Below are 45,443 nucleotides of genomic sequence, written 5' to 3'. Positions count from 1 at the left end.
GGCGCGAACAGCAAATCGCACCGATTTTGCCCTCTTTCAATTCAGGCAGGCTTTCCAGCGCGTCAAAGTCCACGCGGTATTTGAAAAAACCCACTTCGCCTTCGTGTTCGACATTTTCGATTTTCGGTTTTACCGAAATAAAATGCTGCCCTTCGATATGCACGTCGGCATAACCGATATATTCAGGCGCAAGCGGCAACAAAATGGCTTTTTCAACCGTTTGGCCGTCTGAAAGATTGAATTTGCCGCCGAACAGGTTGAACAAATAGAAAAACGCGTTTTGCGAACCATTGGTCAGCGCGATATTGTCCGCCGTCAGATTCCAGCCGTATTCGCGGTTGAGAAACTTCGTCAAAGCCGCAATCAGCGCCGCATCGCCCTGCGGATTGGAATAATTGCCGATATTCTCAACCGCGTGTTCCGCCGCCAGTTTGGAAAACACATCGGCGAACACCGCATTGACTTCCGCAATTTTCGCCGGATTGCCGCCGCCAAGCATATTGACAGGTTTGTCGCTTTTGAGCGCGTCGCCCAAATCGTCCATCAATTGCAAAATGCCGCTGTGTTGCGTGAATTTTTCGCCGAATGCTGAAAACTGCATGGAAACTCCGTTGCTGGGTGTGTGTAAAAACAATAAACCGCTATTATAAGAACAAAGGCCGTCTGAAAACCAGTTATCCTGATTTTCAGACGGCCTTTAGTATCCAATCTTTCCTTTAACGGCCAAAATGCTCGCGGCGTTCGCGCCAGTCTTGGCGGATGGAGCCGCTTTTGCCGATCGGCGTGTCTTGTTCGACTTCCCAAATAAAATTCGTTCCGCCGCCTATCGGATGCGAGCCGCGCAAACCGATGTGGCTGCCTTGGTCGGCAACGGCGGTGCTGCTGTGTGTTTGACCGCCGAAACGGGTTTGCGAGGTTTCGATGCCGCTTTTGATGCTGCCGTAAAGCTGTACGTCGGCATGTGCGGCCAGTGCGGCGGTGGAAAGTGCGGCAGTGAGGAGAAGTTTCAAGTTCATGGTTTATCCTTTTTTTGGAGAGGAATTGTGAGGCGATTGTATCGGCCTTGTGCGTAAACAAGTTACAATTCTTGCAAAATCTGACAGGAGTTTTGATGATGCGCTCTTTACGCGCCGCCGCGGTGCAAATGGTGTCGTCCACCAACCCCGAAACCAATATTGCAACGATGAAACGCCTTGTCCGCGAGGCGGCCGAACAAGGGGCGGATTGGGTGTTGCTGCCCGAATATTGGCCGCTGATGGGCAAAAACGATACGGACAAGCTGGCATTTGCCGAGCCTTTGGACGATGGAAGCGTTGGCGAAACCTGCCACACCCGTTTTCAGACGGCCTTAAGCGAAACAGCAAGGGAATGCGGCGTGGTGTTGTTTGGCGGTACGATTCCGCTGCAAAGCCCAGACGCTGGCAAGGTGATGAACACGATGCTGGTGTATGACCGCGACGGCAACCGAATCGGGCTTTACCACAAAATGCACCTTTTCGGCTTTTCCGGTTTGGGAGAACGCTACGCCGAAGCCGATACGATACTGGCGGGAAGCGATGTGCCGAAGCTGAGCGTGGACGATGTTCCGCTGGCGGCCGGCGTCTGCTACGATTTACGCTTTCCTGAGTTTTTCCGCGCCCAGCAGCCGTTTGATGTTTTGCTGTTGCCGGCCGCGTTTACCTACACGACCGGCAAGGCGCATTGGGAATTGCTGCTGCGCGCCCGTGCGGTGGAAAACCAATGCTACGTCATTGCGTCGGCACAAGGCGGACTGCATGAAAGCGGCCGCCGCACATTCGGCCACAGTATGATTATCGACCCTTGGGGTGATGTGTTGGCGACGTTGCCGGAAGGCGAAGGCGTGATTTGTGCCGATTTGGATACCGCGCGCCTGCAAAGCGTGCGCACGCGCTTGCCTGCCCTGAAACACCGATTACTTTAAACACGCACTATGTCCCAGTTCCAGCCTACACGCATTCTCGGCATCGACCCCGGCAGCCGCATGACCGGCTTCGGCGTGATTGATGTCCACGGCCGCGAGCATCATTATGTCGCTTCCGGCTGTATCAAAACGCCGACCGGCGCGTCGCTTTCCGAACGCATCGCCGTGATTGTCCGCCATATCGACGAAATCATCCGCCACTATCAGCCTCATCAGGCGGCCATCGAGCAAGTCTTCGTCAACGTCAATCCGGCTGCAACATTAATGCTTGGTCAGGCGCGCGGTGCAGCGATTGCCGCTTTGGTCATGCACGATTTGCCCGTATTTGAATACACCGCGCTTCAGGTCAAGCAGGCGGTGGTCGGCAAGGGCAAGGCCGCCAAAGAGCAGGTGCAGCATATGGTGGTCCAAATGCTCGCACTTTCAGGCACGCCGCAAGCCGATGCCGCCGACGGACTCGCCGTCGCCCTCACCCACGCCCTGCGCAATCACGGATTGGCTTCGCAACTCAACCCCGACGGCCTGCAGGTCAAACGCGGCCGTTTCCAATGGTAAGCCGACATTCAGGCCATCTGAAATAGTGTTCCAGCCCTTTTTCAGACGGCCTTTCGGTTATAATAGCCCTTTGCCCACATACAGCGAGCCTTCATGAAAGCCGCCTTCCTTTTTCTCTACCTCATCCGCCTGCTGCCTTTTTGCGTGTTGCACAAGATTGCCGACGCGATCGGTATTCTCGCCTATTACGCGGTCAAACCGCGCCGCAAAGTCGGCGAGGTCAACCTCAAAAAATGTTTTCCCGAGCTAAACGACAACCAGCGCACCGCCCTGCTCAAACGCCATTTCCAACACATGGCCAAGCTGATGCTCGAATACGGCCTCTACTGGTACGCGCCTGCGGACAAGCTGCGCTCGTTGGTACGCTATCAAGACAAACACCATCTCGACGAAGCCCTCGCCGCCGGCGAAAAAGTCATCATCCTCTATCCGCACTTTACCGCATTTGAAATGGCGGTTTACACGCTCAATCAGGATGTGCCGCTGACCAGCATGTATTCGCACCAAAAAAACAAAGCCCTGGACGAGCAAATCCTGAAAGGCCGCCACCGCTACAACAATGTTTTCCTGATCGGCCGTACAGAAGGCCTGCGCGCCATCATCAAACACCTGCGCAAAAGCGATGCGCCCTTTCTTTATCTGCCCGACCAAGACTTCGGCCGCAACGATTCCATTTTCGTCAATTTCTTCGGCATTCAGACGGCCACGATTACCGGCCTCAGCCGTATCGCCGGCATGACCAAAGCCAAAATCATTCCCGCCATCCCCACACGCGAAGCCGACAATACCGTAACCCTGCGCTTCTATCCGGCTTGGGATAATTTCCCGACCGAAGATGTCGAAGCCGACACCCAGCGCATGAACGACTTCATCGAAGAGCGGGTACGCGAGCATCCCGAACAATATTTCTGGCTGCACAAACGCTTCAAAACCCGTCCCGAAGGCGAAAACAGCTTTTATTGACTACATTGAATTACAATTTAAATATGCAAAAAGCGGCGAAGTCCTTCTTTCGCCGCTTTTTCATTTTAATTGAATCAAACCAAAATTCATGTTCGATTCCAAACAATCAAATAACATCCCGCTTTAAATGCTTTAAAAACAGCTTTTTTCATCGTGATTGAAACTTTCAAACAACCCTATATTTTTTCTCAAACTGAAAACATCGGGCCCAATACACTCTTTTCATTTACATATTAAATTTAATTTATTTTAAAAACAATATGTTATAAAATAGTTCATCTGAAAAAATACATTTTAATCATTCAAAATATGAAATAAAATTAAATTAAAATTTAAAAAAATAAAATAAATATCTAACTTTTGAATAATTATGAAATATAATTGCAAAAATATGACAAAAATTGCAATTTATACTGAACCAGACCTTCAGAAAAAAATACTTGGCAAACTGTAAAAATTCGCGTAAATTTCACTACATCAAATTACAAGATGTTCAGACGGCCTTCGCCGGTTTTAGATCTTTTGTAAGCAGTTTTCTGATATTGCAAGAAATTGCGGTATTTTAGAGGATTTCGGTGCAATGCCCGAAATGAAAGTTTACTGATGCAGAGTTGAGCTGCATCTGTAAAGCCGCAGGTGAAAGCCTGTATTGTTTGTGAAGCGTAAATCTCTGATTTGAGGTATTGGGGCAATCCTGTGGGGGATTGCCTCTTTTTTTATCTGCGCCGTCATGCCACAATGACATCATCCCTTATCCAACCCGATCACGCCATGACTCCGATACTCGCCTTCGACATCGAAACCATTCCCGACGTAAACGGCATCCGCCAGCTTTACGATTTGCCTGCCGATTTGCCCAACAACGAAGTCGTCCTGTTTGCCCAGCAGCAACGCCGTGCCAAAACCGGCAGCGACTTTATGCAACACCATCTGCACCAAGTCGTCGCCATCTCCTGCTGTATGCGCTGGGGGCAAGACAAAATCCGTGTCAGCACCATCGGCGATCCCGAAGACAGCGAAGAAGTCATGATTGCCAAGTTCTTCGAGGTCATCGAAAACTACACGCCGCAACTCGTCAGCTGGAATGGCGGCGGTTTCGACCTGCCCGTCCTCCACTATCGCGCCCTGATACACGGCATCAGCGCCGCCCGCTATTGGGACATGGGCGACGGCGACTTTGGCGACAGCCGCGACTTTAAGTGGAACAACTACATCAGCCGCTACCACACCCGCCATTGCGACCTGATGGATTTGCTCGCCCTCTACCAACCGCGTGCCAGCGTGCCTTTGGACGATATGGCCAAACTCTGCGGCTTCCCCGGCAAACTAGGCATGGACGGTAGCAAGGTTTGGGACGCTTATCATGCAGGCCGTCTGAAAGACATCCGCGACTATTGCGAAACCGATGCCGCCAATACCTACCTGATGTACATGCGCTTTCGCATGATGAGCGGCGCGCTCGATGCCGACGAATACGAAGTCGAAATCAAACGCATCAAACATTATCTGGCCGCACAAGCCGAAGAAAAACAACATTGGGCGGAGTTCGTCGCTGCTTGGCGTTAAACCAGACCGTCTGAACAGCTAAACCAGAAAACCAAAAGGGCGTGATCGACACGCCCTTTTTTAATTCCGACAAACCATGCCCGCTAAGCAGGCAAACGCCCCAGCGTGACCCTGTCCAATCCTGCCAAATCCTGTTCGGTTGCCACTTCGACAAAACCGTTCTCCAGCATAATATTTCGCACTGCTTCGCCTTGGTCATAGCCGTGTTCAAACAGCAGCCAGCCATTGGCTTTCAGGTATTTTGGAGCTTCTTGGGTAATGTGGCGGATATGGCTGAGGCCGTCTGAAAAGTCGGTCAGCGCGTTTTGCGGTTCAACCCTCAAATCGCCTTGCGACAAATGCGCATCGCCGTCCTCGATATACGGCGGATTGGAAACAATCACATCGTATCGATCTTCAGACGGCCTGTCGGTATCAAACCATGAACCCTGCGCAAACTCGACTTTTGCGCCCAATTCGGCCGCATTTTGACGGGCAGTATCCAAAGCACCGACACTGATATCGGATGCGCGAACATCGGCATCAACGCGTTCAAGCGCGACGGTCACGGCAATGACGCCGCTGCCCGTTCCCAAATCCCACACGCGGCCTTGCGGCGGCAAGCGTTTGAGCACGGCATCCACCAAATGCTCGGTTTCAGGGCGTGGAATCAGCACATGGGGATTGACGGCAAAGCGTCGTCCGTAGAACTCGCGCTCACCCAACAGATAAGCCATCGGCTCGCCTTTCAGACGGCGTTGGGCCAAAGCCTCTAAGGTTTGCAGGGCGGATTCCGCCAAATCGTCCGTACCGCGTGTAACCAGCTGCGCACGCGTATAACCCAGCGCATATTGCAACAACATCCGCGCTTCATTTTTAGGCAGTGCCGATTGGCGCAACCATTCATCAAGCGTCATTTTTCATCCCATCTGCCAGCGTTGTGGCTTTTCTTTCCTTATTCTTTCCGGCAAACGTGCCGATGGTGGAAACCGCAAATGCGGCATACCACAAATAAAATCCTGCACCGTAACGCACGATATCCGCCGTATTCCCTGCCTCATCGACGTGTACGGCTTTCACACTGAAAGCCACCAGCGCCAAGCCCCAAAGTGCCGCATGGACAGGCACGACCTTCTTCCGCAACGCCAGCAACACAATGGCCGCCAACCAAACATAATTCGCATAGGCCGCACAATATCTGATATCCAAAGAAACAAATATCGACCCCAAAATCAAAACGGTCACACCCTTCATGCTTTCATGATTGCCCAAATAAAATGCAACATTGGACAAAGACACTATCCACAGGGCAACCGACACCAGCAACATCACTATGGGGAAACTTGATTTCCGATTCTCTTCCTGCATGGTTTTATCCTAATGCAAAAGGCCGTCTGAAAACTTTTCAGACGGCCTGCCGTTTAAATCTCGCTACCGCCGACGGTCAGTCCGGCATCAATCCTCAGGGTCGGTTGTCCGACGCCGACAGGGACGCTCTGCCCTTCTTTGCCGCATACGCCGATACCGCTGTCGAGCGCAGTGTCGTTGCCTATCATGGAAACGTGTTTCAGCACTTCGGGGCCATTGCCGATGATGGTCGCGCCTTTGACAGGATATTGCAGTTTGCCGCCTTCCACCCACCACGCTTCGGATGCGCTGAACACGAACTTGCCGCTGGTAATGTCCACTTGTCCGCCGCCGAAGTTGACCGCGTAAATGCCCTTATCAATGGACGCGATGATTTCTTCCGGCTCATAGCCGCCGTTTTCCATAAAGGTATTGGTCATGCGCGGCATAGGCGCAGAAGCGTAACTTTCGCGTCGGCCGTTGCCGGTCGATTGCGTACCCATCAGGCGGGCGTTGGTTTCGTCCTGCATATAGCCGACCAAAATACCGTCTTCAATCAATACGGTGCGGCGGGTTTCATTGCCTTCGTCGTCGATATTGAGCGAACCGCGTCTGTCGGCAATATCGCCTTGGTCCACAACGGTAACGCCTTTGGCGGCCACGCGCTCGCCGATACGGCCGGAGAAAACGCTGGTTTCTTTACGGTTGAAATCGCCTTCCAAACCATGTCCGACCGCTTCGTGCAACAACACGCCCGGCCAGCCGTTGCCCAAAACAACGGTCATCTCGCCGGCAGGCGCAGGACGGGATTCGAGATTGGTCAGGGCTTGTTTAACGGCGGAATCGACAAACCGATGCACCAAGTTTTCATCGAAATACGCCAAATCATAACGTCCGCCGCCGCCCGCGCTGCCCTGCTCGCGACGCTCGCCCTGCTTGGCAATGACAGTAACGTTCATGCGCACCATCGGGCGGATGTCGGCAGCGTGTTTACCGTCCAAACGTGCGATGTACACCATATCATATTCGCAGGTCAAACCGGCCATCACTTGCACGATACGCGGATCGGCGGCTTTGGCCAGCGTTTCAACTTTGTTCAACAGCGCGACTTTGGCAGCAGAATCAAGACTGGCAATAGGGTCAATCGCCATGTGGACAGGCTTGCCGTAGGCAGGTGTCGGCACTTTGACGCTGGCCTCGTTGCCGGCCGCACCAATCACGCGCACGGCTTTGGCAGAACGGTTGATCGAATCGATACACAGGCTGTCGGCGTAAGCAAAAGCAGTTTTATCGCCCGAAACGGCACGCACGCCCACGCCCTGATCGATTTGAAAGCTGCCCGATTTGACGATGCCTTCTTCCAGATGCCAGCTTTCATAGGCAGTACGCTGACAATAGATGTCGGCATAATCGACATGGTTGGCGCCGATAATGCTCAGGCTTTGGGCGAGCAAATCGGGGGAAAGATGGTTGGCTTCGAGCAAATCTCGCTGTACTGCGGCATAGGTTTGTTGCATAATTTTTCAGACGGCCCGACAAGCAGGCAAAGTTAATTTGGCCTTGATTATACGGTATTTTATATGGCTTTGGATATGTTGATTGCTTGGGTTTATGAGTGATTGAAACAAATCAAAAGGCCGTCTGAAATATAGGGTTGAAATGTTTGCCTTGCCCTAGTTCAACCGGCCTGTTTGTTTGACGTTCAGACGACCTTTTCAATCACGGCAAAGACGATACTAAAACTTAATTTCCATACAAAACAATCTATTACAGAAAAATCCCTTATTTTTTCAATTTTGCTATTGATAATAGTTATTATTAGCGTATAATCAAAACCACTCGGAAGACGTCCTAATCCGAGCCATTAAACGACAGATTTTATCCCCCTCTTTCCCATTATCTCTTGATACTCGGAGTGCGCATATACGAAAGATACCTGTTCCCCTTTATATCAGATACTCAAAACCGAAAAACACGAAACCCACTGCCGATACAGTGGGTTTCGTGTTTTATGGCGCTTGGTTTATCAGGCTTGGGACTGCTGATCAGGCCGTCTGAAACCGAATAGACCTGATTACCGGCAGGTTTTCATGTTCAACTTGCCATAACGGCCGACAATGTTTCTGATGTCTTGGGCATCGCGCTCGTCGACCGCCATAAAGACCACGGTCATGCGCGCCACGCTCAAACCGGTATCGGGTGCGCTTCTGTCTTCCTGTTCGACAATGCGCGCGCCACCGAAACCTGCGCTGGACAAGCGTGAAATCAAAACTTGGGCGGAAGAACGGCTGCGTGTTACGTCAATACTGATTTCGCCGTTGTGAATGCTGCCGCTAAAGCCGCGGCTACCCAAGGCATCAAGCTGGGCGGAAGTGTCGCCGTCCGCAGGCAAGACCACGCGGAAGGTTTTGGAAGCAGTCTCGCCACCGGATGCGCCGTTGCGTTTTTCGATACTGCGGCTGGCCGCATGAGGCCATTTGCCCAACAGGCCTTTGATGCGGTGGTAATCGTCTTCATCCATCACCACAGTGGCGCTGCTGGTACACAAGCGTTCCACACCGGCCGCGCCCATTTCTTCTTCAGCGGCGCGACGTTCTTGCGCCTCTTTCTCGCGGCGCATTTTTTCTTTTTTCTCTTTCAACTGCTGCGCTTCTTGCTTTTTACGCAAGGCTTCCGCTTCTTCGGATTCGGGTTCAGCCATAATCAGGCCGTCTGATTCGACCACCACCCAATCGGGTTGCGATGCCTGCTGAGGCTCGGCTTTGGGCACGTCCAAAGAAGACGGGCGCAATAATTCGTGTGTACCGCCTTCCAAAGCAGATTCGGGTTTGGCGGTTTTATGTTGTGTCCGATAGGCAACCATGCTGCCAAAAACAATGATGTTGAGTGCGACCAAGACCGCAAACAGCCATTTCATGATGCGTTTTCCTTTTTATTGTCCGTTGCGATGGGCGATCCAATGCAAGAGCCCGTGAATCACGAGATTATCGACGATTTTCACTTGATTGTCATGAACGAATGACTCCGGCAGCGCCTGCACGACTCTAGCCGCGCCGCCGCCGGTGATAATGATATCGACCGGTTTGCCCCCGCCCGTTTTGTCTTTCAGACGGCCATGCATCATCATCAACGCGCCGCAAACGGCATCCATCATGCCGCTGGCAATGGCGTTCGGCGTTGTGGTTGGGAACGGATATACCTTGCCGATGGGGCGGTTGAGGTTGGCGGTCTTGAGCGCCATCGCCTCTTTCATCAAGTGGAAACCCGGCATGATGGTGCCGCCGAGATAATGATTGTCTTCCGTCAGCGCATCGGTGGTTACGGCAGTACCGCAGCTGACGACGACGCAGGCGTTTTGCGTGAAGCGGCGGCTGCCCAGCGCATTAAACCAACGGTCGGAACCATGTTCTTCAGGGCGGCGGTAATGGTTGCGGATACCCAAAGCCTGCGGCATGGAAGACAGCCATTCGACCGGACGGGTTAATTGTTCTTCGACCATCGCTTTTTTTACCGAACCACACACGGCGCAACCAACAATTTTCACATCGTCATCGGCAAATTGCAGCCATTCTTCACCCAGCTGGGTCAAATCACGATACGGCGCGCGGCCGACTTCGGAAAATGTACCGTTCTCTACCCACGCCCATTTCAACTGACTGTTGCCGCCGTCCAGCAGCAAAAAGCGTTCTGGCTTGGCGGCGGCAGGTTGTGCCGGACGATTATCCGGACGCAAGCTGATCTCGCCGCTGACAATGGTTTTTTCGCCCTTGTCCGTCAACAAACGCAACGCGCCTTGCGCATCCACGCCTTTGACCACGCCTTCGTGTACAACGCGTCCTTCCTGAAGCAGCAACACCGGCCTGTCCGTGTCGCGGTTGGCGACATTGTATTCGCCGACGCATGACGCGAATCCGTTTTGCGCGTATTCGTTCAACAGCGCATCAAGTTGCACCAATACCGCATTCAATAAAGTTTTGGCGCTTACACCATGCTTAGAGGCCGTCTGAAACAAGGCCTGCACGGAAGTGGCGTTTTCAACTTCTTTCGGCAATACAAAATTAATGCCAATGCCAATGACGGCGACAGTCTTATTCTCTACCCGCGCCGTTTCAATCAAAATACCGGCCAATTTATCGTTGGCCACGACCAAATCGTTCGGCCACTTGATATTTACGTCCAAACCGATATCGGCAAGCGCGCGTCGGCAAGCCAATGCCACCACCAACGCCAGCGAACCCAGCTCATACTGCGGCTTGTCAAATGCCCAGCCCAAGCTGAACATCAGGCATTCGCCCTGTCGGTTGACCCAGCTTCGCCCTTGCCGTCCGCGGCCCTTGGTTTGGAAATGCGCCACACACAAGGCCTTATGCGCCAAATCTGCCGACTGGCGCGCCAATGCCATGATTTCGTCATTGCTGGACGAACATTCGTGTTTCAACTGCGCACGAAAACCCTGTTTCCCAGCCATTTGTTGCAGAGATTCTTCGGCAAACACAGCCAAAGGGCGCACCAAGCGCCATTGCCCGTCGTGCTGGCGCAGCAAACCGCGGATATGGCCCGGCATCTGCTGCCAGAATCCGTTTAATTGTTGCGGCTTCATACCGACCACTCGCGCCAACTGAGAAACGTGTTGCGGCAGGCCGTCTGAAAGCGCGGCGAGCAAAGCCCAATGGCGGCTGTTCAAATCCGTCATTCGCCTCCTCCGGCTTCGCGGATTTTCGCCAAAGTTTTGGTGGTCGAAGTCTGGTGTAAAAACGGAATCGAAAATACTTTGCCGCCACGCGCAAACGTCTCAGCCGCACCGACGATCTTATCCACAGGCCAATCGCCGCCTTTAATCAATACATCGGGTTTGACCATTTCAATCAACGCGGCCGGCGTGTCGTCATCAAACCATGTGACCAAATCCACACTGGCCAATGCCGCTGCCACTGCCGCGCGGTTTTCCAAAGGATTAATCGGACGGTCGTCCCCCTTGCCCTGCCGGCGCACCGAAGCATCGGTATTCAATGCCAACACCAAAGCCGCACCGGCCGATCGCGCCTGCGCCAGATAGGTTACATGGCCCCTATGGAGAATATCGAAACAGCCATTGGTAAACACCAGCGGACGGGGCAATGCCGCCAAACGCTCCGCCAGCTTTTCGGGCGGACAGATTTTAGATTCGAATTCTGGAGCTGACCATTCGGACATGATGCGGTTCCTTTGGGAGTGAAACAGAAAATAACCGGGGTATTATAAAGGATAACGGCGAAACGCCATAAAAAGATACCGAACGGTACAATATTCGGGCTTGATTGCGTATTCATTGATATTTGATATCACGGCAAACGCCATTTTTGCCGATGCCATGATGAAACGGTTTGATAAATACTTTTTTGAAACCTAATTAAATCTAAAGTAAAATTTGGGTATAAACGGAAAAAAGCCTGCATACAATATGCAGGCTTTCATCTGGGGTGGCTGATGGGGCTCGAACCCACGACAACTGGAATCACAATCCAGGGCTCTACCAACTGAGCTACAGCCACCGTAAAAATTGGCACGCCCGACAGGAATCGAACCTGTAACCCCCGACTTAGAAGGTCGGTGCTCTATCCGGTTGAGCTACGGGCGCTCATGCCGATTCGTGCGAAGAATTTTGTGGTCGGGGCGGTGGGATTCGAACTCACGACCCTCTGCTCCCAAAGCAGATGCGCTAACCGGGCTGCGCTACGCCCCGACTGAAGACCTGAACTATACAGACCCTTTTTAACCCGGTCAACACTTACTTTGCTTTATTTTTTCATTTTTTGGTTATCTTATTATTTTTAATCGTTATTTATTTTTATGTTTCGTAATTGAGGCACTCTTTTGTGTCAGGCCGTCTGAAAAATGCGATAATTTAAACGCAATATTTATCCCTATTGAGGAGGAAAAATCATGGCTGCACAACTTATAGACGGAAAAAAAATCTCCCAGCAACGCATCGAGGCGGTCGCGCAGGCGGTAAAAGCGCGTCAGGAAAAAGGTTTGCACACGCCTTGCTTGGCGGTGGTATTGGTTGGCGACGACCCTGCCAGCGCGGTTTATGTACGCAATAAAAAACTGGCCTGCCAAAAAAGCGGCATCGAATCGCGCTCTTACGAGCTGCCGTCTGAAACCACGCAAGACGATTTGCTGAAACTGGTGGACGAATTGAACGGCGACCCTGCCGTCGACGGTATTTTGGTGCAACTGCCGCTGCCGGCACACATTGACAGCCAAGCGGTTTTGGAGCGTATCGAGCCGCATAAAGATGTGGACGGCTTCCACCCTTACAATGTCGGCCGCCTGGTCGTCAAAATGCCGCTGATGCGCCCTTGCACACCCAAAGGCGTGATGACTTTGTTGGAAGCCTACGACATCGACCCGAAAGGCAAAAAAGCCGTCGTCGTCGGCGCGTCCAATATTGTCGGCCGCCCGCAGGCATTGGAATTGCTGCTGTCCCGCGCGACGGTAACCATTTGCCACAGTGCCACGCAAAACCTTGCCGATGAAGTTGCTGCCGCAGATATTTTGGTGGTCGGCGTAGGCATTCCGAATTTCGTTAAAGGCGAATGGGTCAAACCCGGCGCAGTCGTTATCGATGTGGGCATCAACCGCTTGGACGACGGCAGCCTGTGCGGCGACGTGGAGTTTGATGTTGCCAAAGAACGCGCATCCATGATTACGCCCGTTCCCGGCGGCGTCGGCCCGATGACGATTGCCACTTTGTTGGAAAACACGCTACACGCGGCCTCATTGCACGATTAATCGCTGTCATTAAGTTAGGCCGTCTGAACATGGTTTTTCAGACGGCCTGACCTGTTTTTTTGCTTTTTACCTTATTGGCTTCACATGTCCTTACTCTCTTCCCACACCGACAACCCGACTTTCCGCAACGCTTCCTATATCCTGATGGGCTTGGCCTTGCTGATTGTCTTGCACTACCATTTGCTGCCGCTGCTGCTGTCGGTTATCCTGACCTATATCTTTATTACGCGCACCAACGGCGTCATCCTCAAGCTCCGCCGCCGTGTTTTGCCGCGCAACACGCGGCTGCATAAATCGCTCAACGCGCACAATATCAACCTGATTTCCACTACGCTGACGCTGGCCATCGTGTTCAGCATCATCACAATGATGTCTTTAGGCATTTACCACCTGATACACGGCGGCCATGTCGGCTTTATGTTGGCGAAGCTGGCGGCAATTTTGGAAGACACCAAAAACAGCCAAGACCTGCCTGCGGCCATTCTCAATATGCTGCCCAACAATATGGCCGAAATCAAAGCCTCGGCGATCAAGCTGATTGAAGAATACCGCGCCGCGCTGACCCGCATCAGTAAAAACAGCATCACGTCCTTCGTGTACATCCTCATCGGCATCATCATCGGCGCCATGCTCAGTTTCCACCGCCTGGAAATGCGCAAAAACCGCCACAAAATGCCATTGTTTAAAGCCGAATTGATGCGGCGCATCATCAATTTTGAAACCAGCTTTGAACGCGTGTTCCTCGCACAAGTCAAAATCTCGCTGATCGACACTTTCCTGACCGGCCTGTACCTTTACTTGGTTTTGCCGCTTTTTGGCGTTGAGCTGCCGTTTAAAATGACCGTCCTGATCGTCGCCTTTATCGTCGGTCTGATTCCGGTGGCGGGCAACCTGATTTCCAACACCATTATCATTATTTTGAGCCTCGGCGCATCGCTTTACGTCGCACTCGCCTCGCTGGTGTTCCTCGTTGTCATCCACAAGCTCGAATATTTCCTCAACGCCAAAATCATCGGCTCGGAAATCGAATCCAGCGCGTGGGAATTGCTGGTGGCAATGGTCGTCTTTGAACGCATTTTCGGCATCGGCGGCATCATCGTCGCGCCGGTTTATTACGCCTATTTGAAAAACGAATTGAAACTGCGAAAATTGATTTAATCAGTTGCGTTTATACACATCAAAGGCCGTCTGAAAACGACAATCGGGTTTTCAGACGGCCTTTGCTTTACCTTTTCTTACACTTTACGGCATAATGGCAGCCACGCATTCCTAGAAGAAAGACAAACAATGTCAACCAAAACCCCTTCCCTATTCGGCGGCGCGATGATTATCGCCGGTACGGTTATCGGCGCAGGCATGCTTGCCAACCCGACCGCCACCTCCGGCGTATGGTTTACCGGCTCGCTGGCCGTGTTGCTGTACACCTGGTTTTCCATGCTCTCCAGCGGCCTGATGATTTTGGAAGTCAACACCCATTATCCGCACGGTGCCAGCTTCGACACCATGGTCAAAGACCTGCTCGGCCCGACTTGGAACGTCATCAACGGCGTTGCCGTCGCTTTCGTTTTATACCTGCTCACTTACGCCTACATCTTCGTCGGCGGCGACCTGACCGCCAAAGGCATCGGCAGCGCGGTAGGTGGCGAAATTTCGCTTACCGTCGGCCAACTCGTCTTCTTCGGCATTCTCGCCTTTTGCGTTTGGGCATCCGCACGCTTGGTTGACCGCTTCACCAGCATCCTCATCGGCGGCATGGTACTCACCTTCATCTGGGCAACCGGCGGCCTGATTGCCGATGCCAAAATGCCTGTCCTGTTTGACAGCCAAGCCCCTGCCGGCACCAGCTACTGGATTTATGTCGCTACCGCTCTGCCCGTCTGCCTTGCCTCATTCGGCTTCCATGGCAACGTCTCCAGCCTGCTCAAATACTTTAAAGGCGACGCGCCCAAAGTGGCCAAATCCCTGTGGTCGGGGACGCTGATTGCCTTGGTGATTTACGTCCTCTGGCAAATCGCTATCCAAGGCAACCTGCCGCGCAACGAGTTCGCACCGGTTATCGCCGCTGATGGACAAGTATCTATCCTCATCGAAACACTATCAAAATTTGTTCCTACCGGTAACATGGCATTAATACTGTCTTTCTTTTCCTACATGGCAATTGCTACATCCTTTTTGGGCGTAACTCTCGGACTATTTGATTACATTGCTGATATATTCAAATGGAACGATAGCCCCTCAGGACGCACCAAAACTGCAGCTGTTACTTTCCTCCCTCCCTTGATTTCCTGCTTGCTTTTTCCTACTGGCTTTGTCACGGCCATTGGCTATGTTGGACTCGTTGCTACCGTATGGACCTGCTCTACACCAATCTTATTACTGTTCCATTCCCGTCAGAAATTTGGTAAAAGCAAAACTTACACTGTTTATGGAGGTGTATGGCTAATTTACTGGGTAGCTCTCTTCGGTATCGTCAATATACTGGCATGGAGCTTAAACAAAATGGAGCTTGTTCCCGTATTTAAAGGTTAAATTCCCTTAAGGCCGTCTGAAACACCCTCTTTCAGACGGCCTAATTCATTATTTTCCGCTACAATACCCCCTTTCCCCCCAACGAACACCGTCCATGTACGACAATATCCGTTTCCATCTCGACGAAGACTATCCCGACCAGCTCCCACCCGAAAACGCCGCCACCCATATCGGCATGTACTGGCAATGGGCAGCGCAGGCAGGCCTCGTCAACCCCGTCTGGCAAACCGCCTCCGAAACCGCAGCCGACTTCGCCGCCATGACCTCGGGCAAAATCAGCGGACGACACTTCCTGCTCAAACACATGGACGGCGCATTAACGGCGGACGACTTTACCGAACTCGGCCAACGGTTTACCGAGTTCTACTACACCGACGAAGAAGACGGCTACGGCGCATTTATGGAAGACTACGTCCTCGCCCTCGACACGCCCTCGCTCGGCGGCTTCTACCACGTCAAAAACACCCCGGAAACCTTCGCCAAACTGACACCCGTTTTTCAGACGGCCTTTGAAAAATGGAAAAGCAGTTTGAAAGCAGAAAAATAAGAGCCCACACCATGAAACTCATCATCCTCGACCGCGACGGCGTTATCAATCAAGACCGCGACGATTTCGTCAAATCCGTTGACGAATGGATTCCCATCGAAGGCAGCATGGATGCCATCGCCTTTTTAACGCAGGCAGGCTACACCATCGCCGTGGCCACCAACCAATCCGGTATTGGCCGCAAATACTTTACCGTGCAAGACCTGACCGAAATGCACGCAAAAATGCACCGCCTTGCCGTTCAAGCAGGCGGTACCATCGATGGCATTTGGTTTTGCCCGCACACTGCCGCCGACAACTGCGAATGCCGCAAACCCAAGCCCGGCATGATTATCGACATCATCGAACGCTTCAAAGCCAATGCCGCCGAAACCTGGCTGGTCGGCGACAGCCTGCGCGACCTGCAAGCCATTGATGCCGCAGGCGGCAAATCCGCGCTCGTCCTGACCGGCAAAGGTAAAAAAACGCTGGCCAAACACGAGCAAGAACTGCCCGAACACACCCAAGTCTTCGACAACCTGCTGGCTTTCTCGCAATACATCATGCGTGAAAACACACAAATCGAAGAAGCCGCGCAAGCCATCCTATAAACAACAAGGCCGTCTGAAAACTGCCGACAATGGCGTTCAGACGGCCTTCAAACGACAGACTTTTCCCCGATATGCTGATTATCCGCAACCTGATTTACTGGTTCATCCTTTCCTCTAGCATTATTTTGCTGTTCCCATTTATGCTGCTTGCCCTGCCCTTCCAAGGCGGCGCACACAAAATGGCGCAAATTTGGGTGCGCATCCTCAACTGGTCGCTCAAGCACGTCATCGGTTTGAACTACACCTTAAGCGGCGCAGAAAACATTCCCGACCACCCTGCCATCATCTGCGCCAAACACCAAAGCGGCTGGGAAACCCTCGCCCTGCAAGAGATTTTTCCGCCGCAAGTCTATGTTGCCAAACGCGAACTGTTCAAAATCCCTTTCTTCGGCTGGGGCTTGAAGCTGGTTAAAACCATCGGCATCGACCGCAGCAACAGCCGCGAAGCCAACAAACAACTCTTAGAACAAGGCCTTGCGCGTAAAAACGAAGGCTATTGGATTACCATTTTTCCTGAAGGCACACGCCTGCCGCCCGGTGAAAAAGGCCGCTACAAGCTCGGCGGCGCGCGCATGGCAAAAATGTTTGAGATGGACATCGTCCCCGTCGCGCTCAACAGCGGCGAATTTTGGCCGCGCAACTCCTTCCTCAAATACCCCGGCACGGTCAGCGTCATCATCGGCAAACCCATTGCCCACAACAACGGCAATGAAGCCGAACTCATGGCCCAATGCGAGCAATGGATCGAAAGCCAACAGCCCCTGATTACCGGACAAGGCCCGTTCGCGCCCCAAACCAAATAAATTATTCCATCGGGTGGGCCGCCATGCCCTCCCCTTTCCCTCAAACACCATGCCCCGCCTCCATACACACACTCTTTCAGACGGCCTCACTATTCATATCCAGCTCAAACGCAGCGCCAAGAAAAACCTCATCTTGCGCCCCGTTTCCGCCGATACCGTCAGCATCAATATCCCTCCGTTTGTTACCCAGCGCACCTTTACCCAATGGCTGAACGACAACGAAGCCATCCTGCGCCGTACCCTAAATAAAACACCGGTCCGACAAACACCTACCGACACGCTTCCCGAATGGATTTGGTATCAAGGCGTTCAGACGGCCTTGTCCGTCCACACAACAAACCACATCCAAATCAGGCCGTCTGAAATCCTATTGCCCGAAAAAGAAACCGCCGCCCAACTCACCCATTTGCGCCGCTTCCTGCACGAGCGTGCGCGTGAGTATCTGCTGCCACGCCTCGAAGGCCATATCCGAACCACACGCCTGACCCCGAGCGCCATTTCCCTTTCCAACGCCAAAACCTTCTGGGGCGTATGCCGCCACACCACCGGCATCCGCCTCAACTGGCGGCTCATCGGCGCGCCCGAATATGTCGCCGACTACGTCTGCCTGCACGAACTCGCCCACCTGCGCCATCCCAACCACAGCCCTGCATTTTGGGCTCTGACCCACTCGCTCACGCCGTATGTCGACCAAGCCGAACAATGGCTGAAGGCGCACGGCGGCGAATTGTTCCGCCTCGGCTAAGTCTTCCCAGCAGCATTTTTCTGCAAGCAAACACCAGCCCAAAGCAAAGAATCAACGCCCTCCAAACAAATCATGTAGCCGCGCGTAAAATCAGGTTTATCCGCTTGCCGCCCCCTCATACCTGCCGATAAGATGATGTCGTTCTACAAACCCTTTTCAGAAAGGAAAACCGATGACCAAAGCAAAATCGTTACTGGCCACCGGCATTTTGGCTCTTTTCTCCGCCACGGCATTCGCCTCCCCGCTGCCTTCCGAAATCTACCGTCCGGCAGGCGCACACACCATCAAAGCCGATCATCAAGGCAACGGCGAATTTGAATACGAAGCCGAACTTTCCGGTCAACGCAATTCCATTCCTTCCTTGGCCAAAAAAGTGATCGCCCACGCGCGCAGCAAAGGTTTCCATGTGGTTGAGTCTGAAATCAAACACGACGATGCCGATCTGAAATTCAAACGCGGCAAACAAGAGCTGGACGTTTCCATCGAAGATAAAGGCCAAGGCCGTATCGAATACAAAGCCGATTTGGATTTGGACTTGGACCAAAACTAAATCCGACTCGCAAATAAAGGCCGTCTGAAATCCCATCGGGTTTCAGATGGCCTTTTGTCGTCTTTATCAGATATAATGGCACTCGGTTTGTAAAATTTCTGACTCAAAACATTGTACAATCTGCCCACTTATACCGATAACATCCCAAACATTGCCATGAAAAAACGTCTGCTCCTCCTCGCCATCCTTCCCCTTTCCCTTCACGCCGCCGATGTGCCGCCTGATGTGAAACCCGAGCTTCAAGTCAACACAGCCGAACCCCAACAACCCGAAACGCACAACATCCCTGTCGAGCAGACAAACAGGCCGTCTGAAAAAATCATCAACGTCGATGCCGACACCCTGCTTGCCAATACCGAATTACTGGCACGCGCCATGTATTCCGCCGTCGTCGCCCACAACATCCCCGGCATCAAAGCCGTTTTGCCCATTTACGAACAATGGCCAGAACACGACCGCGCCATGGCACGCTATGCCAAAGGTTTGCTTGCCCAATCCGAAGGACGCGCCGCCGAAGCCATCGGCCATTACCGCCGCTTTATCGCCGAGCAACCCGATGCCTCCGCCGTCCGCTGGCAGCTTGCGACCGCCTTGTTTGAAGACAAACAAAACGAAGCCGCAGCCGACCAGTTCGACAAACTACAAACCGAATCCCTCCCGCCTGCCTTGCAAGAACGCATCGAAACCTACCGCAAAGCCCTGCGTGAACGCGACTCATGGCAATTCAATGCCGGCTTGAACATCACGCGCGAACAAAACATCAACCAAGCCCCCGGCCAACGCCGTCTGGGCAACCACCTGAGCGATGAACAATGCCACGCCGTGCGCCTTGCCTATCCCGACGACGACTGCTTCCGAGGCTGGACATTCCCCGAACCCATCGATGCCACTGCCATCCATTACCAAATCGGCGCAGAAAAAAAATGGTCGCTGCCCCGCGGCTTCTATGCCACGGCAGGCGCAGACCATTACGGCAAAATCTATCCCAAACACACCAACTACAACGACCTCACCACACGCTTTTCGGCAGGCATCGGCTATGCCGACCAGCGCAACGATATCGGCATGACCCCGTTCCATGAACGCCGCTTCTACGGCAACGACCCCTACACCTACACCAACGGCGCACGCCTCCACTACAACCATTGGTGGCAACCCAAGCTGCAAACCCTCAGCGCATTTGAAGCAGGCCGTCTGAAAAACGGCCGCCGCGAGCATTCCAACAACACCAGCCAACTGCTCAGCAACTCCATCGTGTACTACCGCAACGCGCGCCAATACTGGGTAGCCGGTATCGACCTCTACCGCGAACGCAACCGCGACGACAAAAGCGACAGCTTCAACCGCTACGCCCTGCGCACCACATGGGGACAAGAATGGCCCAAAGGCCTCTCCACCGTCCTACGCCTCAGCGCCGCCCAACGCCATTACCAAGCCCCCAGCTTCTTCAGCAACGAACAAAACCGCCGCGACAAAGAAGCCTCCGCCTCCCTGAGCGTATGGCATCGCGCCCTCCATTTCAAAGGCATCACCCCACGCCTGACCATTGCCCACAACAAAACATGGAGCAACGACAAGTTCTACGAATACGGCAAAACCAAAATGTTTGTCGAATTGAGCAAAACGTTCTGACAAATAGAACTAATCTGGGGATCAAGCAAAAATATCGGTCCTGCATACTGATTTACAAGGCAGATTCAAACTTTTACAGATACCGGATAAATAGGATTTTCAAGGCATAATTCCTCATTAAATTTATATTTATCAAATAGATAAATCCAAGCCAATATTACTTCACAGCGCAACGCACAACACTACATAACGTTACAAAAAATCAGGCCGTCTGAAACCCAACTTGGCGTTTCAGACGGCCTTAGTATTGGTTATCGTATCCGTTTACCTCTTCAACACAACACCGCTGCCAACGCCGAAATCGCGGACGAAGAAACCGTCAAAATCATGAACCCGCTCAACTACATCGGCAAACCGGGCGTAAACCTGCCACAAAACTGGCGCATCCGCGTCGGCACCAACGACCGCGACACCTCACTGGCAGTCTCCGCCATCTTAACCGCCAAACTGCAAAACAACGGCCAAACCGTCGACTACGCCCTGCCTTGGGATGTTGGCCACAGCGGCGATTATGACTTAGACGAACTGTTTGCCTGGATGAAACAAGTTAGCAATTCTGCAAAATAATTGTTCGCAATATAGATTGAGATGAGATTTGGTATCCTGTTTTAATTAAAGAAAGGCCGTCTGAACTTTTTCAGACGGCCTGTATTTTAATAAAAACTTAAAGCCCTTTATTATATAAATGAAATTTTTAATAGAATTAAATTCTAATTTTTATGAATTAACTGATTTTAAATTCCATAAAATAATTTAAATAAAGAAATTTTAGAATAAAATTGCTAAAACAAAAAATCAAGCCTTGTTTAATTCTGCTAAAACCTGTAACCTGTATCAAAAATAAACAAGAGAGTTCATCATGTCCCAGCACCACCCTACCGACGATATTAAGATCAAGGAAGTCAAAGAGTTACTCCCTCCAATCGCACATTTGTATGAGCTGCCTGTTACGCCTCAGGTTGCCAATTTGGTTTATAAAACACGTCATGAAATTGCGGATTTGGTTCACGGCCGCGACAATCGTTTACTGGTCATCATCGGCCCATGCTCGATTCACGATACTAAGGCGGCGGTAGAATATGCGCAAAAATTGCTGACCTTGCGCAAAAAATATGAGAAAGAGCTGCTGATTGTAATGCGCGTGTATTTTGAAAAACCGCGTACAACCGTTGGCTGGAAAGGTCTGATTAACGATCCGCACTTGGACGGTACGTTTGACATCAACTATGGCCTGCGCCAAGCACGTCAGTTGTTGCTGACTTTGAATGAAATGGGCATGCCTGCTTCGACTGAATTCTTGGACATGATTACGCCGCAATACTACGCCGACCTGATTTCTTGGGGCGCGATTGGTGCGCGTACGACTGAAAGCCAGGTACACCGCGAATTGGCCAGCGGCCTCTCCTGCCCTGTCGGCTTTAAAAACGGTACGGACGGCAATCTGAAAATCGCCATCGACGCCATCGGCGCCGCCAATCATCCGCACCACTTCCTGTCTGTAACCAAAGCCGGTCATTCCGCGATTGTCCACACCAGCGGCAATCCTGACTGCCATGCGATTTTGCGCGGTGGTAAAGAGCCTAATTACAGCGCGGAACACGTTAAAGACGCAGTTGCGCAGCTTCAAAAAGCCGGCGTGAGCAGCAAACTAATGGTGGACTGCAGCCATGCCAACAGCCGTAAAGACTTCCGCAAACAAATGGATGTGGCGCGCGATGTTGCGGAGCAGCTGAAAGCCGGTGAAGAAAACATCATGGGTGTGATGGTGGAAAGCCACTTGGTTGAAGGCCGCCAAGACAAGCCTGAAGTTTACGGTCAAAGTATTACGGATGCCTGCATCGGTTGGGATACGACTGAAGAATTGCTGGCCCTGCTTGCCGAAGCGAAAGGTTATCAAGCGTAAGTGCAAAACCATTAAAAAGACCGGATACGTTCCGGTCTTTTTTGTGTCTGTCATTTTGATTTCTTTGCTCAGGCTTATAATAAAAACAGTATGTTAGGAAAAATTTAGGCCGTCTGAAACAATTAAAAGACAGTTTCAGACGGCCTACTCAATCCGTTTATGCCGCACCAACGCTATACGTTTCGCCCTTGCTGTCCGCTTGGCCGACAATGGCAGCAACGGCAGCGGCCAAGCCGTTGCGCGTCATGTATTTTTGCGGAATTTCTTGGGCATTTTGTGTCAAGGTATAGGCATTATCTTCGCCATCGGCAAGGCCGCAGGGGCGCAAGATGGTCCAATTCAAACCGCTTTGTTTGAGATAGATTTCGGCTTCCGTTTTGGCACGGACGGCTTCGCCGAGTGCCTGTTTGAACGGCTCGCTCATCATGTCCCATTGTTCACCGCAGCCCATGCTGGTAATCAGTACAAAGCGAGCTTGCGGATTGGCGGCTTTCGTAGCGGCAATGATGTTGATATTGCCCAGCGCATCGCTGCGGATGCCCTCTTCGTTTTTACCGCCGACAAAACTGATCACGGTATCGGGACGATATTGTGCCAACGCTTTATCGAGCGCGTCGGCATCAAGCGCATCGGCGACGACGGTTTGAATATTGTGTTCGGTAAAAAAGCTGTCTTCAGACGGCCTTCTCAATACGGCGACGGTATCGGCTGAGTCAGTCAATGTGCGGATATAGGCGCGGCCGGATGGGCCGTTGGCTCCGAAGATGAGTTGCATGTTTGTAGTTCCTTTGTATGGTAGATGTTTGTTGTTAGAAAATCCGCTCCTCTATGCAACAAGGAACGGATTTTCAGACCGTCTGAAACCGTTTAAGCGGCATCAAACAGTTTGCGCATGGCTTCGATTTGGTGTTGTTTCAACTCGCCTGCTTCATCACGGCCGACGAAAATTTTAAACATGGCGCCGCCGTTGCGGTTGATAAAGTTGAGCGAGCAAGTGGCTTTGCCCATGAACGGGCGTTCCAAAAGGTAGATGGAGGCGCAGTTTTCGTAATAGATATGACCGTGTACGCCGCCGTCGGTTTCGGGATGGTCAAAATTGTAGAAACCGCGGCCGACTTTGCCGTTAGGCAGTTTGCCGCTGACTTCAACGATGGCATCGGGGGTGTGGGCGATGAAGGTCACGGATTCATTCCATGCGGCGATGGCTTGGAGGATTTCGACAATGCGGCTGCCTTCGGTTTGACGCACGTTCTCTTCAGGCAGGCAGCGGATAACGTCTTCAAAACTGCATTGGTTTTGCGCGGCCAGCATTTCCAGCACTTGGCCGGGATTTTTTTCCAATGATTGGCGTAACATGGTTTGTTGTTCGGCTGAAAGTTTTTGCATGGTTTGATCCTTTTCTTGAGTCGGAAGAGTGAGCATGAGTTTGCGGATAAGGGTGGGCGACCAATAACGGCCGCTGGTATTCAAACGGATAATGCCGTCTGAATCGGGTTCTTTAAAAAGCTGCATTTCCTGCCATTGGGCAATCAGCTTTTGCGCTGTTTTGTTGCCGTCGAACAATAATGGATTCAGACGGCCTGTTTCAATATCGTGCTGGACTTTGCTGAGAAGTGCTTTATTTGGACTATGACCGCTCATAAATGCGATGTTTTTCTCGCCTTTCGGCGTGGCAAGATAGCTCTCCAAATCGCCCTGCACCTGATAGCTGAAACCGCCGAAGTTACCCCCCGCGCCGGAGCCGAACGCCAAACAGGGAATATCGGATTTAATCAGAGTATTGTAGCGGTTGCGCTCGCCGCGGCCGGGATAGGCGAAGTGGCTGTTGCTGACCTGTTCCCAGCCTTTTTCCAGCAGTGTTTCAACCGTGTAGGCATATTGGTCTGCCTGAATATCAAAGCCCGGCGGTGTCGGAAATGCGCCTTTTTCAATCATGCGATTGATGGGCAGCATGGGATAAAGGTTGAACGCGTATGTATCCAAACCGGACAGAGGCAGCTCGGCGGCACGGGCAATATCGTTTTGCCAAACTTCATCGGTTTGATTGGGCAGGCCGAACATCAAATCTGCCACAATTACGGCATCGAGTTCGCACAATTTTGCCAAATATTCAAACGCCTCGTCGCCGCTGTGTTTGCGGCCGAGACGGCGGCGGATGGCGGTATTGAAGGTTTGCACGCCGATGGAAATGCGGTTGGCCCCTGCCTCGATACAGGCCTGTGCTTTTTCCAAATTGAAATGGCTCATGCGCCCTTCGATGGTGAACTCGCAGTCTTCGGCAAGCGGCAGATATTGGTAGCAGGCACGAATCAGGCGGACGATGTCTTCCGTAAGCAACGCGGTCGGCGTACCGCCCCCGAAATAAACAGCTCGGATTTTGCCCTTGCCTGTACGAACTTCGGCTTCAGCGGCCATTTCTTCGATAATTTTGTCGGTGTACACGCTGCTTTGGCTGTCCTTCCACGCATTACGGTAGAAGCCGCAAAAAACGCAGTGGTTGGCGCAAAATGGAATATGCAGATAAGCAAGCGCGTCCACATCGGCGGCATGGGGAAGCTTTTTCTTCCAAATGTTCTGCCACTGGGGACGCGGCATTGGAACGCCGCCCCAAACGGGCATTAATGCCTGACGTTCGGGAAATGCCTTGGGTGCGGATTGTCTTGGAGTCCAAACAAGCTGCTGTACCATGATAATGATAAACAAAAGTTATTGGTAAGATTTATATATTAAATAATCATTATCATTTTCTTGTCAATATTTTTTGTAATTAAAAATTAGTATTATTTTAAAATATTGTATTCTATAAATAATAAAATATATTTCTATTTGATGGAAATCGGCATTTTACTTGTGAAATGCGCAAAATTTGGTTCTTCAAGCCGAGAACATCCTCCCATTTCGTTTTATTTTTGAACGATAAAATAAATTTTCTTTATCGTTTTTCAGACGGCCTGTTGGCGCTCAGCTTCTGAAATAAAACCCTGCCTCATCTTCGCAACGGCGTATCTGCCAACCGTAAACCGATTCAAGCAAATCAGGGCGCATCACTTCGCCCACCTTGCCTGATGCAACGACTTTTCCCTTATTCATCAAAATAATATGTTCCGCATAACGCGCGGCGAGGTTTAAATCGTGTAATACCATTATTGATGAGGCACGGTTTGAATGCCCAACCAAATACTGCATCAGGCGGTGTTGGTGGCGGATATCGAGATGGTTGCACGGTTCGTCCAAAAGCAAGACCGGCGCGTTTTGCAACAGGGCGCGGATGATGTTGGCGCGTTGCTGTTCGCCGCCTGAGAGCTTGCCGATACGCTTATCCGCCAATGACGTCAAATCAAAATAATCGAGCAACTCATCCGCCCATTCATGGTTCAGACGGCCTTTTTGTACAAATGACGCCAACGCAATGTATTCGCGTACGGTCATCGGCATGTTGTAACGGCCATGCTGTCCGACCCATGCCACCCTGCCCGCGCGGATTTGCGGCGCAACGGCCTCACCGAAAAGCGTGATTCCCCCCTGCCCTGTTTGCCCGATTAAGGCCCGCAGCAAAGTGGATTTGCCCGCACCATTCGGACCGATAATAACGGTCATGCCCGAAGGTATATCCAGTTGATCGATTTCAAGCAGGGTTTTGTCTTGGACGCGGACGGAAAGATTACAGATTTGAAATAAGGTGTGCATGGCAAAAGACATGGGGCAATGAAGTTTCAGACGGCCTGTTTAGGCATTAACGGCTTTTCAAAGGCTTGATAAACAAATACATAAAAAATGGTCCGCCCAATAAGGCAATCACGATACCAACCGGCAGATCGACAGGGTATGTCAGCCAGCGCGCCGCGCCGTCCACCACCATCAAAAACACTGCGCCCAACCAAGCCGACAGTGCAATCAGTTTGCGGCGGCTGCCACCGACGGTTTGCGCCAGCACATTGGGGATCATCATGCCGAGAAAACCGATGATGCCCGAAAGCGATACCGCCGCCCCCGTCATCAATGCCGCGCCGATTACGGTTTGCACACGCAATGCCCCAACTGATACCCCCATACTGGCAGCCGTGTCTTCCCCTGTCATCAAAACGTCCAGCCGCCTGCCTGCGGACAGCAAAATCAGAAAACCGGGCAACATAACCGCGATTGCCGCGACAGGCGATGAGAAACCGGCTTCGGCAAGGCTGCCCGACAGCCATGTTGTCGCGCTGCGCAATACCAAATCGTCAGATAAAAACAAAATCATACTAACTACCGCGCCCGAAAACGCGCTCAATACAAACCCCAACACCAGCAATCCCAAAGTACCGCCGCCGAGCAGTTTGTGCACCGCCAAAATCAGCAGGCACACACCCAATGCACCGAGAAAAGCCGCGCCCGGCACACCCATCGCGCCGCCGCCCAAAGCCAATAACACAATCACGCCCAAGGCCGCCCCGCCCGACGTCCCGATCAAACTCGGATCGGCCAACGGATTCTCAAATAAAGCCTGCAATGCCGCCCCCGAAGCGGACAAACCGGCTCCGACCAAAAGTGCGGTATAGATGCGCGGTAAACGGATTTGGCGGACGGTTTCATCCATCGCCAATGGCGACTCCCACGCGCCAAAACCGATGCCGCAGCACAAATAAACGGCGGCGGCAGTAAGCAGCAGGCAGAGGGTAAGGATATGCGGTTTCATGACATCATGCGGTTCAAGCGGATTGAGGGACGGTTTCAGACGGCATTTTTAAGACAACCGTTTTGCTTCCTCCTCAATAAGAAGGAACAAATCAAGGCCGTCTGAAAACAAAAATCAGACAGGTTTTTCAAAACAGGCGCGTTTATTTCACCAAACCGTGCAAACGCTGAATCACTTGCGGCGTATCCAGCCCGTAACGGAACATATCGTTGGCCTTCCACAAATAAATCTTGCCGTTTTTCGCGGCAGGCGAGCCGGCGATTTCGGGGCGTGCGGCAAAGGTTTTGACGTTGCCTATCATGGCGGTGTTGTGGTCGGCAATAATGATAATGTCAGGTTTGGCCGCAATCCATGCCTCACGCGTCATCGGTTTGAGGCCGTCAATGGCGGCTGCGGCATTGATACCGCCGGCGCGGTGGATGATTTCGTCGGCGGCAGTGTTTTTGCCCGATACGATGCGCCCGTCGTAGCTGAATAGGTAGCGTTTGCCGCTGGAAGGCTGCTGTTTCATATCCGCCTGCCACTTACTGGCCAACTTATCCGCCTGCGCGCTTTTGCCGATAAGCTGACCAATGTTGCGGATACTTTGCGGATAGGCGGCGATGCTATCATCGGGCGCAACATTGACGGCTTTAATGCCTGATTTTTGCAGGTGGGCAAAAATATCGGCAGGCTGCGCCATCCATGAACCGATGGCGATGTCGGGTTTGGCGGCCACAATCGGTTCAACCGTCAGGCGGCGATGAATGCCGATACTGGGCTTGTTTTTCAACGCCGGATTTTGAACGGTCTGATCGCGGCCGACGATTTCGTCCAATGCGCCGAGCGCGGCAACAATGTCTGCCGTATCGGGGGTCAACACGACGATACGTTGCGCGTGTGCAGTACCGGCCAACGAAATAAACGCGGAAAGCAGGAGGAGTTTGAGTTTCATTGTTTTTCCTTGTCGAATACTTTCAGACGGCCTGCTCGCTTTCTCAGGCCGTCTGAAAACGGCTGAATCACATTAGAACTTCAGTTGTACGGTTGCGGCGAAATTACGGCCGGTTTCGGTGTACAAGTCCATCACACTGGTACGGCTCATGCCGGCAACGTCGGCGTGCTGCCAGTATTTTTTGTTGCCGACATTGTAGATGTTTGCGCCGATTTCGAGGTTTTTAAACGGCTTGTACCACGCGCCGACATCCCATACGCCATAACCCGGCGCTTGGAAAACAGTATCGCTGCTGACGCGGCTGTGTTTTTTCGACCAGCGCAGCTTGGTGCCGACACCCCATTTTTCCTGAGTGTAATCCAAACCCAAAACGCCGTTGAGCGGATAAGCGGAATCCAACGGTTTGCCGTCCTGCTGCTCACCGCGCATCCAAGCGATGCTGCCGGAGACTTGCCAGCCCGGCAGGAATTTGTAGGCGGCAGAAGCTTCAGCACCGTAGGTTTTGACGTGATCAAGGTTTTGATATTGGTACTGGATAATCGGGCGTCTGCCAACAGTGGAGGTACCGATTTCAGTGCGGTTGATGAAGTTGCGGTAACGGTTGTAGAACGCGGTGACTTGCGCACGGGCGCGTTCGTTTTTGAATTTCATCCCCAATTCAAAGCTGTTGGAGCGTTCGGATTTGAGGTTGGCATTCGGGATGACGGCATAGCCGTAGGTCGTATTGGCAAACGCCATGGTCGCGCTGTCAAACGGCGGCGTGCGGAAGCCTTGGGAATAAGTAGCGAAACCGGTGAACTGCTCACCCATCGGCACGCTCAGGCGCAGGCTGGGCGTAAACGCAGAATCGCTAAAGCGCGTCGCCGTTCCGCTGGGATTGGCGTTGAGATAGGCTTGATCGGTCGACGTGTTCAGCTTGTCTTTTTCGTAACGCAAGGCCGGGGTCAGGACGATGCCGTCGCCGAAGGTCAGGCTGTCTTGTGCGTAAACGCTGAACGTTTTGCGCTTGCTGTCGGGGAAGGTTTTATTCGGATAGGTGCTGCCTGCATAAACTTTGCTGACAGCGCCGGTCAGATTGTCCACTGTCAGGCTGTCGCGCGGACGGGCGGTCTCGGTGTGTTTGTATTCAGCGCCGGCAACGACGGTTTGTTTGACCGCACCGTCAAATTCCCACACGCCATGCCCGTTCAGCCCACGTATGGTCTGATTGAAACCGTAGTCGGAATAACGGGTCGAGTTACCTAATTGGCGCGCGCCCATACGTGTAATGCTCGCATCGACAGCATCGTCTTCCGTACGCAGTTTTTGCTGATAGGCAGTCAGGTTGGCTTCTTTCAGACGGCCTTCGCCAGTGTAGCGGTAGCCCGCTTCGATACGTTGACGGCGGATACGGTCGCGAGCATTGCTCTCGGATGTTGCAATGGTTACCGGCCCGCGCGATTGCGAACCCAAGCCGTTTGCCAATACGGTATCGTTGGCGTGGTAATACTGTTCGTACAAAGTTTCCAAGCGGTGGCGTTCGTTGCCGATATTGCCTTTCGCCAAGATATTGTAGGCATTGTTCTTCTGCGGGTTGGTAGCAGTACGCGCAGTCGAGTAGCTGGTATCGCTGCCCATGTTTTCGGTTTCATGACCTTGACGGCGCGTCAGCATCAGCAGACCTTCGGCGTTTTCATGGAAACCTGCCACAGTCGCAGTAACTCCATGGCTGCGGTCGCGGCTGCGGTAGCCGTGTTTCAAACCGAAATAACCGCGTTTGCCTTCATCGACGAAATCACTCGGAGAGAGCGTCACCATATTCACCACACCGCCGAGCGCATCGCTACCGTACAGCGCGGAATAAGGACCTTTGACAATATCGACCTGCTTGAGTGTGTCGCTTTCGACCATATCGCGTCCCGAAATCGCGCCGTTGGAGCCGCCGCCTGCATAAGATTCAGGAATGCGCACGCCGTCCACCATCATCAGAATGCGGTTGCCATCTATGCCTCGGATATTGATACCGGCATGACCGCGGCGATTGTTGTCTGACGGCACGCTGACACCAGATTCATACATCACGATATCGTCCAAATTCTGCGCCGAGGCTTGATTCAAGGTTTTACGTCCGATAACCGACACATTCGGCGCGGCTTTATCCAAGGTTTGCGCATTGCGGTCGGCCGTGACCACCACAGGCTCTATTTCTGCCTGAGCCACCGGCATCTGAGCCGCATATAACTGTCCAGAAAAAACCGCCCCTACTACACAGGCAATCGCTTTCTTTTTCATTACATAACCTTATCATTTGAATAATAATGGTTTGCATTTATAAAACAAACAGACGGTTTTTGCAAGTTTAAGATATGAACAAAAGGCCGTCTGAAAACCCGATAATTTAGGTTTTCAGACGGCCTGCACTATTTTTCTTTTCAATTAGAACGTATGTTTAACCGTTGCAGTCACACTACGCGGCGTGCCGTAAACGTGAATATCCGGCATGGTGCGGTAGCGTTTGTTGAACACGTTTTCAAAGTCCAAACTGATACGGGTAGATTTGCCGATTTTGTAATGACCGGTCAAGTCCAGCGTTGCGTACGGACGTTGGGTCAATGCGGCGGCTGCGGCCGGATTGATGTCTGCAGGGTATTCGTCCAGCGTGTGGCTTCGGCTTTGCCAGTTGACGTTGGCACCCAGGTTCAAACGGTCGGTCACGTCATACGCGGTAAAGAGTTTGAACAAATGAACCGGGTAAGACGGATGCAGTTGAACCCCTTCGCTGTCTTTGATTTTGGAACGTGCATAAGACGCATTCAGCAGCCATTTGTCGCTCAGGCGGCCGCCGACAGAGAGTTCCATGCCTTTTGTTGTGGTGTTGTCGGCTGCGCGGTAGTATTCCTCGCCATTTGCAAATTTGCCTGCAACCACGCCCAAATGGTCACGTTTGTTCATAAAGACGGAGGCGGAAGCATTCAGACGGCCTTCAAACCATGAGGCTTTCAAACCGGTCTCGTAGGTTTTGCCGCGCTGCGGTTTGAGCGCCGCGCCGTCTTTGGTCAGGTAACGCACTTGCGGACGGAAAATGGTGGTGTAAGACGCATAGGCAGTCAGATTGTCGCCGATGTCGTAGGTTACGCCCAAATAAGGAATGAAAACGTTTTGTTTATGGCTGCTGTGTGCGAATTTGTTACGGCTGGTGCTGTAACGGTAACGCCAATCCACAAAACGGCTGCCGCCGATAAAGGCGAGCTTGTCGGTCAGTTTGAAACGGGTCGAGCCGTAAACCGACAGGTTTTTCATGCGTGAAAAACCATCGCGCAGATACGGCATATCGGGTTTGGCGATATTGCCGTTAAAGAGGCGCAAATCAGGAATCGTCGATTCGCCTTCTTCATAGAAAGACAGGTTTTCTTTGTTGTCCTGATAGCTGATGCCCGCATTGAACTCATGCGAACGGCCCAATGCAGGATAGTGACCATCCAAAGTCAGGGAGAAATCTTGGTCGCGATATTTGCTGCGATCGCGGTCGGATGTAAAGAGCGCGGAATAGTCGGTATTGATTTCGTATGTACCGGCAATGCCTGAAACGATGTCGTTTTTGCCCGAAACATGGCTGTAATTGCCTGTCAGTTTCCAGCCATTGTCAAACTCATGGCTGAGGGAAGTGAATACTTCGGCACTGGTGTCCTTGCCGTATGCCCAGCGTGCGGAAGAATTGCTGCGCGGCGAAGACTCAAATGGTATGAATCCAGTACGGCGCGAACCTGCTGCGGTCAGGTAGCTGAAACGCGAGCTACCGGTATTGCGGAAACGGTGTATTTCTGTACCGAGGCGCCATTGGGTTTGCGGCGTGATATCGTAAGACAAAGTACCGTAGAAAGTGTGATTGTGGCGAGAAGTGTTCGGCAGGTAATCGCCGCCGTGGTCGCTGACCAAAATAGCGCGGCCGCGCAAGGTATTGTCTGCATTCAAAGGCTGATTGGCATCAAGGACGAAGCGGTAGTGGTTCCACGAACCGACACCGGCTTCCACGCTGATGGCTGGCTTGACAGTCGGTTTTTTACGTTCCAAAGCAACCGTACCGCCCGGCTCGCCCATACCGCCGTTGGACAAACCGCTTGCGCCACGTACGACGACGACTTGTTCGTACAATGTGCTGTCCAGATTGTTGGTGCCGCGGCGGATGGCTTTACCGTCGTAAAGGAATTTAGGCGCGCCATCCACGGAAATGCTGTCAATCGCCTGACTGCGCGAAATAAACTGGCTGTGACCGGATACGTTGTTGCCCATTTTGCTGTGGAACACGCCCGGTGTTTGTTTCAACACGTCCTGCAAGGTATCCAAACCTTGGTCATCCATTTGTTTTTCGGTAACGACAGACAAGGACTGCGGCGTTTCGCGCTGGGTCAGGCGGATGCCTGTTGCGGCGGAAGAAGCGGGAATGGTGTAGTTGGAAGTAGTCTGTTTTCCGACACCTTGGACGGTAACTGTCGGCAAATCGACATGTTCTTGCGGCTGGCTATTTTCTACTTCGGTTGCGAAAGAATACGCCGAACACAAAGCCAGACTGACGGCAAAGCTTAATTTGCCATAGGGAAATACGGGTAGTGACATAGCTTCTCCAGTTAGCTGATGTTTTAATTTGGTGGCAGATTCTATCAAAAAGATGTAGTCCGATGAAACTATGTTCTAATCCCTATTTTCTAAGTAGTTTGTTTAATTAGAAATATTTATTTGTTTGCTAGTTATAAATAACTAAAAAGGCCGTCTGAAAACTGAATCATCAGGTTTTCAGACGGCCTTAATCTTTTTATCACAAAAAATCAGTCTGCCAATTTTCGTGCCAATTCTGCCAAACGTTTACCTTGTGCGAAGGCAATGTCGTTTTCTTCGGCGGTCAATGCCGGCTTGCTGTCGTGGCCGGAAACATGGCTTGCGCCGTAAGGCGTGCCGCCGCTTTGGGTATTGCTGAGCGCGGACTCGGTATAGGGAATGCCACTGATGACCATGCCGTGGTGCAACAGGGGCAGCATCATGGTCAGCAGGGTAGTTTCTTGGCCGCCGTGCAGCGAAGATGTGCTGGTGAATACGGTGGCAGGCTTGCCGACGAGTTCTGCGCCGAGCCAAAGGGGAATGGTGCCGTCGATAAAGTATTTCATCGCGGCGGCCATATTGCCGAAACGTGTCGGGCTGCCGAGCGCGAGACCGGCGCAATTTTTGAGGTCGTCGGCAGTCGCGTAGGGAGCGCCTTCGTCGGGAACGGCTTTTTCAACGGCTTCGCAAACGGTGGAAACTTTGGGCACGGTACGCAATACGGCTTCACAACCGTCCACGCTTTCGATACCGCGTGCGATTTGGCGGGCAAGGTTGCGCGTGCTGCCGTTTTGGGAATAAAAGAGGACGAGGATTTTCAGGGGATTTGGGTTCATTTGGGGTTTCCGTTACAATGCTGTCAGGTTTCAGACGGCCTTTTGAATACTAGGGCCGTCTGAAAAGAAAAATTTCTATTCAAAAGTGGGAAAAGGTTATGCCGTTTTCGCAATGGTGGCAAGATTTTTTGAAAAGTAAGGGCGTGGCGTTTGCTTGGTTTGTCGTGCGCCGTTTTGATGACGAGCGTGTGCCGCAGGTGGCGGCAAGCATGACGTTTACGACGCTTTTGGCTTTGGTACCCGTGTTGACGGTGATGGTCGTCATCGCTTCGGCTTTCCCCGTTTTCGACCAATGGTCGGGGGAATTTGTCTCTTTTATCAACCGCACCATTGTGCCGCAGGGTGCGGATATGGTGTTTGACTACATCAATGCGTTCCGCGATAAGGCTACCAAGCTGACGGCCATCGGCAGTGTGATGTTGGTCGTAACCTCGCTGATGCTGATTCGGACGATAGACAATGCGTTCAACCGGATTTGGCGCGTCAATTCGCAACGGCCCTGGATGATGCAGTTTTTGGTGTATTGGGCGTTGCTGACGTTTGGGCCTTTGTCTTTGGGCGTGGGCTTGTCGGTCGTGATCGGTCAGGTGCAAGTGGTGGGCGGCTCGGAATGGCTGAGGGGCATAACCACGGTTTCATTTATTACGCTACTGCTGTGGGGTTTATACCGCTTTGTGCCCAACCGTTTTGTGCCTGCCAGCCATGCTTTGGTCGGCGCGGCCGTAACGGCGTTTTGCTTGGAAACGGCACGCTTTTTGTTCGCGTGGTACATGGGCAACTTTGACGGCTACAAATCGATTTACGGCGCATTTGCCGCTGTACCGTTTTTCCTGTTGTGGCTCAACCTGTTGTGGACGCTGGTATTGGGCGGCGCGGTTTTGACCTCGTCCCTGTCCTACTGGCGCGGCGAAGCGTTCCGCCGCAGTTTGGATGCGCGCGGCCGCTTTGACGATGTATTGAAAATCCTGCTGCTGCTCGATTCTGCCCAACAAAACGGCAAGGCATTGCCGGTGCAGGAGTTCAGACGGCATATCAATATGGGCTTTGACGAATTGGGCGAGCTTTTAGAAAAGCTGGCACAACACGGTTATGTCTATTCCGGCCGTCAGGGCTGGGTCTTGAAAATGGGAGCGGAGTCCATCGACTTGGCTGAGCTGTTCAAACTCTTTGTCTACCGTCCGCAAACGCTTAATAAAGACAAGGTTAATCAAACGGTTGACCACATCATGCAGCCCTGCTTGGAAACCTTGAACATGACGCTGGCCGAGTTCAGTGCCCATACGAAAAAACAATCCTCTTAAACCTGACGCCGTCTGAAAGCAAAAATATCAAGTTTCAGACGGCCTTTGCTATAATCAGCACACTACTGAATACTACATTCAACCTACAAGGAAAAATAGATGAAAACACCAGCCCTACTCTCGCTGCTCGGTCTGATTCCATCTGCCGCTTTTGCCGCCCACGGCGTAAGCCTTGGCCAACCACCGAAATATCCGGCCAACTTCACCGCCTTCGAATACGTCAATCCCAACGCTCCCAAAGGCGGCTCGTTTACCACGCCTTTCCTCGGTGCTTTTGACACGCTCAATCCCTTTACCCTCAAAGGCAACCACGAATACGGCATCAGCATGCTGACGCTCGACACCCTGACCGAGCAAAGCATGGACGAACCTTACGCCGTTTACGGCCTGATTGCCGAAGACATCGCCCTGGCGCCGGACGGCCTTTCCGTTACCTTCAAAATCAACCCTAAAGCCAAATTCCACAACGGCGACCCCGTTTTGGCCAAAGACGTTGCCGCTTCATTTAACATCCTGACCAAAGACAAAGCTGCCGCCCCCATGTACCACTTCTACTGGAGCGACGTGGCCAAAGTGGAAACGCCCAGCGATCGCACCGTCGTGTTCCGCTTCAAACAGCGCAACTCAGAATTGCACATGATTCTCGGCAGCCTGCCCGTCTTCTCGCATAAAAGCTATCCCAAAGGCCTGGCCGCCGCACCCAACAGCCTGCCGATCGGCTCCGGCCCCTACCGTTTTGCCAAAGCCGAAAACGGCCGCATCAGCGAGTTTGTCCGCGACAAAAACTACTGGGCGCAAAATCTGCCCGTACGCAAAGGCCGCTACAACTACGACCACATCCGCATCAAATACGTCAAAGACGAAGTTGTCCGCATCGAAGGACTGAAAGGCGGCCAATATGACTTCGTACAAGAAAACGTCGCCCGCAACTGGGCACGCGCCTACTCCGACGAAGTCCTCAAAAAACGCAATCTGTCCAAACACGAATGGATACAAAACAGCACGGCCGGCATGCAAGGCTTCGTCATCAATATGCGCCACAAGCCCTTGGACAATATTTACGTCCGCCGCGCCTTGATTGAAAGCTTCGACTACGAAAGCGTCAACCGCCGCATCTTCTACGGCGCATACCGCCGCACCGACAGCTTCTTCACCAACAGCACCATGGCCGCAACCGGCAAGCCGGACAGCGCGGAAACCGCATTGCTCAAATCATTGGGCACCAAGCTGCCCGACGGCGTATTGGATCAAGACGTCCCTATGCCGCCGGTTACCGACCCCAAACTGGGCGTGCGCCCGAACCTGCTCAAAGCACGCGCCCTGCTTGAAAAAGGCGGCTATCAATACAAAAACGGCAAAGCAGTCGACAAACAAGGCAAACCGCTGACCTTTGAATTCCTCGCACCAAGCAAAAACTACGAACGCATTACCTCCAAATGGCAGAGCGACCTCGCCAAAATCGGCATTACCATGAACGTGCGCACCTCCGACTCCGCCGTGTACCAAAAACGCATGAACGACTTCGATTTTGACGTGACCACCGGCTACTACGGCAACAGCGAAAGCCCCGGCAACGAGCAATACGACTACTTCAGCTGCGCCGCCGCCAAAACCGAAGGCAGCCGCAACCTATCCGGCGTCTGTCATCCTGCGGTCGAAAAACTGCTGACCCATTTCAACAGCTTTACCAACCGCCAAGAGCTGCAAACCACCTCGCGCGCGCTCGACCGACTGATTCGCCACCAATACACCATCGTTCCAAACTGGTTCGCCGACCGCTACCGCGTCGTGTACCGTAACGATGTCGGCATTCCGTCCAAGCTGCCGAAATACTACGACCCCATCACCTTCGCCATGACCGCAGGCTGGAAGAAAAAGTAGTCGCATTTCGACAACACGTCCAAGCGTCTGACAAGCCCTTGGCGTGTAGTCCTAAGCATAGAATCATAAAACCTAGTTGTTTGTTTAAAAACAATCAATCGGCTGATTCAACACAAACATAAAAGAAAAAACAACAATTATCGCCGGCACCATGTTTATTTCAAACGCATCAATCGCAGCGCCGGCGTTCACTCCGGCGGAACATGCCGTGAAACAGGTAAGAACGCAGGTTCCCGGCTATCACCGTTTAATGGTGGGCGATTTTGAAGTCACCGCATTATACGACGGCTTTCTTTCCGTCAGCCCGCAATTATTCCAACCGTTCAGCAATAAAAGTGCAGCGGAATTGGACGATTTAATCGCGCGCGAATTCAGCCCGCTCGAAGCGGATAAAGGCGTGAATACCGCAGTTATCTGCTTTCTGGTCAATACGGGTAAGAATTTGATTTTATTGGATTCCGGCACGGACGATGTGGATATTATGGGTAAAAATACCGGCAAACTGGTAAACAGCATGAAAGCCGCCGGCTATACACCCGAACAGGTGGACATTCTGCTGCCGACTCACATGCACTTCGACCACGTCAGCGGCTTAACGCACGACGGTAAAATGGTGTTCCTGAATGCAACGCTTCTGCTGGCGAAAGAAGAAAAAGGCTTCTGGCTTGATCAAAAAATGGATCAGATTCCCGAAGCCATCCGCGGCTTTGCACAGCTGGCACGCGACGCCGTAGCGCCTTATGTTAAAGCCGATCGGGTGAAATTCTACAAAACCGGCGAAGAAGTGATTCCGGGTATGGTATCCAAACCGAGTCCTGGTCATACGCCTGGGCACAATGGCATCGAGTTCACTTCAAAAGGACAAACCATGCTGGTGTGGGGCGATTTGATGCACAACCACACACTGCAAATGCTTGATCCCGAAATCGCCATTGAGTTTGACAGCGACCCCAAACGGGCACACGCCAGCCGCCAAGCCGCGCTCAAAGATGCCGCCACACGTAAAATCTGGATAGCTGGCGCACATATGCCCTTCCCTGGCATCGGACACATCCGTGCCGAAAGCAACGGCAGCTACACTTGGCTGCCTGCTGAATACGACCCGATTGAAAGACGCTAAACATTTTCAGGCTGCCTGAAATGCTAAACGCCGTCTGAATCCATTTTTCAGACGACTTTTTTGTGTTACGGCGATTTTCCTTTATAATACAAAAATTTTTATGAATTAACAAAGGCAGGAATTATGGCGGTAGAAGCAGCTAACGGCGATTTATTGCACGTGGTGGAGTTATTGGGGGCGGCGGTAGTTGCCGTGCCGTTATTTAAACGTTTAGGTCTAGGCTCGATTCTGGGTTATTTGGCTGCGGGGCTGGTTATCGGACCCTTCGGATTAAAGCTCATTACCGATTCCCACGCTATTTTGCATATTGCGGAATTCGGCGTGGTGATGTTTCTGTTTTTGATCGGGCTGGAAATGAAGCCGTCGCATTTATGGAAATTGCGTAATCAGATTTTCGGCTTGGGTACCCTGCAGGTGACTTTTTCCAGTCTGTTCCTTACCCAAATCGGGCTGGCTTACGGTTTTTCTTTAGTGATGTCGTTTATTTCGGCGGTAGGTTTTACACTCACCTCCACCGCAATGGTCATGCAGATTATGGACGAACGTCATGAAATCAGCACACCGCAAGGTCAGCGCATTGTCTCCATTTTGCTGTTTGAAGATTTGCTGATTGTGCCCATGCTGGCGATTGTAGCATTTCTAGCACCCGATAATCCCAATGCCGTTGCCGATGCCGTACCGCTATGGCAGAAAATCGGTGTTGCCGCGCTTTCTTTGGCAGCGTTGATTGCGACAGGTATTTGGCTGCTCAATCCGCTGTTTAAAATTCTGGCAAAATCCAAAGCACGCGAGGTGATGACTGCCGCCGCGCTGCTGGTGGTACTCGGTGCGGCTTATTTAATGGAGCTGGGCGGTCTGTCTATGGCGATGGGTGCGTTTCTGGCGGGAGTGCTGCTGTCGGAATCCGACTTCCGTCATCAGCTTGAAGCGGATATCGAACCGTTCCGAGGCCTTTTGCTCGGGCTGTTTTTCTTAGCTGTCGGGATGTCGCTGGATGTGGCAACAGTGCTCAATAACTGGAAGGTAATTCTTTCCGCCACTGTACTGATGATTATCTTGAAATGCCTTGCCGTTTATGGAGTGGCGCGTTTTGCCAAAGCAAGCCATCACACCGCGATACACCGCGCCGTACTGATGTCGCAGGGCGGTGAATTCGCCTTCGTATTACTCGCCTCCGCTGCCGCACAACGGGCGATTAATGCGGAAGTGCTAGCGAATATGACGGCAATCGTGGTGCTCGCCATGATTACGACACCCTTCAGCGTTATGCTGTTCGAGCGCTATTTCAAAGAATCCCGCGCAGCTGCGGCAGTGGACGATGTGGAAGAACATGCGGGCGAACTCAACGGCAACGTGCTGATTATCGGATTCGGGCGCATGGGGCAGGTGGTCAGCCAAATGCCGCTAGCCTACGGTGCCACCATTTCCATTCTGGACAACGATCCCGACACCATCAACGTCGCACGCGAATACGGTTTCAAAGTCTATTACGGCGAAGCCACCCGCGCCGACGTGCTGCATGCCTGCGGCGTAGAACACACCGACATCGTAGCGGTATGCGTGGACAACGGAGAAAGTGCGGTCAGAATTGTGGAAAATATTCATCATATCAACCCGAACGCCAAGGTGTTCGTGCGCGCCTGGGACAGACGCAATGCGCTGGCCCTAGTGAAAGCGGAAGCGGATTTCGTAGTGCGCGAAACCTTCTATTCTTCCATGAAAATGGGCGATGAAATCGTCAAGGCATTGGGTGCTAGCGTGCAGGAATTACGTGCCGTACACGACAAAGTACGCGACGCCGACAAAGAACGCTTCGCTTTGGAAATTGCCGGCAAGGAATTTGAAGGGCGCAGATTACTGTTGGGGAATATAAAGAAAAATTCGTAAAATAGAGCGCACTTTTGTAGCTGCAAGCGATGGAATTTAAGCGAAAAATTGCAAAACACCGCACTTTTTACGCCCGTCCGGAACGCAGGCAGTTTAAAGCCAAATCAAAGGCCGTCTGAAACATCCGTCAGCAAAATCATCTGCAACGGAACATTTCAGACGGCCTTTTCGTCTCTTTTCACTCCAGTTTCACAACCGAAGCAAAATATCGAAAATGAACAAAAAATTGCAAAACAATGCCCTCAAATTTTACAAAACCGTGTACACTTCAAACTAAGAGTTTGAATTATAAGGTTAATCTTAATAAAAACTACAATCATCCAAATTTAACCCAAATCAAGCGTTCATATAACAGACAATAAGGAACAATAATATGGAAATCAAGCGTCTCTCTACCATTCTCAAACTGATTGCCAACCCCGAACGCATGGCCATCCTTTTTCTGCTGCTTGACGGCGACCGCAGCATTACCGAACTGGCACAGGCGCTCGACTCCTCCCCGACCGGCATTGCCAACCACCTCGCACGCCTGCGCACCGAAGGCATCATTGATTTCACGCGCTACCACCGCATCATCGAATACCGCCTCATCTCCGAAGAAGCCACCACCATCCTCGATACCCTGCGTACGCTCAAAGACCAAGCCGAATAAACAAATTATTCCATATCACAACATCAAGGCCGTCTGAAACATCAGCTTCAGACGGCCTACCACTTTTAGCCCATATCGAAAAATAAACCAATCCGCTATACAATACCGCCCATGCCCACAGGCGCAATCCGCCGCCTTCCCACCCAATAACACACACGGAAACATCATGAAAATCGCCACTTGGAACGTCAATTCCCTCAACGTCCGCCTGCCCCAAGTACAAAACTGGCTGGCCGACCACCAAGCCGACATACTCGCCTTACAAGAACTCAAGCTCGACCAAGACAAATTTCCGGCAGCCGCCCTGCAAATGATGGGCTGGCACTGCGTCTGGAGCGGCCAAAAAACCTATAACGGCGTCGCCATCATCAGCCGCCACGAACCGCAAGACGTACATTGCGGCCTGCCCGCCCTCCCTGACGACCCGCAACGCCGCGTCATCGCCGCCACCATCAACGGCGTGCGCGTCATCAACGTCTATTGCGTCAACGGCGAAGCCCTGGACAGCCCAAAATTCCAATACAAAGAACAATGGTTTGCCGCATTGACCGAGTTCGTCCGCACCGAAATGGCCGCCCACCCCAAACTCGTCCTGCTCGGCGACTTCAACATCGCCCCGACCGATGCCGACTGCTACGCCCCCGAAAAATGGCACGAAAAAATCCATTGCTCCTCCATCGAAAGACAATGGTTTAAAAACCTGCTCGACCTCGGCCTGACCGACAGCCTGCGCAAAATCCACCCCGAAGGCGCGTTCTACACATGGTTCGACTACCGCGGCGCCATGTTCCAACGCAAACTCGGCCTGCGCATCGACCACATCCTCACCAGCCCCGAACTCGCCGCCACCCTTACCAACGTCACCGTCGACCTAGAAACCCGCGCCCAAGAACGCCCCAGCGACCACGCACCGGTAATTGCCGAGTTTGACTGTTAGATTTTGAAGCAATATAAACAATAAGGCCGTCTGAAAACTAGATTTCAGACGGCCTTTGCGCTAAGAGTTTTTCAGACGACGTTTGAAATTGTCTGAAAGTTTGAACACCCAAACACGTGTGCGTGCGTACCGCACATAACTCTACACCTCGGTTTTAAAGTTTGTGTCATCTGCAGGTGAGGTGTGTGGTGCAGCCATACACGCGGTTAGTCATGCAAGCTACGGCTTGCTTTCAGTGATTATATTTGTTGTTTGGAATGAAACAAAGGTCGTCTGAAAACGGATTCATGGTTTTCAGACGACCTTTTTATTATGTGCCACTTGAGCAAAATGTAGGTTGGGTTGAAAACCCAACACTCTGTGAAATTTAACAGTTTTGTTGGGTCTTGACCCAACCTACGCTTGCTTTGTCGGATACAAGTGCCCACCCTACGCTTGCTTAATATCCGCGATGAGATTTTAGACCATTAAAAAAAGCACTTCTGACAGCCCATCGTACTGCATCATCAGTTCGGACACTTTTCCAATGATCTGGATGCCTCATTACATCACGCACTTCAAATCTACCTTCTTCAGGGTAACGCACTTCCAAAAAACCAATTCTAAAAAGAAAACGCGCAAGGGCAACCGCTTCATTAGCATCATGTAAAACACCATCCTTTAGTTTTACCTGTCCATTACCAATTAAACCTTTTAAGTGCTGATATAAATCAGATGCCTTCCATTCCAAAGGTTTTCCTGTAAAAGATTGAAGGCAAATATCTAAACCTTTACACAAAGATCGAAATTCCGTCTTTAAGAATTCAAGTTGGTCTATTGAATAACTCCACTCAGCTTCGTAAACTTCAGTATTAGAAACTGGTAGTTCTTCGGCCGCATCTAAGGCATGCTTAATCAGATTACCAAGGCTACGAGGTGTATACATTGTTCTTCGAACAATGTAACTAAATGAATCACTTGTCTCTTTATTTTTTAGAGTTACTTCAGGTTCAAAAAAGACATGCCACATATCATTAAATGGTACTTTAATTAATGCAGGACTAATTTTTAATGCCAATCCAATTGCAAGCCTCAATCTTTGATAAAACCATTTTTTTAACTCAGAAAAATCCCAATTCAGAGACATTACTCCACTTATTTTATCAGCATAATGCCAACCTGGATTTAAACTTAGCCATAAATCTTGTCTCATAAATAAATGTACTTCTGCATCTTTATTATCATGCGTTATTCTATCAGCAGCTTCAACTGCATCTCTAATTAATCGAATGCTAGTAGTGTTACCTTCTTCTTGTAAATTATCGAAATCATCAACATATAATACGAATTTTGTTGCCTGCATGATACGATTAAATCTATCAGGGCTATACTTTTCTTGTTCTGAATTTTCAGTAGACACTTTATTTACCCATGGAATAATGGTTTTCAAAACATCTACGATGCGTTCACCAAAATCCCTCTCTGTAATCCCCTTAATTTTTGCCCAAGCACGTAAAATAGCCTCATCATCACTAATAAGTACCCGACCACTCATTTCTTGCGCAAGTTTGCGGCAAATAAGATCCGCATATATCTGTATCCAATCTGCAACAGCACCATAACCTCGTCCTGATGCCTCTTTCAAACGTTCTGAATGTAATGAGGCAAGTTCATCGGCCGACACTTCAACAATTAATGTAGAAAAGTCCTGTTTACGGTTTTGTATACTGGTTAACCTTGCAGCTGATTTACCAGCTCCTTTTCTAGCGACAGTAACTGTTGTTTTAGGGGAAATTGCTTTTTTAAACCATTTTGGCTGTACTAACAAATTGTCAAACCAACTATTATGAGTTGTATCGCGCTCTGCATCAGGATAGCCAATAAAAGATGAATCGCCCTGCCAAAATTCGCGGATATTTTGCACTTGCTCTTTTGTTAGTGATGTAATTTCATTAGAACTCATTTTAATAACCCATTAAAATTTATTAAATATTCGTAACTAGTATAATAATCTCACTCTGCCCCAAACAACAATCCTTCCTTAATCCCCCGTATCCTATCTCGCAACACAGCCGCCTCTTCAAACTGCAAATCCCTAGCCGCCTGCTGCATGGCTTTTTCCAGTTTGGCGATTTCTTTAATCGCGTCTTCTTCGTTGTGAATCTCGCCGACTTTCACGCCCTTGCCTTTCAGACGACCTTTGCCGCCGTCGTCTTCGTGGTACACGCCGTCAATGATGTCTTTGACCTGTTTTTTAATCTGTTGCGGCACGATACCATGTTCTTCGTTGAATTTAATCTGTTTTTCGCGGCGGCGTTCGGTTTCGTCGATGGCGGCTTTCATGGAGTCGGTGATTTTGTCGGCGTACAGAATGGCAACGCCGTTCACATTGCGAGCGGCGCGGCCTATGGTTTGAATCAGGCTGCGGTGGGAGCGCAGGAAGCCTTCTTTGTCGGCGTCGAGGATGGCGACGAGGGAGACTTCGGGAATGTCGAGGCCTTCGCGCAAGAGGTTGATGCCGACGAGTACGTCAAACAGGCCGAGCCGCAAATCTCTAATGATTTCAACGCGCTCGACGGTGTCGATGTCGCTGTGCAGGTAGCGCACTTTGATGCCGAGTTCGCTGTAATAGTCGGTGAGTTGTTCCGCCATGCGTTTGGTGAGGGTGGTAACGAGTACGCGTTCGCCTTTTTGGATGCGGTCGTTGATTTCGCTCATTAAGTCATCGACTTGGGTGGCAACTGGGCGGATGATGATTTGGGGATCGACCAGCCCTGTGGGGCGGACGACTTGTTCGACCACTTGTCCGGCGTGTTCTTCTTCGTATTTGGCGGGTGTGGCGGAAACGAAGACGGTTTGCGGCATGACTTTTTCAAATTCGTGGAATTTGAGCGGGCGGTTGTCGCGGGCGGAAGGCAGGCGAAAGCCATAGTCGACGAGGTTTTGCTTGCGCGATGAGTCGCCTTTGTACATGCCGCCGATTTGGGTAACGGTAACGTGGCTTTCGTCGATGAACATGATGGCGTTGTCGGGTAGGTAGTCCATCAGCGTGGGCGGCGGTTCGCCTTCTTTTTTGCCGGAGAAGTGGCGGGAGTAGTTTTCGATGCCTTTGCAGAAGCCCATTTCGTAGAGCATTTCGAGATCGAAGCGGGTGCGCTGTTCGATGCGTTGTTGTTCGACGGGGCGTTGTTCGCGGGCGAAGAATTCAATGCGTTCGCGCAGTTCTTCTTTGATGGATTCGCAGGCGCGCAAGACGGTGTCGCGTGGGGTAACATAGTGGCTGGACGGGAAGACGGTGTAGCGGCCGACGCGCTGGATAAGGCTGCCTGAAAGCGGGTCGAATATATCGAGACGGTCGATTTCATCGTCAAACAAGCTGATGCGCAAGGCGTTTTCGGAGCTTTCGGCGGGGTATACGTCAATCACGTCGCCGCGCACGCGGAAGCTGCCGCGTTTGAAGTCCAAATCGCCGCGTTCGTACTGCATGGAAACGAGCGTGGCGATGATGTCGCGCTGCTCGATGGTATCGCCTTCTTTGACGGACAACACCATTTGTTGATACTCGGTCGGGTCGCCGATACCGTAAATGGCGGACACGGTGGCGACGATAATCACGTCGTCGCGCGTCATCAGGTTTTTGGTGGCGGAAAGGCGCATCTGCTCGATGTGTTCGTTAATCGCGCTGTCTTTTTCGATGAACAAGTCGCGGCTGGGCACATAGGCTTCGGGCTGGTAATAGTCGTAGTAGGAGACGAAATATTCCACCGCGTTTTCGGGGAAAAACTCGCGCATTTCGGCATAAAGCTGGGCAGCTAGGGTTTTATTGTGCGCCATGATGATGGCGGGGCGACCGCTTTGGGCGATGACGTTCGCCATGGTATAGGTTTTGCCCGAACCGGTTACGCCGAGCAGGGTTTGGTAGGCAAGGCCGTCTGAAAGCCCTTCGAGCAGGCCGGCAATGGCAGTGGGCTGGTCGCCGGCAGGGGGAAATGGCTGGTGGAGTTTAAACGGAGAATTGGGATATTGGATGACTTCCATAAGACAGCCTGTTTTATGTTCAGGTAAAGAGAAGATTATAACAAAGGGCCGTCTGAAAATTGATAGTGCGCCAATCTAATCTGATAAGACTAAATATTTCATCTCCTCTCTTTGCTACTTGAGGCTTATTCTGTTGAATCTCTCCTCTTCATTCCCCTACCCCATAAAAGGCCGACACTCCGCATCATTGCCCCTAAATATCTCCT

At 51.6% G+C, this 45,443-nt stretch carries 37 protein-coding genes, 3 tRNA genes and 2 pseudogenes; 21 read left to right on the top strand and 21 right to left on the bottom strand.

Annotation, left to right across the window (positions count from 1 at the left end; translation table 11 throughout):
- Nucleotides 1-601: pseudogene (locus tag HMPREF2675_RS00215) on the bottom strand (valine--pyruvate transaminase); the annotation flags it as partial.
- A 115-nt stretch (nt 602-716) separates the two neighbouring features.
- Nucleotides 717-1,016 carry a porin gene (locus HMPREF2675_RS00210; RefSeq protein WP_070813651.1) on the bottom strand — a complete coding sequence of 100 codons (300 nt, stop codon included), beginning with the start codon at nt 1,014-1,016 and terminating at the stop codon, nt 717-719.
- Nucleotides 1,017-1,111: 95 nt separating this feature from the next.
- On the opposite strand from HMPREF2675_RS00210, the gene HMPREF2675_RS00205 reads away from it, so the two are divergent.
- The 4 genes from HMPREF2675_RS00205 to HMPREF2675_RS00190 all read left to right on the top strand — a co-directional run bounded on the left by HMPREF2675_RS00205 (nt 1,112) and on the right by HMPREF2675_RS00190 (nt 5,026).
- Nucleotides 1,112-1,942: a carbon-nitrogen hydrolase family protein gene (locus HMPREF2675_RS00205; RefSeq protein ID WP_070813650.1), complete on the top strand. Its 831-nt coding sequence runs from the start codon at nt 1,112-1,114 to the stop codon at nt 1,940-1,942.
- Nucleotides 1,943-1,951: 9 nt separating this feature from the next.
- A complete protein-coding gene (ruvC, locus tag HMPREF2675_RS00200) occupies nt 1,952-2,497 on the top strand; it encodes a crossover junction endodeoxyribonuclease RuvC (RefSeq protein ID WP_070813649.1) in 546 nt (181 codons plus the stop codon).
- 78 nt (nt 2,498-2,575) lie between these two features.
- Entirely contained in the window at nt 2,576-3,460 is an 885-nt protein-coding gene (locus HMPREF2675_RS00195; RefSeq protein WP_283127775.1) for a lipid A biosynthesis lauroyl acyltransferase, read from the top strand.
- A gap of 771 nt (nt 3,461-4,231) precedes the next feature.
- The gene (locus HMPREF2675_RS00190) at nt 4,232-5,026 is read left to right on the top strand and encodes a 3'-5' exonuclease (RefSeq protein ID WP_070813647.1); all 795 of its coding nucleotides are present in this window, start codon (nt 4,232-4,234) and stop codon (nt 5,024-5,026) included.
- Nucleotides 5,027-5,109: 83 nt separating this feature from the next.
- Here the strand turns inward: HMPREF2675_RS00190 and prmC are convergent, their stop codons facing one another.
- The 9 genes from prmC to HMPREF2675_RS00145 form a co-directional block, all read right to left on the bottom strand.
- On the bottom strand, nt 5,110-5,922 hold the full coding sequence (gene prmC / locus HMPREF2675_RS00185) for a peptide chain release factor N(5)-glutamine methyltransferase (protein WP_070813646.1): 813 nt from the start codon (nt 5,920-5,922) through the stop codon (nt 5,110-5,112).
- Complete coding sequence (locus HMPREF2675_RS00180; RefSeq protein ID WP_070813645.1) at nt 5,912-6,373, bottom strand: hypothetical protein; 462 nt, start codon at nt 6,371-6,373, stop codon at nt 5,912-5,914. Before HMPREF2675_RS00180 ends, prmC begins: the two co-directional genes overlap by 11 nt.
- Nucleotides 6,374-6,426: 53 nt before the next feature.
- Nucleotides 6,427-7,869, bottom strand: coding sequence for a metalloprotease TldD (gene tldD / locus HMPREF2675_RS00175; RefSeq protein WP_070460573.1), 1,443 nt, complete (start codon nt 7,867-7,869; stop codon nt 6,427-6,429).
- Nucleotides 7,870-8,426: 557 nt separating this feature from the next.
- Entirely contained in the window at nt 8,427-9,269 is an 843-nt protein-coding gene (locus HMPREF2675_RS00170) for a cell division protein (protein WP_070813644.1), read from the bottom strand.
- Nucleotides 9,270-9,284: 15 nt separating this feature from the next.
- Nucleotides 9,285-11,045 (bottom strand): bifunctional biotin--[acetyl-CoA-carboxylase] ligase/type III pantothenate kinase, encoded by a 1,761-nt coding sequence (locus tag HMPREF2675_RS00165; RefSeq protein WP_070813643.1) that lies wholly within the window; start codon nt 11,043-11,045, stop codon nt 9,285-9,287.
- Complete coding sequence (locus tag HMPREF2675_RS00160; RefSeq protein WP_141745162.1) at nt 11,042-11,548, bottom strand: adenylyltransferase/cytidyltransferase family protein; 507 nt, start codon at nt 11,546-11,548, stop codon at nt 11,042-11,044. Before HMPREF2675_RS00160 ends, HMPREF2675_RS00165 begins: the two co-directional genes overlap by 4 nt.
- Nucleotides 11,549-11,807: 259 nt before the next feature.
- Nucleotides 11,808-11,883 (bottom strand) — tRNA-His (locus tag HMPREF2675_RS00155).
- 9 nt (nt 11,884-11,892) lie between these two features.
- A tRNA-Arg gene (locus HMPREF2675_RS00150) sits at nt 11,893-11,969 on the bottom strand.
- A 27-nt stretch (nt 11,970-11,996) separates the two neighbouring features.
- A tRNA-Pro gene (locus HMPREF2675_RS00145) sits at nt 11,997-12,074 on the bottom strand.
- A gap of 200 nt (nt 12,075-12,274) precedes the next feature.
- On the opposite strand from HMPREF2675_RS00145, the gene folD reads away from it, so the two are divergent.
- The 11 genes and pseudogenes from folD to aroG all read left to right on the top strand — a co-directional run bounded on the left by folD (nt 12,275) and on the right by aroG (nt 22,425).
- A complete protein-coding gene (gene folD / locus HMPREF2675_RS00140; protein ID WP_070813642.1) occupies nt 12,275-13,126 on the top strand; it encodes a bifunctional methylenetetrahydrofolate dehydrogenase/methenyltetrahydrofolate cyclohydrolase FolD in 852 nt (283 codons plus the stop codon).
- Between the two features lie 84 nt (nt 13,127-13,210).
- Entirely contained in the window at nt 13,211-14,284 is a 1,074-nt protein-coding gene (locus tag HMPREF2675_RS00135; protein ID WP_070813641.1) for an AI-2E family transporter, read from the top strand.
- A gap of 129 nt (nt 14,285-14,413) precedes the next feature.
- On the top strand, nt 14,414-15,655 hold the full coding sequence (locus HMPREF2675_RS00130; RefSeq protein ID WP_070813640.1) for an aromatic amino acid transporter: 1,242 nt from the start codon (nt 14,414-14,416) through the stop codon (nt 15,653-15,655).
- Between the two features lie 94 nt (nt 15,656-15,749).
- On the top strand, nt 15,750-16,202 hold the full coding sequence (locus HMPREF2675_RS00125) for a DUF7832 domain-containing protein (protein ID WP_070813639.1): 453 nt from the start codon (nt 15,750-15,752) through the stop codon (nt 16,200-16,202).
- 11 nt (nt 16,203-16,213) lie between these two features.
- On the top strand, nt 16,214-16,792 hold the full coding sequence (gene gmhB / locus HMPREF2675_RS00120; RefSeq protein WP_070584588.1) for a D-glycero-beta-D-manno-heptose 1,7-bisphosphate 7-phosphatase: 579 nt from the start codon (nt 16,214-16,216) through the stop codon (nt 16,790-16,792).
- A gap of 71 nt (nt 16,793-16,863) precedes the next feature.
- Nucleotides 16,864-17,595, top strand: a complete 732-nt coding sequence (locus tag HMPREF2675_RS00115; RefSeq protein WP_070813638.1) for a lysophospholipid acyltransferase family protein — start codon at nt 16,864-16,866, stop codon at nt 17,593-17,595.
- Between the two features lie 49 nt (nt 17,596-17,644).
- The gene (locus HMPREF2675_RS00110) at nt 17,645-18,340 is read left to right on the top strand and encodes a M48 family metallopeptidase (RefSeq protein WP_070813637.1); all 696 of its coding nucleotides are present in this window, start codon (nt 17,645-17,647) and stop codon (nt 18,338-18,340) included.
- Nucleotides 18,341-18,512: 172 nt separating this feature from the next.
- On the top strand, nt 18,513-18,890 hold the full coding sequence (locus HMPREF2675_RS00105; protein WP_070813636.1) for a hypothetical protein: 378 nt from the start codon (nt 18,513-18,515) through the stop codon (nt 18,888-18,890).
- A gap of 156 nt (nt 18,891-19,046) precedes the next feature.
- Nucleotides 19,047-20,522, top strand: coding sequence for a surface lipoprotein assembly modifier (locus tag HMPREF2675_RS00100; protein WP_070813635.1), 1,476 nt, complete (start codon nt 19,047-19,049; stop codon nt 20,520-20,522).
- Between the two features lie 270 nt (nt 20,523-20,792).
- A pseudogene (locus HMPREF2675_RS00095) lies at nt 20,793-21,089 on the top strand (alpha/beta hydrolase); the annotation flags it as partial.
- Between the two features lie 292 nt (nt 21,090-21,381).
- On the top strand, nt 21,382-22,425 hold the full coding sequence (aroG, locus tag HMPREF2675_RS00090; RefSeq protein WP_070813634.1) for a 3-deoxy-7-phosphoheptulonate synthase AroG: 1,044 nt from the start codon (nt 21,382-21,384) through the stop codon (nt 22,423-22,425).
- A 157-nt stretch (nt 22,426-22,582) separates the two neighbouring features.
- Here aroG and HMPREF2675_RS00085 read toward each other — a convergent pair whose 3' ends face one another.
- The 8 genes from HMPREF2675_RS00085 to wrbA all read right to left on the bottom strand — a co-directional run bounded on the left by HMPREF2675_RS00085 (nt 22,583) and on the right by wrbA (nt 33,442).
- The gene (locus HMPREF2675_RS00085) at nt 22,583-23,200 is read right to left on the bottom strand and encodes an NAD(P)H-binding protein (protein WP_070584578.1); all 618 of its coding nucleotides are present in this window, start codon (nt 23,198-23,200) and stop codon (nt 22,583-22,585) included.
- A 92-nt stretch (nt 23,201-23,292) separates the two neighbouring features.
- On the bottom strand, nt 23,293-25,113 hold the full coding sequence (gene hutW / locus HMPREF2675_RS00080; protein WP_070813653.1) for a heme anaerobic degradation radical SAM methyltransferase ChuW/HutW: 1,821 nt from the start codon (nt 25,111-25,113) through the stop codon (nt 23,293-23,295).
- Nucleotides 25,114-25,386: 273 nt separating this feature from the next.
- The gene (locus HMPREF2675_RS00075) at nt 25,387-26,112 is read right to left on the bottom strand and encodes an ABC transporter ATP-binding protein (protein ID WP_070813652.1); all 726 of its coding nucleotides are present in this window, start codon (nt 26,110-26,112) and stop codon (nt 25,387-25,389) included.
- A gap of 46 nt (nt 26,113-26,158) precedes the next feature.
- Nucleotides 26,159-27,100, bottom strand: coding sequence for a FecCD family ABC transporter permease (locus tag HMPREF2675_RS00070; protein WP_070813633.1), 942 nt, complete (start codon nt 27,098-27,100; stop codon nt 26,159-26,161).
- A 142-nt stretch (nt 27,101-27,242) separates the two neighbouring features.
- Entirely contained in the window at nt 27,243-28,034 is a 792-nt protein-coding gene (locus HMPREF2675_RS00065; RefSeq protein WP_070813632.1) for a heme/hemin ABC transporter substrate-binding protein, read from the bottom strand.
- Nucleotides 28,035-28,106: 72 nt separating this feature from the next.
- Nucleotides 28,107-30,305: a TonB-dependent hemoglobin/transferrin/lactoferrin family receptor gene (locus HMPREF2675_RS00060; protein ID WP_070813631.1), complete on the bottom strand. Its 2,199-nt coding sequence runs from the start codon at nt 30,303-30,305 to the stop codon at nt 28,107-28,109.
- A gap of 144 nt (nt 30,306-30,449) precedes the next feature.
- Nucleotides 30,450-32,627, bottom strand: coding sequence for a TonB-dependent siderophore receptor (locus HMPREF2675_RS00055; RefSeq protein WP_070813630.1), 2,178 nt, complete (start codon nt 32,625-32,627; stop codon nt 30,450-30,452).
- A 209-nt stretch (nt 32,628-32,836) separates the two neighbouring features.
- Nucleotides 32,837-33,442, bottom strand: a complete 606-nt coding sequence (gene wrbA / locus HMPREF2675_RS00050; RefSeq protein WP_036492572.1) for an NAD(P)H:quinone oxidoreductase — start codon at nt 33,440-33,442, stop codon at nt 32,837-32,839.
- Between the two features lie 98 nt (nt 33,443-33,540).
- Here wrbA and HMPREF2675_RS00045 point away from each other — a divergent pair, with 98 nt between their 5' ends.
- From HMPREF2675_RS00045 to xth, 6 genes are all read left to right on the top strand, one after another.
- Nucleotides 33,541-34,743 carry a YihY family inner membrane protein gene (locus HMPREF2675_RS00045; RefSeq protein WP_070813629.1) on the top strand — a complete coding sequence of 401 codons (1,203 nt, stop codon included), beginning with the start codon at nt 33,541-33,543 and terminating at the stop codon, nt 34,741-34,743.
- 99 nt (nt 34,744-34,842) lie between these two features.
- A complete protein-coding gene (locus HMPREF2675_RS00040) occupies nt 34,843-36,624 on the top strand; it encodes an extracellular solute-binding protein (RefSeq protein ID WP_070813628.1) in 1,782 nt (593 codons plus the stop codon).
- 208 nt (nt 36,625-36,832) lie between these two features.
- Nucleotides 36,833-37,744: an MBL fold metallo-hydrolase gene (locus tag HMPREF2675_RS00035; protein WP_283127774.1), complete on the top strand. Its 912-nt coding sequence runs from the start codon at nt 36,833-36,835 to the stop codon at nt 37,742-37,744.
- Nucleotides 37,745-37,867: 123 nt separating this feature from the next.
- Complete coding sequence (locus HMPREF2675_RS00030; protein ID WP_070813626.1) at nt 37,868-39,631, top strand: monovalent cation:proton antiporter-2 (CPA2) family protein; 1,764 nt, start codon at nt 37,868-37,870, stop codon at nt 39,629-39,631.
- A gap of 373 nt (nt 39,632-40,004) precedes the next feature.
- Nucleotides 40,005-40,283, top strand: coding sequence for an ArsR/SmtB family transcription factor (locus tag HMPREF2675_RS00025; protein ID WP_070813625.1), 279 nt, complete (start codon nt 40,005-40,007; stop codon nt 40,281-40,283).
- A 166-nt stretch (nt 40,284-40,449) separates the two neighbouring features.
- Entirely contained in the window at nt 40,450-41,220 is a 771-nt protein-coding gene (xth, locus tag HMPREF2675_RS00020; RefSeq protein WP_070813624.1) for an exodeoxyribonuclease III, read from the top strand.
- Between the two features lie 439 nt (nt 41,221-41,659).
- On the opposite strand, the gene HMPREF2675_RS00015 is transcribed toward xth, so the two are convergent.
- Both HMPREF2675_RS00015 and uvrB read right to left on the bottom strand, forming a co-directional pair.
- Entirely contained in the window at nt 41,660-43,162 is a 1,503-nt protein-coding gene (locus HMPREF2675_RS00015) for a P-loop ATPase, Sll1717 family (protein ID WP_070813623.1), read from the bottom strand.
- A 50-nt stretch (nt 43,163-43,212) separates the two neighbouring features.
- Entirely contained in the window at nt 43,213-45,237 is a 2,025-nt protein-coding gene (uvrB, locus tag HMPREF2675_RS00010; protein ID WP_070813622.1) for an excinuclease ABC subunit UvrB, read from the bottom strand.
- Nucleotides 45,238-45,443: the final 206 nt, after the last annotated feature.

Source organism: Neisseria sp. HMSC061H08 (assembly GCF_001836795.1).
In the GTDB taxonomy this organism is placed as follows: Bacteria; Pseudomonadota; Gammaproteobacteria; order Burkholderiales; family Neisseriaceae; genus Neisseria; species Neisseria subflava_A.
The sequence above is the reverse complement of the archived record's forward strand: the minus strand, read 5'-3'. Positions and strand labels throughout refer to the sequence as shown.

Excerpts from the sequence above, each read along its gene's own strand:
- HMPREF2675_RS00210 (WP_070813651.1), bottom strand. The coding sequence starts at position 1,016 with ATGAACTTGAAACTTCTCCTCACTGCCGCACTTTCCACCGCCGCACTG.
- HMPREF2675_RS00205 (WP_070813650.1), top strand. The coding sequence starts at position 1,112 with ATGATGCGCTCTTTACGCGCCGCCGCGGTGCAAATGGTGTCGTCCACC.
- ruvC (WP_070813649.1), top strand. The coding sequence starts at position 1,952 with ATGTCCCAGTTCCAGCCTACACGCATTCTCGGCATCGACCCCGGCAGC.
- HMPREF2675_RS00190 (WP_070813647.1), top strand. The coding sequence starts at position 4,232 with ATGACTCCGATACTCGCCTTCGACATCGAAACCATTCCCGACGTAAAC.
- prmC (WP_070813646.1), bottom strand. The coding sequence starts at position 5,922 with ATGACGCTTGATGAATGGTTGCGCCAATCGGCACTGCCTAAAAATGAA.
- HMPREF2675_RS00180 (WP_070813645.1), bottom strand. The coding sequence starts at position 6,373 with ATGCAGGAAGAGAATCGGAAATCAAGTTTCCCCATAGTGATGTTGCTG.
- tldD (WP_070460573.1), bottom strand. The coding sequence starts at position 7,869 with ATGCAACAAACCTATGCCGCAGTACAGCGAGATTTGCTCGAAGCCAAC.
- HMPREF2675_RS00170 (WP_070813644.1), bottom strand. The coding sequence starts at position 9,269 with ATGAAATGGCTGTTTGCGGTCTTGGTCGCACTCAACATCATTGTTTTT.
- HMPREF2675_RS00165 (WP_070813643.1), bottom strand. The coding sequence starts at position 11,045 with ATGACGGATTTGAACAGCCGCCATTGGGCTTTGCTCGCCGCGCTTTCA.
- folD (WP_070813642.1), top strand. The coding sequence starts at position 12,275 with ATGGCTGCACAACTTATAGACGGAAAAAAAATCTCCCAGCAACGCATC.
- HMPREF2675_RS00135 (WP_070813641.1), top strand. The coding sequence starts at position 13,211 with ATGTCCTTACTCTCTTCCCACACCGACAACCCGACTTTCCGCAACGCT.
- HMPREF2675_RS00130 (WP_070813640.1), top strand. The coding sequence starts at position 14,414 with ATGTCAACCAAAACCCCTTCCCTATTCGGCGGCGCGATGATTATCGCC.
- HMPREF2675_RS00125 (WP_070813639.1), top strand. The coding sequence starts at position 15,750 with ATGTACGACAATATCCGTTTCCATCTCGACGAAGACTATCCCGACCAG.
- gmhB (WP_070584588.1), top strand. The coding sequence starts at position 16,214 with ATGAAACTCATCATCCTCGACCGCGACGGCGTTATCAATCAAGACCGC.
- HMPREF2675_RS00115 (WP_070813638.1), top strand. The coding sequence starts at position 16,864 with ATGCTGATTATCCGCAACCTGATTTACTGGTTCATCCTTTCCTCTAGC.
- HMPREF2675_RS00110 (WP_070813637.1), top strand. The coding sequence starts at position 17,645 with ATGCCCCGCCTCCATACACACACTCTTTCAGACGGCCTCACTATTCAT.
- HMPREF2675_RS00105 (WP_070813636.1), top strand. The coding sequence starts at position 18,513 with ATGACCAAAGCAAAATCGTTACTGGCCACCGGCATTTTGGCTCTTTTC.
- HMPREF2675_RS00100 (WP_070813635.1), top strand. The coding sequence starts at position 19,047 with ATGAAAAAACGTCTGCTCCTCCTCGCCATCCTTCCCCTTTCCCTTCAC.
- aroG (WP_070813634.1), top strand. The coding sequence starts at position 21,382 with ATGTCCCAGCACCACCCTACCGACGATATTAAGATCAAGGAAGTCAAA.
- HMPREF2675_RS00085 (WP_070584578.1), bottom strand. The coding sequence starts at position 23,200 with ATGCAACTCATCTTCGGAGCCAACGGCCCATCCGGCCGCGCCTATATC.
- hutW (WP_070813653.1), bottom strand. The coding sequence starts at position 25,113 with ATGGTACAGCAGCTTGTTTGGACTCCAAGACAATCCGCACCCAAGGCA.
- HMPREF2675_RS00075 (WP_070813652.1), bottom strand. The coding sequence starts at position 26,112 with ATGCACACCTTATTTCAAATCTGTAATCTTTCCGTCCGCGTCCAAGAC.
- HMPREF2675_RS00070 (WP_070813633.1), bottom strand. The coding sequence starts at position 27,100 with ATGAAACCGCATATCCTTACCCTCTGCCTGCTGCTTACTGCCGCCGCC.
- HMPREF2675_RS00065 (WP_070813632.1), bottom strand. The coding sequence starts at position 28,034 with ATGAAACTCAAACTCCTCCTGCTTTCCGCGTTTATTTCGTTGGCCGGT.
- HMPREF2675_RS00060 (WP_070813631.1), bottom strand. The coding sequence starts at position 30,305 with ATGAAAAAGAAAGCGATTGCCTGTGTAGTAGGGGCGGTTTTTTCTGGA.
- HMPREF2675_RS00055 (WP_070813630.1), bottom strand. The coding sequence starts at position 32,627 with ATGTCACTACCCGTATTTCCCTATGGCAAATTAAGCTTTGCCGTCAGT.
- wrbA (WP_036492572.1), bottom strand. The coding sequence starts at position 33,442 with ATGAACCCAAATCCCCTGAAAATCCTCGTCCTCTTTTATTCCCAAAAC.
- HMPREF2675_RS00045 (WP_070813629.1), top strand. The coding sequence starts at position 33,541 with ATGCCGTTTTCGCAATGGTGGCAAGATTTTTTGAAAAGTAAGGGCGTG.
- HMPREF2675_RS00040 (WP_070813628.1), top strand. The coding sequence starts at position 34,843 with ATGAAAACACCAGCCCTACTCTCGCTGCTCGGTCTGATTCCATCTGCC.
- HMPREF2675_RS00030 (WP_070813626.1), top strand. The coding sequence starts at position 37,868 with ATGGCGGTAGAAGCAGCTAACGGCGATTTATTGCACGTGGTGGAGTTA.
- HMPREF2675_RS00025 (WP_070813625.1), top strand. The coding sequence starts at position 40,005 with ATGGAAATCAAGCGTCTCTCTACCATTCTCAAACTGATTGCCAACCCC.
- xth (WP_070813624.1), top strand. The coding sequence starts at position 40,450 with ATGAAAATCGCCACTTGGAACGTCAATTCCCTCAACGTCCGCCTGCCC.
- HMPREF2675_RS00015 (WP_070813623.1), bottom strand. The coding sequence starts at position 43,162 with ATGAGTTCTAATGAAATTACATCACTAACAAAAGAGCAAGTGCAAAAT.
- uvrB (WP_070813622.1), bottom strand. The coding sequence starts at position 45,237 with ATGGAAGTCATCCAATATCCCAATTCTCCGTTTAAACTCCACCAGCCA.